The organism is Bradyrhizobium sp. CCBAU 45389, from assembly GCF_028128625.1.
In the GTDB taxonomy this organism is placed as follows: Bacteria; Pseudomonadota; Alphaproteobacteria; order Rhizobiales; family Xanthobacteraceae; genus Bradyrhizobium; species Bradyrhizobium liaoningense_B.
Genome location: NZ_LBIY01000097.1, coordinates 502,087 through 556,629, shown reverse-complemented (window position 1 = coordinate 556,629; position 54,543 = coordinate 502,087). Strand labels below are relative to the sequence as shown.

Annotated in this window: 60 protein-coding genes and 1 tRNA gene (2 of these 61 cut by a window edge); 27 read left to right on the top strand and 34 right to left on the bottom strand. The window is 65.2% G+C overall.

From position 1 onward, the window contains the following. Positions 1-362, bottom strand: the start of a protein-coding gene (locus XH79_RS35625) for an acetyl-CoA carboxylase biotin carboxylase subunit (protein WP_271584696.1). The gene continues 1,654 nt to the left of window position 1, outside the view; the window shows 362 of its 2,016 coding nt (coding positions 1-362); the start codon lies at positions 360-362; its stop codon lies beyond the left edge, outside the window. 175 nt (positions 363-537) lie between these two features. After that, positions 538-1,620 carry a zinc-binding metallopeptidase family protein gene (locus XH79_RS35620; RefSeq protein WP_212335767.1) on the bottom strand — a complete coding sequence of 361 codons (1,083 nt, stop codon included), beginning with the start codon at positions 1,618-1,620 and terminating at the stop codon, positions 538-540. Positions 1,621-1,842: 222 nt separating this feature from the next. On the opposite strand from XH79_RS35620, the gene XH79_RS35615 reads away from it, so the two are divergent. From XH79_RS35615 to XH79_RS35595, 5 genes are all read left to right on the top strand, one after another. Further along, positions 1,843-4,320: a PAS domain S-box protein gene (locus XH79_RS35615; RefSeq protein ID WP_271584695.1), complete on the top strand. Its 2,478-nt coding sequence runs from the start codon at positions 1,843-1,845 to the stop codon at positions 4,318-4,320. Between the two features lie 192 nt (positions 4,321-4,512). Further along, positions 4,513-4,953, top strand: coding sequence for an EamA family transporter (locus XH79_RS35610; RefSeq protein ID WP_271584694.1), 441 nt, complete (start codon positions 4,513-4,515; stop codon positions 4,951-4,953). A gap of 98 nt (positions 4,954-5,051) precedes the next feature. Next, positions 5,052-6,326: an MFS transporter gene (locus tag XH79_RS35605; RefSeq protein ID WP_271584693.1), complete on the top strand. Its 1,275-nt coding sequence runs from the start codon at positions 5,052-5,054 to the stop codon at positions 6,324-6,326. A 25-nt stretch (positions 6,327-6,351) separates the two neighbouring features. After that, a complete protein-coding gene (locus XH79_RS35600; protein ID WP_271584692.1) occupies positions 6,352-7,602 on the top strand; it encodes an arsenic transporter in 1,251 nt (416 codons plus the stop codon). A 111-nt stretch (positions 7,603-7,713) separates the two neighbouring features. After that, positions 7,714-7,941, top strand: coding sequence for a hypothetical protein (locus XH79_RS35595; protein WP_271584691.1), 228 nt, complete (start codon positions 7,714-7,716; stop codon positions 7,939-7,941). Positions 7,942-7,987: 46 nt separating this feature from the next. On the opposite strand, the gene XH79_RS35590 is transcribed toward XH79_RS35595, so the two are convergent. Together XH79_RS35590 and XH79_RS35585 are read right to left on the bottom strand one after the other, a co-directional pair. Beyond that, positions 7,988-9,352 (bottom strand): MFS transporter, encoded by a 1,365-nt coding sequence (locus tag XH79_RS35590; protein WP_212345739.1) that lies wholly within the window; start codon positions 9,350-9,352, stop codon positions 7,988-7,990. A 24-nt stretch (positions 9,353-9,376) separates the two neighbouring features. After that, positions 9,377-9,991, bottom strand: coding sequence for a GntR family transcriptional regulator (locus XH79_RS35585; RefSeq protein ID WP_271584690.1), 615 nt, complete (start codon positions 9,989-9,991; stop codon positions 9,377-9,379). 24 nt (positions 9,992-10,015) lie between these two features. Between XH79_RS35585 and XH79_RS35580 the strand changes: the two genes are divergently transcribed. Genes XH79_RS35580 through XH79_RS35565 form a run of 4 tightly spaced genes read left to right on the top strand, consistent with a single transcriptional unit; the run spans position 10,016 to position 13,358 of the window. Beyond that, positions 10,016-10,324 (top strand): hypothetical protein, encoded by a 309-nt coding sequence (locus XH79_RS35580; protein ID WP_271584689.1) that lies wholly within the window; start codon positions 10,016-10,018, stop codon positions 10,322-10,324. Next, complete coding sequence (locus XH79_RS35575; protein ID WP_271584688.1) at positions 10,321-11,520, top strand: mandelate racemase/muconate lactonizing enzyme family protein; 1,200 nt, start codon at positions 10,321-10,323, stop codon at positions 11,518-11,520. The genes XH79_RS35580 and XH79_RS35575 overlap by 4 nt, the downstream gene beginning before the upstream one ends. 12 nt (positions 11,521-11,532) lie before the next feature. Next, positions 11,533-12,300, top strand: a complete 768-nt coding sequence (locus XH79_RS35570) for a glucose 1-dehydrogenase (protein WP_063682865.1) — start codon at positions 11,533-11,535, stop codon at positions 12,298-12,300. A 26-nt stretch (positions 12,301-12,326) separates the two neighbouring features. After that, entirely contained in the window at positions 12,327-13,358 is a 1,032-nt protein-coding gene (locus XH79_RS35565; protein ID WP_271584687.1) for an L-idonate 5-dehydrogenase, read from the top strand. Here XH79_RS35565 and XH79_RS35560 read toward each other — a convergent pair. Beyond that, complete coding sequence (locus tag XH79_RS35560) at positions 13,355-14,221, bottom strand: DUF3280 domain-containing protein (RefSeq protein ID WP_212345752.1); 867 nt, start codon at positions 14,219-14,221, stop codon at positions 13,355-13,357. The two genes, XH79_RS35565 and XH79_RS35560, sit on opposite strands and share 4 nt — an antisense overlap. A 189-nt stretch (positions 14,222-14,410) precedes the next feature. Between XH79_RS35560 and XH79_RS35555 the strand changes: the two genes are divergently transcribed. After that, entirely contained in the window at positions 14,411-15,796 is a 1,386-nt protein-coding gene (locus tag XH79_RS35555; protein WP_212345754.1) for a sensor histidine kinase, read from the top strand. Beyond that, on the top strand, positions 15,793-16,455 hold the full coding sequence (locus tag XH79_RS35550; protein ID WP_183245131.1) for a response regulator: 663 nt from the start codon (positions 15,793-15,795) through the stop codon (positions 16,453-16,455). The genes XH79_RS35555 and XH79_RS35550 overlap by 4 nt, the downstream gene beginning before the upstream one ends. 4 nt (positions 16,456-16,459) lie before the next feature. Here XH79_RS35550 and XH79_RS35545 read toward each other — a convergent pair whose 3' ends face one another. The 3 genes from XH79_RS35545 to XH79_RS35535 all read right to left on the bottom strand — a co-directional run bounded on the left by XH79_RS35545 (position 16,460) and on the right by XH79_RS35535 (position 18,383). Further along, positions 16,460-17,302, bottom strand: a complete 843-nt coding sequence (locus XH79_RS35545) for a hypothetical protein (protein WP_212345756.1) — start codon at positions 17,300-17,302, stop codon at positions 16,460-16,462. A gap of 206 nt (positions 17,303-17,508) precedes the next feature. Continuing rightward, positions 17,509-18,000, bottom strand: a complete 492-nt coding sequence (locus tag XH79_RS35540; RefSeq protein ID WP_212345758.1) for an SRPBCC family protein — start codon at positions 17,998-18,000, stop codon at positions 17,509-17,511. Continuing rightward, positions 17,997-18,383 carry an ArsR/SmtB family transcription factor gene (locus XH79_RS35535; protein ID WP_212345759.1) on the bottom strand — a complete coding sequence of 129 codons (387 nt, stop codon included), beginning with the start codon at positions 18,381-18,383 and terminating at the stop codon, positions 17,997-17,999. Before XH79_RS35535 ends, XH79_RS35540 begins: the two co-directional genes overlap by 4 nt. A gap of 284 nt (positions 18,384-18,667) precedes the next feature. Here XH79_RS35535 and XH79_RS35530 point away from each other — a divergent pair, with 284 nt between their 5' ends. Next, complete coding sequence (locus XH79_RS35530) at positions 18,668-19,729, top strand: serine hydrolase (protein WP_271584686.1); 1,062 nt, start codon at positions 18,668-18,670, stop codon at positions 19,727-19,729. Positions 19,730-19,795: 66 nt separating this feature from the next. Here XH79_RS35530 and XH79_RS35525 read toward each other — a convergent pair whose 3' ends face one another. Both XH79_RS35525 and XH79_RS35520 read right to left on the bottom strand, forming a co-directional pair. Continuing rightward, positions 19,796-20,629 (bottom strand): outer membrane protein, encoded by an 834-nt coding sequence (locus XH79_RS35525; RefSeq protein ID WP_212345765.1) that lies wholly within the window; start codon positions 20,627-20,629, stop codon positions 19,796-19,798. A gap of 264 nt (positions 20,630-20,893) precedes the next feature. Then, complete coding sequence (locus XH79_RS35520; RefSeq protein ID WP_271584685.1) at positions 20,894-21,598, bottom strand: SDR family oxidoreductase; 705 nt, start codon at positions 21,596-21,598, stop codon at positions 20,894-20,896. A gap of 102 nt (positions 21,599-21,700) precedes the next feature. On the opposite strand from XH79_RS35520, the gene XH79_RS35515 reads away from it, so the two are divergent. Continuing rightward, positions 21,701-22,540: a GNAT family N-acetyltransferase gene (locus XH79_RS35515; protein ID WP_271584684.1), complete on the top strand. Its 840-nt coding sequence runs from the start codon at positions 21,701-21,703 to the stop codon at positions 22,538-22,540. A 6-nt stretch (positions 22,541-22,546) separates the two neighbouring features. Here XH79_RS35515 and XH79_RS35510 read toward each other — a convergent pair whose 3' ends face one another. Continuing rightward, the gene (locus XH79_RS35510) at positions 22,547-23,011 is read right to left on the bottom strand and encodes a hypothetical protein (protein WP_271584683.1); all 465 of its coding nucleotides are present in this window, start codon (positions 23,009-23,011) and stop codon (positions 22,547-22,549) included. Positions 23,012-23,289: 278 nt separating this feature from the next. Between XH79_RS35510 and XH79_RS35505 the strand changes: the two genes are divergently transcribed. Next, positions 23,290-23,574 (top strand): hypothetical protein, encoded by a 285-nt coding sequence (locus tag XH79_RS35505; protein ID WP_271584682.1) that lies wholly within the window; start codon positions 23,290-23,292, stop codon positions 23,572-23,574. Between the two features lie 55 nt (positions 23,575-23,629). Here XH79_RS35505 and XH79_RS35500 read toward each other — a convergent pair whose 3' ends face one another. The 6 genes from XH79_RS35500 to XH79_RS35475 all read right to left on the bottom strand — a co-directional run bounded on the left by XH79_RS35500 (position 23,630) and on the right by XH79_RS35475 (position 26,555). Continuing rightward, on the bottom strand, positions 23,630-23,914 hold the full coding sequence (locus XH79_RS35500) for a hypothetical protein (protein ID WP_212345780.1): 285 nt from the start codon (positions 23,912-23,914) through the stop codon (positions 23,630-23,632). 12 nt (positions 23,915-23,926) lie between these two features. Further along, positions 23,927-24,391, bottom strand: coding sequence for a curlin (locus XH79_RS35495; RefSeq protein ID WP_271584681.1), 465 nt, complete (start codon positions 24,389-24,391; stop codon positions 23,927-23,929). Positions 24,392-24,433: 42 nt separating this feature from the next. Beyond that, on the bottom strand, positions 24,434-24,844 hold the full coding sequence (locus tag XH79_RS35490; RefSeq protein WP_212345784.1) for a curlin: 411 nt from the start codon (positions 24,842-24,844) through the stop codon (positions 24,434-24,436). Between the two features lie 26 nt (positions 24,845-24,870). Further along, complete coding sequence (locus tag XH79_RS35485; RefSeq protein ID WP_212345786.1) at positions 24,871-25,263, bottom strand: curlin; 393 nt, start codon at positions 25,261-25,263, stop codon at positions 24,871-24,873. A 65-nt stretch (positions 25,264-25,328) separates the two neighbouring features. Next, positions 25,329-25,730, bottom strand: coding sequence for a curlin subunit CsgB (locus XH79_RS35480; RefSeq protein ID WP_212345788.1), 402 nt, complete (start codon positions 25,728-25,730; stop codon positions 25,329-25,331). Positions 25,731-25,907: 177 nt separating this feature from the next. Next, on the bottom strand, positions 25,908-26,555 hold the full coding sequence (locus XH79_RS35475) for a response regulator transcription factor (protein ID WP_271584680.1): 648 nt from the start codon (positions 26,553-26,555) through the stop codon (positions 25,908-25,910). Between the two features lie 599 nt (positions 26,556-27,154). Between XH79_RS35475 and XH79_RS35470 the strand changes: the two genes are divergently transcribed. The 5 genes from XH79_RS35470 to XH79_RS35450 all read left to right on the top strand — a co-directional run bounded on the left by XH79_RS35470 (position 27,155) and on the right by XH79_RS35450 (position 33,736). Further along, positions 27,155-28,585: an efflux RND transporter periplasmic adaptor subunit gene (locus XH79_RS35470; protein ID WP_271584679.1), complete on the top strand. Its 1,431-nt coding sequence runs from the start codon at positions 27,155-27,157 to the stop codon at positions 28,583-28,585. Then, entirely contained in the window at positions 28,582-29,304 is a 723-nt protein-coding gene (locus XH79_RS35465) for an ABC transporter ATP-binding protein (protein WP_271584678.1), read from the top strand. Before XH79_RS35470 ends, XH79_RS35465 begins: the two co-directional genes overlap by 4 nt. Further along, on the top strand, positions 29,301-30,524 hold the full coding sequence (locus tag XH79_RS35460) for an ABC transporter permease (RefSeq protein ID WP_212345799.1): 1,224 nt from the start codon (positions 29,301-29,303) through the stop codon (positions 30,522-30,524). The genes XH79_RS35465 and XH79_RS35460 overlap by 4 nt, the downstream gene beginning before the upstream one ends. 51 nt (positions 30,525-30,575) lie before the next feature. After that, positions 30,576-30,893 carry a response regulator transcription factor gene (locus XH79_RS35455; protein WP_271584677.1) on the top strand — a complete coding sequence of 106 codons (318 nt, stop codon included), beginning with the start codon at positions 30,576-30,578 and terminating at the stop codon, positions 30,891-30,893. A 989-nt stretch (positions 30,894-31,882) separates the two neighbouring features. After that, complete coding sequence (locus tag XH79_RS35450; RefSeq protein WP_271584676.1) at positions 31,883-33,736, top strand: alkaline phosphatase family protein; 1,854 nt, start codon at positions 31,883-31,885, stop codon at positions 33,734-33,736. Positions 33,737-33,792: 56 nt separating this feature from the next. Here the strand turns inward: XH79_RS35450 and XH79_RS35445 are convergent, their stop codons facing one another. After that, positions 33,793-34,365, bottom strand: coding sequence for a hypothetical protein (locus XH79_RS35445; RefSeq protein WP_212345806.1), 573 nt, complete (start codon positions 34,363-34,365; stop codon positions 33,793-33,795). A gap of 382 nt (positions 34,366-34,747) precedes the next feature. Between XH79_RS35445 and XH79_RS35440 the strand changes: the two genes are divergently transcribed. Continuing rightward, complete coding sequence (locus XH79_RS35440; protein WP_057751633.1) at positions 34,748-35,407, top strand: peroxiredoxin; 660 nt, start codon at positions 34,748-34,750, stop codon at positions 35,405-35,407. Positions 35,408-35,458: 51 nt separating this feature from the next. Here the strand turns inward: XH79_RS35440 and XH79_RS35435 are convergent, their stop codons facing one another. Continuing rightward, positions 35,459-37,189, bottom strand: coding sequence for a methyl-accepting chemotaxis protein (locus XH79_RS35435; protein WP_271584675.1), 1,731 nt, complete (start codon positions 37,187-37,189; stop codon positions 35,459-35,461). A 169-nt stretch (positions 37,190-37,358) separates the two neighbouring features. On the opposite strand from XH79_RS35435, the gene XH79_RS35430 reads away from it, so the two are divergent. Then, the gene (locus XH79_RS35430) at positions 37,359-38,750 is read left to right on the top strand and encodes a cryptochrome/photolyase family protein (RefSeq protein ID WP_271584762.1); all 1,392 of its coding nucleotides are present in this window, start codon (positions 37,359-37,361) and stop codon (positions 38,748-38,750) included. A gap of 66 nt (positions 38,751-38,816) precedes the next feature. Next, complete coding sequence (locus XH79_RS35425) at positions 38,817-39,104, top strand: histone (protein WP_212345810.1); 288 nt, start codon at positions 38,817-38,819, stop codon at positions 39,102-39,104. 61 nt (positions 39,105-39,165) lie between these two features. On the opposite strand, the gene XH79_RS35420 is transcribed toward XH79_RS35425, so the two are convergent. The 3 genes from XH79_RS35420 to XH79_RS35410 all read right to left on the bottom strand — a co-directional run bounded on the left by XH79_RS35420 (position 39,166) and on the right by XH79_RS35410 (position 41,434). Next, positions 39,166-39,909: a hypothetical protein gene (locus tag XH79_RS35420; RefSeq protein WP_212345812.1), complete on the bottom strand. Its 744-nt coding sequence runs from the start codon at positions 39,907-39,909 to the stop codon at positions 39,166-39,168. A 99-nt stretch (positions 39,910-40,008) separates the two neighbouring features. Then, a complete protein-coding gene (locus XH79_RS35415; protein ID WP_271584674.1) occupies positions 40,009-40,881 on the bottom strand; it encodes a DMT family transporter in 873 nt (290 codons plus the stop codon). Between the two features lie 106 nt (positions 40,882-40,987). Continuing rightward, on the bottom strand, positions 40,988-41,434 hold the full coding sequence (locus XH79_RS35410) for a hypothetical protein (RefSeq protein WP_212346066.1): 447 nt from the start codon (positions 41,432-41,434) through the stop codon (positions 40,988-40,990). 291 nt (positions 41,435-41,725) lie between these two features. Between XH79_RS35410 and XH79_RS35405 the strand changes: the two genes are divergently transcribed. Next, entirely contained in the window at positions 41,726-41,989 is a 264-nt protein-coding gene (locus tag XH79_RS35405) for a hypothetical protein (RefSeq protein WP_211406413.1), read from the top strand. Positions 41,990-42,019: 30 nt separating this feature from the next. Here XH79_RS35405 and XH79_RS35400 read toward each other — a convergent pair whose 3' ends face one another. After that, positions 42,020-42,481 carry a host attachment protein gene (locus XH79_RS35400; RefSeq protein WP_212345817.1) on the bottom strand — a complete coding sequence of 154 codons (462 nt, stop codon included), beginning with the start codon at positions 42,479-42,481 and terminating at the stop codon, positions 42,020-42,022. A 320-nt stretch (positions 42,482-42,801) separates the two neighbouring features. Here XH79_RS35400 and XH79_RS35395 point away from each other — a divergent pair, with 320 nt between their 5' ends. Next, entirely contained in the window at positions 42,802-43,080 is a 279-nt protein-coding gene (locus tag XH79_RS35395) for a hypothetical protein (RefSeq protein WP_212345819.1), read from the top strand. A gap of 77 nt (positions 43,081-43,157) precedes the next feature. Here the strand turns inward: XH79_RS35395 and XH79_RS35390 are convergent, their stop codons facing one another. After that, on the bottom strand, positions 43,158-43,400 hold the full coding sequence (locus XH79_RS35390) for a hypothetical protein (protein WP_271584766.1): 243 nt from the start codon (positions 43,398-43,400) through the stop codon (positions 43,158-43,160). 119 nt (positions 43,401-43,519) lie between these two features. On the opposite strand from XH79_RS35390, the gene XH79_RS35385 reads away from it, so the two are divergent. Next, positions 43,520-44,482: an AraC family transcriptional regulator gene (locus XH79_RS35385; protein ID WP_271584673.1), complete on the top strand. Its 963-nt coding sequence runs from the start codon at positions 43,520-43,522 to the stop codon at positions 44,480-44,482. 67 nt (positions 44,483-44,549) lie between these two features. On the opposite strand, the gene XH79_RS35380 is transcribed toward XH79_RS35385, so the two are convergent. From XH79_RS35380 to XH79_RS35370, 3 genes are all read right to left on the bottom strand, one after another. After that, positions 44,550-44,626: transfer RNA gene (locus XH79_RS35380), tRNA-Arg, on the bottom strand. A gap of 153 nt (positions 44,627-44,779) precedes the next feature. Then, positions 44,780-45,280: a hypothetical protein gene (locus XH79_RS35375; protein ID WP_271584672.1), complete on the bottom strand. Its 501-nt coding sequence runs from the start codon at positions 45,278-45,280 to the stop codon at positions 44,780-44,782. Between the two features lie 172 nt (positions 45,281-45,452). Further along, a complete protein-coding gene (locus tag XH79_RS35370) occupies positions 45,453-46,019 on the bottom strand; it encodes a hypothetical protein (RefSeq protein WP_271584671.1) in 567 nt (188 codons plus the stop codon). A 182-nt stretch (positions 46,020-46,201) separates the two neighbouring features. Between XH79_RS35370 and XH79_RS35365 the strand changes: the two genes are divergently transcribed. After that, positions 46,202-46,588, top strand: a complete 387-nt coding sequence (locus tag XH79_RS35365; protein WP_212345831.1) for a VOC family protein — start codon at positions 46,202-46,204, stop codon at positions 46,586-46,588. 59 nt (positions 46,589-46,647) lie between these two features. Here XH79_RS35365 and XH79_RS35360 read toward each other — a convergent pair whose 3' ends face one another. Beyond that, the gene (locus XH79_RS35360) at positions 46,648-47,145 is read right to left on the bottom strand and encodes a hypothetical protein (RefSeq protein WP_271584670.1); all 498 of its coding nucleotides are present in this window, start codon (positions 47,143-47,145) and stop codon (positions 46,648-46,650) included. A 258-nt stretch (positions 47,146-47,403) separates the two neighbouring features. On the opposite strand from XH79_RS35360, the gene XH79_RS35355 reads away from it, so the two are divergent. After that, positions 47,404-47,757: a GrlR family regulatory protein gene (locus tag XH79_RS35355; RefSeq protein ID WP_212345836.1), complete on the top strand. Its 354-nt coding sequence runs from the start codon at positions 47,404-47,406 to the stop codon at positions 47,755-47,757. Here the strand turns inward: XH79_RS35355 and XH79_RS35350 are convergent, their stop codons facing one another. From XH79_RS35350 to XH79_RS35325, 6 genes are all read right to left on the bottom strand, one after another. Next, positions 47,758-50,433: a PAS domain S-box protein gene (locus tag XH79_RS35350; protein WP_271584669.1), complete on the bottom strand. Its 2,676-nt coding sequence runs from the start codon at positions 50,431-50,433 to the stop codon at positions 47,758-47,760. It abuts the gene before it with no gap. Positions 50,434-50,567: 134 nt separating this feature from the next. Next, positions 50,568-51,482 carry a DMT family transporter gene (locus tag XH79_RS35345; protein ID WP_271584668.1) on the bottom strand — a complete coding sequence of 305 codons (915 nt, stop codon included), beginning with the start codon at positions 51,480-51,482 and terminating at the stop codon, positions 50,568-50,570. Between the two features lie 79 nt (positions 51,483-51,561). Beyond that, positions 51,562-52,356: an NUDIX hydrolase gene (locus XH79_RS35340; RefSeq protein ID WP_271584667.1), complete on the bottom strand. Its 795-nt coding sequence runs from the start codon at positions 52,354-52,356 to the stop codon at positions 51,562-51,564. Between the two features lie 4 nt (positions 52,357-52,360). After that, positions 52,361-53,314 carry a dihydrodipicolinate synthase family protein gene (locus XH79_RS35335; protein ID WP_271584666.1) on the bottom strand — a complete coding sequence of 318 codons (954 nt, stop codon included), beginning with the start codon at positions 53,312-53,314 and terminating at the stop codon, positions 52,361-52,363. A 29-nt stretch (positions 53,315-53,343) separates the two neighbouring features. Then, positions 53,344-54,222, bottom strand: a complete 879-nt coding sequence (locus XH79_RS35330) for an SDR family oxidoreductase (RefSeq protein WP_271584665.1) — start codon at positions 54,220-54,222, stop codon at positions 53,344-53,346. Positions 54,223-54,390: 168 nt separating this feature from the next. Then, positions 54,391-54,543: the 3' end of a MaoC family dehydratase gene (locus XH79_RS35325; protein WP_271584664.1), read on the bottom strand. 708 nt of this gene lie beyond the right edge of the window; only the last 153 of its 861 coding nucleotides appear in the window; its start codon lies beyond the right edge, outside the window — the gene reads right to left on this strand; it ends in the stop codon at positions 54,391-54,393.

Here is a 54,543-nt window from a genome sequence, read left to right as displayed (position 1 = left end):
TTCTTGGACTCGATCTTGTCACCCATTGCGGCGATCGCGCCGGGGTTCGGGCCGATGAAGACGATGCCGGCGGCTTCCAGCGCGCGCGGAAACGCCTCGCGCTCGGACAGGAAGCCGTAGCCGGGATGCACGGCCTCGGCGCCCGTCTTGCGGCAGGCCTCCACGATCTTCTCGATCACCAGATAGCTCTCGGCCGCGGCCGGCGGGCCGATCAGCACCGCCTCATCGGCCATCTCGACATGGAGGGCATCGCGGTCGGCCTCGGAATAGACCGCAACCGTTTGAATTCCCATCTTGCGGGCAGTCTTGATGACCCGGCAGGCGATTTCGCCGCGATTGGCGATCAGAATGCGTTTGAACATGCTTTTCTTGAGTCTCGACCTTGGGCGGGACCCTTCCCCGGCCGTTGGGGCCTATGGGACGGGCCGTGTGGCTCCCGTGGTACAGCAAAATGGGCCGGAGGCAACGGTCTAAATCCAGGCCCTTCTGGCGTACCAGCGCAAGACCGAAACAGGCGTGAGGAGCCCTTGGGAGGGCCTAGGCCTTCCCCGCCTTGGCCGCGTCCCGGACCAGGCCGTGAATGAAGCCCAGTTTGCCGACCACCGCCGGCGACAGGATGAAGGGATAGAGGTCGCGCAGGCCCATGGCCCGGTTGACGCTGTTCATGGCGAAGGTGAAGGGCAGCCATGCGTCGATGAGCGCCTGGACGTCCCTTGCCTCGTACGGGTTGAAGCGGATGCGCGCCGTCAACTCCCCGTCGCGATCCACCTTCGGGCGCACCTCCATGCCGAACTCGGAGGCCATCTCCAGGGTGTCGACGATGTGGAGGTAGTGCGCCCAGGTCTCGGCGAAGTCTTCCCAAGGATGTGTCGTGGCATAGGCCGAGACGTAGTTCTGCTGCCAGTCGGCCGGGGCGCCTTCGGCGTAGTGGCGCTGCAGGGCCTGGCCGTAATCGGCCGTATCGTCGCCGAAGACCGCGCGGCATTCGTCGAGCTTGCCGCCGCCCTGAACCAGTACGTCCCAGAAGTAATGTCCGACCTCGTGGCGGAAATGCCCGAGCAGGGTCCGGTAAGGCTCGCCCATCTCCAACCGGCGTCGCTCGCGCTCGATGTCGTCGGCCTCGGTCAGCGCGATCGTGATCAGGCCGTTGTCATGGCCGGTCATGATCCTCGTGCCGCTGTTCGGATCGTCGGCGAGGAAGTTGAAGATCAGGCCGTGCTCGGGATTGTCCTGACGGTTCTGGAGCGGCAGCTTCCAGCGGATCAAGGAGTAGAACAGCCGGTGTTTTGCCACCTCCAGCTCGCGCCAGCCGCCGAGCTGCGCGGGGTCCGACAGGTCCGGCACCATGCCGTTGTGGCGACAGGCGCGGCAATAGCCGTTTCCGTCGCCGGTGTCGGTCAGCCAGTTGCAGGCGTCGTACTCGGAATTGCGGCACAGCATGCGTCCCCTGCCCTTGTCGGCCAGGGTCGTCCAAGTCCCGCTTTGAGCCTCTCCGTCGGGCTCGAGCGCCGACATCGTCTCCTTCTCCGGGAGGAAGGCGACGCGGTGACCGCAACGTCCGCAGGCGCGGTTCTCGAAATAGAGGACATTGCCACAGGACTGACAGACAAAGAGCTTCAAGGTTTAGCCTCTTCGAAAAGGGAGTCTTATGAATGGAGGTTGTGGCGCCTCGCGAAGACGCGTCCGCAGCCGCATCGTTCCAATATCAGGAACAAATTGCCAGAGCGGGCGTTGGTTGACCGCATTTTCCCGCCTTCTGGCTGGCCGCGGGTCCTTCCAGACAGTCAATTTCCTCTAAGCAATGGCCATCGCGCTCCGTCTGTGTGAATATCAGTCCGGCACGTGCGCACCCGCATGACAACGGCCGACGCCTTGAACGATCCTTTGCCCGAGACCATCGCCGCCGAAAGGCTGCGCCAGCACCTCGAAGACGTCGCGCGCGAGCGCGACAACGCCTATCGCGTGCTCCAGGAGCGCGAGGCCGAGCTCGCGCGCATCCAACGCATCGGCAAGGTCGGCGGCCTCGAGGTCGACTTCCGCGACGGCTTCAAGAACCGCCGCTCGCCGGAATATCTGATGATCCACGGCCTGCCGCCGGAGGCTGCCGACGAGACGCACGAGGACTGGGTCAACCGTATCCATCCTGATGACCGCGACGCGGCGGTGAAACACTTCTTCGAAGCGCTTTCCGGGACCAGCGAGGATTACACCGCCGAATACCGCATCATCCGTCCGAGCGACGGCGAGACCCGCTGGATCCGGGTCGTCGCCAAGTTCGAGCGCGACAAGGACGGCCGTGCCATCCGCCTCGGCGGCGCCCACATCGACATCACCGACCAGATGCTGGCGCGCGAGACGCTGCGGGAGAGCGAGGAGCGCTTCCGGCTGATCGCCGACAGCGCGCCGGTGCCGATCTGGGTCACGAAGCTCGACCGCAAGCGCTCCTTCGCCAACCAGGCCTATGTCGACTTCGTCGGCCTGCCCTATGACCAGGCCATCGATTTCGACTGGCGCAAGGTGCTGCATCCGGACGACCTGCCGCATGTGCTGCAGCAATCGGTGCAAGGCGAAGCCTCGCTGAAACCCTTCGTGCTGGAAGCGCGCTACCGGAACGCCAGCGGCGAATGGCGCTGGCTGCGCTCGGAATCGCAGCCGCGCTGGGATCCGACCGGCAAGCATATCGGCTTCATCGGCGTCGCCCACGACATCACCGTCGCCAAGCAGGCCGAGATCGAGCTCCGGCGGCTCAACGAGACGCTGGAGGAACGCATCGCCGAGCGCACCGCAGAGCTCGAATCCAACGAGGCCCGGTTGCGCGCGATCCTGGAGACCAGCAACCAGTATCAGGGCCTGGTCGATCTCAAGGGCGAGCTGCTCTACGCCAACAAGACCGCACTCGACGGCATCAACGCCGAAGCGCGGGATGTCATCGGCAAGCCGTTCTGGGACACGCCTTGGTTCACGGCAACGCCTGGCATGAGCGATGTCGCGCGCGAGGCCTTCAGGACCGTCCTCAATGGCGAAGCGGTGCGGCTGGAGATGCGACTGCGCCTGCCGATCGGCGAACGCGATTTCGACTTCGGCATGCGCCCCGTGCTCGACCGCCACGGCAACATCACCGGCGCGGTGCCCGAGGCCGTCGACATCACCGAGCGCCGCCTCGGCGAGGAGGCGCTGCGGCAGTCGCAGAAGATGGAGGCGATCGGCCAGCTTACCGGCGGCGTCGCGCACGACTTCAACAACCTCCTGACCATCATCCGTTCGGCGACCGACTTCCTGCGCCGGCGCGAGCTGCCGGAAGAGCGCCGCCGCCGCTATGTCGACGCGATCTCCGACACTGTCGAGCGCGCCTCGAAGCTGACCGCCCAGCTCCTGGCCTTCGCCCGCCGGCAGCCGCTGAAGCCGCAGATCTTCAATGTCGGCAGCCAGGTCGAGGGTGTTGCGCAACTGGTCCGGCCTCTGGTCGGCGGCCGCATCGAGATCAGCGTCGAGATCCAGGACACGGATTGCTTCACGGTCGCCGACGTCGCACAGTTCGAGACCGCGTTGATCAACCTCGCCATCAACGCCCGCGACGCCATGGAGAGCGAAGGCCGCCTCACCATCGCGGTCCGCAAGGTCCAGGGGATTCCGAGCCTGCGCGCGCAGTCGGCACGTGGCGGCGACTATGTCGCGATCTCGGTCGCTGATACCGGCAGCGGCATCCCGCCGGAACATCTCCACTCCATCTTCGAACCGTTCTTCACCACCAAGGAGGTCGGCAAGGGCACCGGCCTCGGGCTCAGCCAGGCGTTCGGCTTCGCCAAGCAGTCCGAGGGCGACATTGCGGTGACGAGCACGCAGGGCGAAGGCGCGACCTTCACCATCTACCTGCCGCAGGCTCAAAGCCCCACCGCCGAGAAGGAGGCCGCGGCGCTAACCGGCGAGGCCGCGACTACCGGGCGCGGCTACCGCGTGCTCGTGGTCGAGGACAATGACGATGTCGGCCAGTTCTCGACCGAGCTTCTGGAAGACCTCGGCTATGTCGTCCGCCGCGTCGCCAACGCCAACGCGGCTCTCGCGATCCTCGGCGAGAACGAATTCGCCGTCGACCTCGTCTTCTCCGACGTCATCATGCCCGGCATGAACGGGGTCGAGCTCGCCGGAATCATCCGCGAGCGCTATCCGGGCCTGCCCGTCGTGCTCACCTCCGGCTACAGCAACGTCCTCGCCGAAAACGCCCATCGCGGCTTCGAGCTGATCCAGAAGCCGTATTCGGTGGAATCGCTCTCGCGCATCCTGCGTAAGGCGATCACGGAGAAGCTGTCGGTGGCAAGGTGACGTCTCTCCACGGTCGTCCCGGCGAAGGCCGGGACCCATACCGCGTGATCTCTCTTGTGGCACAGACAACGTCGTTCTTCGCCAAACACCTTTTCCTGGTTATGGGTCCCGCCCCCCCCGCGCGCCCTTGCGCGCTAGGCCGGGACGACGATTGAGTGTTAGGCTACAGTTGCCGGTACAACAGAGTCTCCCATGAAACCCGCCCTCCTCTCCGCCTGGCAGACCTGGGCGCTTCTTTCCGCCTGCTTTGCGGCGCTGACCGCGATCTTCGCCAAGGTCGGCGTCGAGAACATCAATCCTGATCTCGCCACCTTCATCCGCACCATCGTGGTGCTGCTCGCCTTCTCGGTGCTGCTGTTCTTCACCGGACAATTCGTCGTGCCCTCGGCGGTCTCCTCGAAGACCTGGCTGTTCCTGGTGTTGTCGGGACTTGCAACCGGCGCCTCATGGCTCTGCTATTTCCGCGCGCTGAAGCTTGGCCCCGCAACGCTGGTCGCGCCGATCGACAAGCTCAGCGTCGTCCTGGTCGCATTGTTCGCCTTCGCCTTTCTCGGCGAACGTCCAACGGCCCAGGGCTGGCTCGGCATCGCCATGATCGGCGCTGGCGCGGTGCTTTTGGCGATCAAGTTTTGAGGAGCGCGCCACCGCTGCGCGGAACCAGGCAAAGGCCGCGAAGGTTGCCGCGCGAAGGTTGCAGCCAGTTGCGAATTTGAGCCTCGATCGAGACCCCGATGTCGAGCCAGGACCCCGATCAGACAAGGCGCGCCGGCCGAGCGCTGGATGCGGCCAATTTCTTTCTTGCAGACGTTCGCGACGGGCTCGGTCCTTATCTCGCCGTCTATCTCCTCACCGAGCAGCGCTGGGACGAGGCCCGCATCGGCCTCGTGATGTCGATCGCGACCATTGCCGGCATCGTAGCGCAGACGCCGGCCGGCGCGCTGGTCGACGTGACGCACGCGAAGCGAGCCGTGATGGTTGTCGCCGCCATCATGGTGACAGCAGCCTCGCTGTCACTGCCTTTGCTTCCCGGCTTTCTGTCGGTCGCGATCTCGCAAGGAATAGCACAGGCCGCCGCCGTGATCTTTCCGCCGGCGATTGCAGCCGTCTCGCTCGGCATCTTCGGCCACGCCGCCTTTACCCGGCGGATTGGCCGTAACGAGACATTCAATCACGCCGGCAACGCGGTCGCGGCGGGGCTTGCCGGGCCCTCCGCCTATTGGTTCGGACCGACCGTCGTGTTCTACCTGCTCGGCGCCATGGCGATCGCAAGCCTCGTCAGCATTGTCGCCATCCCCGAGCAGGCCATCGACCACGACCTCGCCCGCGGACTGCACGATGCCGATGGCGACAGCCAGCAGGAGCAACCCTCGGGCCTCGCCGTTCTGCTGACCTGCCGCCCCCTGCTCGTGTTCGCGATCTGCGTCCTGCTCTTCCATCTCTCCAACGCAGCCATGCTGCCACTGGTCGGACAGAAGCTCGCACTCCAGGACAAGAACATGGGCACCAGCCTGATGTCGGCCTGCATCGTCGCGGCGCAACTGGTGATGGTGCCGTTCGCGATGCTGGTCGGCGCAAGGGCCGACCGGTGGGGACACAAGCGCTTCTTCCTCGCGGCACTCCTGATCCTGCCTGTTCGCGGCGCGCTCTACACACTCTCCGACAATCCGTTCTGGCTGGTCGGCGTGCAGCTTCTCGACGGCGTCGGCGCCGGCATCTTCGGCGCCATCTTCCCCGTCATCGTCGCCGACCTCATGCGCAACACCGGGCGCTTCAACATCGCGCAGGGCGCAGTCATCACCGCTCAGGGCATCGGAGCTGCGCTGTCGACAGCGCTCGCCGGCTTCGTCGTGGTCGGCGCGGGCTACAGTGCGGCCTTCATCACGCTCGGTCTGATCGCGGCGATCGGCGCCGTCATCTGCCTCCTCGCCCTGCCCGAGACGCGGCATGGCGCCTTGCGGCCGCAGGGGAAGACAGCGCCGCCGACATCGGATATCGCTGCCGAATGAACCCGTTCCACATTGAGGACTAAACGTGCCGTCTGACGCCATCTGGGCCTGGAGCATCATTGTGCTTGCGACCGCAGGCGTCATCATCCGCCCCTTCCGCCTGCCCGAGGCGATCTGGGCGGTCATCGGCGCCGGCGCTCTCGTCCTGCTCGGTTTGCTTCCGTGGCAGGATGCGCTTGCCGGCATCGAGAAGGGCCTCGACGTTTATCTCTTCCTGATCGGCATGATGCTGATCGCCGAACTCGCCCGGCTCGAGGGCCTGTTCGACTATCTCGCCGCACTCGCGGTGGAATATGCAGATGGGTCGCCGCAGCGGCTGTTCCTGCTGATCTATATCGTCGGCACGGTCGTGACCGTTCTGCTGTCCAACGATGCCACCGCGATCGTGCTGACGCCGGCCGTCTATGCGGCGACGCGCGCGGCCGGCGCGAAACCGCTGCCTTATCTCTTCGTCTGCGCCTTCATTGCCAATGCCGCAAGCTTCGTCTTGCCGATCTCCAATCCCGCCAATCTCGTCGTGTTCGGCGCGCGCATGCCGCATTTGACCGAATGGCTGCGCCTGTTCGCCCTGCCCTCGGCGGCCTCGATCCTGCTCACCTATGTCGTGCTGCGCCTGACCCAGCACCGCGCGCTCAAGGAAGAGACCATCGCCCGCAGCGTGCCGCATCCAAAGCTCGGCCGCGGCGGCAAGCTCACCGCAATAGGCATCGTCGCGATCGGCGTCGTGCTGGTCACGGCCTCAGCGCTGGACAAGCAACTGGGCCTGCCGACCTTCATCTGCGGCGTGGTGACGGCCGCGCTCGTGCTGCTGCTCAGCAATCAGTCCCCGCTGCCGGTGCTGCGGGGCGTGTCGTGGAGCGTGCTGCCGCTGGTCGGCGGACTCTTCGTCATGGTGGAAGCGCTGATCAAGACCGGCGTGATCGGGCAGCTCACCGCGCTGCTGCATCAGGCCGTCGCACAATCGGTGTCCCACGCCGCGTGGAGCGTCGGCATCGCTACCGCCATCGCCGACAATATCGCCAACAATCTTCCAGTCGGCCTGATCGCCGGCTCGGTTGCCGCCAGCGATCATCTGCCGGCCCCGGTCATCAGCGCGATCCTGATCGGCGTCGATCTCGGACCGAACATGTCGGTGACAGGATCGCTCGCCACCATCCTCTGGCTGGTTGCGCTCCGGCGGGAGAAGATCGAGCTCAGCGCCTGGCCGTTCCTCAAGCTCGGGATCTTGGTGACGCCGCCCGCTCTGATCGCGGCGCTGGCGGCGGCAATCAGGTAGCAGCCGCGAATTAACCGCGGTTATTTGCGGTGCATCAATGCCGGCGGCGCGACCGCGGCTAGAGTTCACTTGCCGCGTGCTTCAGATAGGCCGCGGCAAGGAAGGTTCATCATGCAGATTCAATCAAAGGCGCTGCCGCGGGGCTTCTCCCTGCGCCGCGAAATTCTGAGCTTCATCGCGCCCGCCGAAGAGAGGTCGCATCACCTGCTCGTCTTCTCCGTCGTGGTGCTGCTGACCCTGTTCGCCATCGTACAGATCGACCTGCACAGCGCCCAGCTTCAGGCGATCGGCCTGCTCGGCCATGGCGCCGGGATCGATCCCGTCTTCCTCAGCCCGTAGCGGACGAAGCCCGGTCGCGGCCACAAGGCCGCGACCGGGCAAAGCGTCAGTCGTTCTCGTAGCCGTAGACTTCCGGCAGGATGAAGATTGCGGCGAGCAATCCGATCAGCGGGAAGATCGCGACCATCAGCGTGGCGTTCGCCTGCCCGATCGCGGCGAACACCGTCGGAAACAGGAAGATCGCCAGGAACGACGGCAGCTTCACGAACATGTAGGCGAAGCCGCTGGCGGTGCCGCGATATTTCGGCTTGGCGACCATGGTCGGGATCGTCATGCAGTTCGACGCGTCCCAATAATGGCCCCACAGCATGGCGGCCGCCGCGAACGGCAACAGGATCTTGTTGTCGGTGTAGAGCGCGAAGGCGGCGACCAGCAACGCGGCCAGCACGATCGCGAAGCCCGCGATCGAGATGCCGCGGTGGCCGATCTTCGGCGTCAGCAGCGGACCAACCCAGCCCGACAATGCGGCGAAGGAGAACAGTGCCATCGTCACCAGATTGATGCCGAGCACGCTCGATACGCCGACCATGACGAAGAGCACCGGCAGGTAGAACGCGAAGGTCGAGAATTCGCTGGCCTGCACGAAACAGGCAATCCAGCCATACAGCGTGGCGCGCCAGCGGATCGGGTCCTTCTTGAGGTCGGCGAGGAAGGCACGGGTCGAGACCTTCGGCACCTCGACGTCCTGGTCGGGCAGCATGTCGAGATTGTCGTTGAACATCTCGCGCGCGACCTGCTTGGCCTCGCGGTAGCGCCCCTTCTGCACCAGCCACACCGCCGTCTCCGGCACGTCGTGGCGCATGATCAGGATGATCAGCGCCGGCACCGCGCCGAGGCCGAGCGTCACGCGCCACAGCATCTCGTGCTGCATGTCGATCAGGAGGAAGATGACGATGACGCCGATGGTGAGGACCTCGCCGACGGCGAACATGAACTGCCAGCGGTTGCCCATCACCTCGCGTTCACCCTTGGCCATGGATTCCATGATGTAGGTGTAGCCGGTCGAGATATCAGAGCCGAGCGGAATGCCGAGCAGGAAGCGGATCACGATCAGCCAGGTGATATCGGGTACAAAGGCCTGCGCCAGCGCCAGCACGATGAACAGCACCATCGTCGCCAGGAACATGACGCGACGGCCGATCTTGTCCGAGAGCCAGCCGCCGAGCAGCGCGCCGATCAGGGCGCCGCCCTGCGTGCCCGCGGCAGCAAGGCCCAGCATCAGTGCAGTGGGATTGTACTGCTCCTTGATGAAGATCAGCACGAAGGCGATCGAGTAGAGATCCCAGGCCTCCACCAGGATCGAGGCCATCATCAGCCAGCCGACCTTGTTGCCCTTGGGGCTGTAGTTCGTAATGAGGTAGCGGACCGCGGCCTCGCTCGCGGTCGGTTGTGGCATGGCCATTGTCTGCATGTCTGGTCCTCTCTTCAAAGCTTTCTACGCGCCGAGCAGCGGCTCGATGCTGCAATCGAGCAGGCGCGGATCAATCCCCGCCTCCATGCCCGTGAACATCTCGCCCATGTAGTCGATCAGCGCATCGCTGGCTTTTACGGCCTCCTCGACGCGGCGGCTGGCGACTGCACTGAGAATGGCGAGATGATGATCGATCGTGCCCGACAGATCGGCCTGCCCCGGCATGAAGCGGTGGTGGATGTAGCCGATGCGGCGATACAGCGTGTGCAGCGGCCGCAGCGTATGCACCAGGAACGGCTCGCCGGCGGCTTCCAGCACCAGTGCATCGATGCGGCGATCAATGCTGTTGAATTCGTCGAGGGTCAGGCTGGAGCGACGTTCGCGCAGCAAACGCTCGATGTGCAGAGCCTGATTGCGGTGGGAAAGGCTGGCGCGATCCGCCGCGAGGCGAATGACAAAACGCTCCATGTCGCGGCGCAGGCCCAGCAGCATGCGCTCGCGCGCGAGATCGATCGGCGCGATATGCAGGCCGTGACGCGGGCGGATGATGATGAGCGTATCGGCGGAGAGACGATTGACGGCGTGATGCACTGGCGTGCGCCCGAAGCCGGTGATCTGCTGCAATTCCAGCATCGTCATGAATTGTCCGGGCTTGAGCTCGCAATGAACGAGCAGTTCCTCGATCCTCTGATAGGCCAGCTCGAAGAAGTTGAGACGGTTGCGGCGGGAGGGCCTACCCTCGCCGTCATCGTGTCTCACCACCTCGAGCGCGCGCTTGCGCCGTGCCATGTCGTCCTCTCCCGTCAGCCCGCGCTCTCGTTTGCAGGGTGGCGCCTTGTTTGTGGCACCCTTAAAACATGTTGTGATATATTACAAGCAGGCGTAAGACTCCCGCACGACCTGCAGCATGCTGCAATGCAAAATGAGACGTCGGGCGCGAAGCGCCTTTCGATGGGAGGAGAGTTGCTGTGAAGATCACGTCGATCGAGACGCTGCGTACCGAGGAATTTTCCAACGTCATCTGGGTGCGTATCCACACCGACACTGGTCTGATCGGTCTCGGCGAGACCTTCTATGGCGCGGGCGCGGTCGAGGCGCAGATCCACGACACCTTTGCCGGCCGCCTGCTCGGCCGCAATCCGCTGCACATCGAGGCGATCCATCGCGACATGCTGAACCTGCCGATGGCGCAGTCCTCAACCGGCGTCGAATATCGCGCGGCCTCCGCGATCGACATCGCGCTGTGGGACCTGTTCGGCAAGGTCTGCAATCAGCCGGTGCACCAGATGCTCGGCGGCCTCTGCCGCGACAAGCAGCGCATCTACAACACCTGCGCCGGCACGCAATATGTCCGCTCGACCAATATCAGCCCGGTCGCGAACTGGAATCTCGGCGCGTCCAAAGGTCCCTACGAAGATCTCGACGGCTTCATGAACCACGCCGATGCGCTGGCCGAAAGCCTGCTCGAAAGCGGCATCTCGGCCATGAAGATCTGGCCGTTCGATCCGGCGGCGCAGGAAAACAAGGGCCTCTACATCACCGCCGCGCAGATGAAGAAGGCGATCGAGCCGTTCGAGAATATCCGCAAGGCCGTCGGCGACAAGATGGAGATCATGGTCGAGCTCCATTCGCTGTGGAACCTGCCGACCGCCAAGCAGATCGCCCGCGCGCTCGAGCCCTACAAGCCGACCTGGTACGAAGACCCGATCCGGATGAACTCGCCGCAGGCGCTGGCCGAATATGCCCGCTCCACCGACGTCTGGGTCTGCGCCAGCGAGACGCTGGGCTCGCGCTTCCCCTACAAGGACATGCTCGACCGCGACGCCATGCATGTGGTGATGGCGGACCTGTGCTGGACCGGCGGCCTCACCGAGGGCCGCAAGATCGCAGCAATGGCCGAGACCTATCACCGGCCTTTTGCTCCTCATGACTGTATTGGCCCGATCGGCTTCATCGCGGCCATCCACATGTCGTTCAGCCAGCCCAACACCTTGATCCAGGAATCCGTGCGCGCCTTCTACAAGGGCTGGTACAATGAGCTCGTCACCACGATGCCCGTGATCAAGGACGGCTATGTCTTCCCGATGGAAGGCCCCGGCCTTGGCGTCGACCTTCTGCCTGCTGTCTTCGAGCGCACCGATCTCACCGTGCGCCGCTCCAACATCTGAGGAATTCTTGAGATGAGCACCTCCCTCTTCGATCTCTCCGGCCGCACCGCGCTCGTGACCGGCTCCTCCCGCGGCCTCGGCCGCGCCATCGCCGAGGGCATGGCCAAGGCCGGCGCCAAAATCATCATCAACGGCGTCGATCCCAAGCGCGTCGAGCAGGCCGTCGCCGAGTTCCGCGCCGCCGGCCATCAGGCCGAGGGTGCTGCGTTCAACGTCACCGACGAGCCCGCGATCGTTGCCGCCTTCGAGCGTTTCGACCGCGAAGGCCTCGCGGTCGACATCCTCGTCAACAATGCCGGCATCCAGCACCGCAAGCCGCTGGCGGAGTTCACTACCGACGAATGGCGCAAGGTGATCGAGACCGATCTCACCAGCGCCTTCGTGATCGGCCGCGAGGCCGGCAAGCGCATGATCCCGCGCAAGCGAGGCAAGATCATCAATATCGGCTCGCTCGGCAGCGAGCTCGCGCGCCCCACCATCGCGCCCTACACCGCCGCCAAGGGCGGCATCAAGAACCTGACCCGCTCGATGGCGGTGGAATGGGCCCAGCACGGCATCCAGGCCAATGCGATCGGCCCCGGCTACATGCTGACCGACATGAACGAGGCGCTGGTCAACAACCCCGATTTCAACAACTGGCTGATGGGCCGCATTCCCTCCAAGCGCTGGGGCAAGCCGGACGAGCTGGTCGGCGCGGCGATCTTCCTCGCCTCCGATGCGTCCACCTATGTCAACGGCCAGATCATCTATGTCGATGGCGGCATGATCGCCGCGATGTGACCGCCAAGACAACGAAGGAGCAAGCCATGCGCGCCGTCGTCATTCACGCCCCAAAGGATTTGCGGATCGACAGCTACCCCGATCCGGCGCCCGGCCCTGGCGAGGTCCGCGTCAAGATCGCCAATGGCGGCATCTGCGGCTCCGATCTGCACTACTATCATCATGGCGGCTTCGGCGTCGTGAGGATCCAGCAGCCGATGGCGCTAGGGCACGAGATCGCCGGCGTCGTCGCCGCAGTCGGTGACGGCGTGACCAGCGTGAAGGCCGGCACCCGCGTTGCGGTCAATCCGAGCAAGCCGTGCGGGGCGTGCCTGCATTGCCAGGAGGGCATGCGCAACCAGTGCCTCGACATGCGCTTCCTCGGCAGCGCGATGCGCTTTCCCCATGTGCAGGGCGGCTTTCGCGAATTCATCACGGTCGATGCGACGCAGGCCGTGCCGATCGCGGACAAGCTCTCGCTGGCGGAAGCTGCGGTCGCCGAACCGCTGGCGGTTTGCCTGCATGCCGGCAAGCAGGCCGGCCCCCTGCTCGGCAAGCGCGTGCTGATCACCGGCTGCGGCCCGATCGGCGCGCTGATGATTTTGGTCTCGCGCTTTGGCGGTGCGTCCGAGATCGTTGTCACCGATGTCGCCGATGCGCCGCTCGCGGTTGCCAAAAAGCTCGGCGCCACGCATGCCATCAACGTCGCGACCAATGCCACCGCGCTCGATCCCTGGCGCGCCGGCAAGGGCGTGTTCGACACGCTGTTCGAGGCCTCCGGCAACCAGGCAGCGCTACGCACCGCGCTCGACGTGCTCAGGCCCGGTGCGACACTGGTGCAGCTCGGCCTCGGCGGCGAGATGACGCTGCCGATCAATTCCATCGTCGCCAAGGAATTGCAGCTGCGCGGCACCTTCCGCTTCGATCCCGAGTTCGAGCTGGCGGTGCGGCTGATGGGCGAAGGCCTGATCGACGTCAAGCCGCTGATCACGGCGACCATGCCGTTCGAGAACGCGGTCGCCGCCTTCGAGCTCGCCAGCGACCGTTCGCAGTCGATGAAGGTGCAGCTGACCTTCTAGGGTTTTGCCTGGCTCTCGATCAGCCGGTCGCTGACCAGGCGGACCGCACCCCGCTTCCACGAATAGTCTGCGCCCATGCGCAGGCCGCTGTCGCCGCGCGCCAGCACCGCACCGGTGTTGGCATCGCGGAGCTGGAAGCCCAGCGTGTATTCGGTGCGGCTGACCCGCCGCACCACACCGATCAGCGACTGGTCCGCACCGAGCTTTTGCGCGATCGCGGCCTCGCAGCCGCCACAGTCGCGCAAGGCCTGCACCTTCCCCGCCTCGCCGCTGACATCGACGACGCGATAGCGGCCGGACTGGCCGAGCGCCTCGCGCACACCGGCGGTGACTTCGGCCAGATATGACGCATCCGACGTGGCCGACGCGCCCGCTGACGCGGCAGTGGTGTCCTCGAGCTCGAAATCGAACACCGCCAGCGCGACTGGCGCGGGCGTAGCGAGCGCGGCCATCACTTCGCGGGAGACGAAGATCTCGGCGCGCTCCCAGGATTCATCATTGTCGCCGCGGAAGGTGTAGAGCTTGTCCATCACGAGCTTCTTGGCGCCAACGTCGATCACGGCGACCTTGGCCCATTGCACCAGCGTGCTGGTCTTCTGGATGCCGCCGATGACCTTGAACGCTGCTCCGTCCTGGGCCGATGGCGTGAGCCGGTAGCGACCATCCGCGCTGACATCCCGCCGGAGCGCAGCCATGAACGCCGACAGCCGCCGCTCGTGGGCTGCGGTCTGGTTGGCCGGCTCGGCCGACGTGTCGGTATAGCTGAAATCGTCCATGGCAACGCCGATGGCCTCGGCACCGGCCGGCGCATGAGAGAGGACGAACAGGAGAATGGCAGCGAGAATCAACCGGGAGCGGTGCATGAATGCCTCGTGGGATGGAACGGCGCGTAAATCTTGACGGGGGAGCCTGAGACCACGCAGCCGTGACTGTCCCGACCAACGCCGGGAAAATTTCACGACGTTGCACTGCGGCACGGCGGGAACGCTTCCCGCCGCCTGCGTTCTGCCGTTTAATGCGCAAGCGACAAACCCGTTCGCATCAGGTGCCCGATGTGGAACCGTCCGAGATTCGATCTCAAGGTCCGTCTGACGTTGCACGTGGCCGCCATATCGGCCGCCTGCTTCGCCGCGATCTCCGCCTATTTCCTTGTCACGGCTGACCGCGCCGCGCATGCGCGCAGCGACAGCATCGCCGCCATCGTGGCGAAATCACTGGAGCTGCAGCAAGGCAAGGTCCAGTGGGTGGCGAACCCGCGCTCCGACTTTCCTAACCTTGATCCGGTTTCCGCCTACGTCATGACGCCCGGCCTGTGCCTGGGCTTCCGTGGCCCCGGCGGCGACATGCAACAGCGCTTCTGCAGCGGCGCGCCGGCCCCGGCCAAACCGCCGCCGCAGGTCTTCGCCGCCTTCTACCGCAGCCTGTTCGACCCCGGCCGCGAGGCGGCGCGGCCCGTGATCGTGCGCGGCACCAAGCTCGGCGAGACCGTGGTGTCGGTCGATCCGGCGGTGCAGACGGCGGAGGCCTGGCACGAGGCCGGCCGCTTGATGCTCGCGCTCGCGATCGCATTGCCGCTGCTCTGCGTGCTGGTCTACGCGGCACTGGCGCGCGCACTGCGCCCGACCCGCATGATCCGGACCGGTCTCGAACGCATCGCCGCCGGCGACCTCACGACACGACTGCCGCCCTTCGACCTCGCCGAGCTCTCCGCCATCCGCGACGTCTTCAACCATCTCGCTGAAAGCCTCGACACCGCGCTTGCCGAGCGCAGCGAGCTGACGCGAAAGCTGATCGCGCTCCAGGACGAGGAGCGCCGCCATCTCGCCCGCGAGCTGCATGACGAGTTCGGCCAGTCGCTGGCCGCCATCCGCGCGCTGGCATCGTCGGCCCGCCAAACCGCCGCGCAGGACTGCCCGGCCCTGCTGTCCGAATGCGACGGCATTTCGCGGACCGCAACCGGCATGATGGAGACGCTGCGCGGTGCACTGTTCCGGCTGCGGCCGCCCGATGTCGAGGAGCTCGGGCTCGTCGCCAGCCTCGAAGGGCTCGTCGCCGGCTGGAACGGACGCAGCCGCGGCCAGACGCGATTTTCGATCCGTTTCGACGGCGCATTCGAGACCCTGCCGGCCGCGGTCAGCGCCAACCTCTACCGCATCGTGCAGGAGGCCCTCACCAACGCCGCCAAGCACGCCGGCGCCACCAGGGTGAGCCTGGAATTGACGATGCGACCCGATGAGATCGCGCTTGCGATCGACGATGACGGACGGTCGAACGAGCCCGCCGCGAAATCGGGCATGGGCCTGCTCGGCATGCGCGAGCGCGTCGCCGCGCTGCGCGGCCGGCTGAGTTTTGAAGCCGGGCCGAACGGCGGCACTGCGCTGCGCGTCGTCATTCCGCTCGAAGCCGCCGATCGGCAGCTATTGGATCACGCGGCATGAGTGCGGGCGATGCGACCATCCTGCTGGTCGACGACCATTCCGTCGTCCGCGAGGGCTATCGCTCGGTGCTCGAGAAGCAGCCGGGCCTGCGTGTCGTCGCAGAAGCCTCTGACGGCGCGGAGGCCTACCGGCTGTACAAATCCGAGGCGCCCGATCTCGTCATCATGGACCTGAGCATGCCCGGCATCGGCGGCATCGAGGCCGTCAGACGCATCCGGCAACGGGACAAGGGTGCAAAGATCCTCGTCTTCACCATGCATCAGAATGCCGGCTTCGCCGTGCAGGCGATCCGCGCCGGCGCCAGGGGCTATGTCACCAAGACCAGCCCGCCCGAGACGCTGGTGCGCGCGGTGATGGACGTGCTCGCCGGCAGGATCGCGATCAGTCCCGACATCGACCACGAGCTTGCCCTGAGCCGGCTCGCCGGCGAGAGCTCGGCGGCCGACGTGCTGACGCCGCGCGAGTTCGAGGTGCTGCGGCTGCTGCTCGCCGAGAGGACGACCGACGAGATCGCGGAGACGCTGCATGTCAGCCCGAAGACGGTGGCGAACCTGCATTCCCTGATCAAGGACAAGCTCGGCGTCGGCTCCGACATCGAGCTGGTCCGCCTGGCGCTGCGCCAGGGACTTTTGACGCAAGTCGATCTCGGCGAAGCGTGATCGCTCAGGCGAGATACCGCGTCAGATAGCCTTCCATCGCGTAGAGCGCGCAGAGCGCAAGGCTCGACCAGACGGCTGCACTGAAATACAGGAACATCCAGGTCAGCTCGCCCTTCCAGTGCGCGATGTCGTGGGTCACCACCCATCGCGTCGAGACGTCATGCAGGCCTTCGAGGAAGCCGAGGAACTTGTTGCCCTCGGCGTGCCCTGCCCGCCAGCGGCTGAGATACATCGGCACGTCGACGGTGACGAGGAAGGCGAGGAAGCAGGCGATCCCGACGATGCCTGACATCAGCGCCCAGCGCACCACGCCCTGGAATTCCGGCATCAGCCGGCATAGCGCGATGCCCGCGAGGAAGAAGGTCACCGCCCACAGCGAGTTCTCGATGGCGTTGTAGAGGAAGTTCGTGGTCACCACCGCGTACCAGGAGAAGCACTCCGCGATGATGATGATGGGCACGATCACGAGCGCGATGTTCACCGCGGTTTCCGCGCCGGTCATGTGACCCAGCTGATGCAGGATGATCGCCCATTGCGCGACGAAGCAGAGCTCGGCCACGGTCGCAACGGTGCGGCCGACGACGACGCTCGACAGCCAGGTGTCGAACAGGCAGATGCGTTGCACGTCGGCGCGCGGCAGCACCGAACGAAAGGCGCAGCCGAACACGTAGCCGGCGCAGAGCAGGAACATCAGTCCGATGTCGGAGCCGCCGCCGATACTACCCGCAACCGTCGGGTAGAACTCCCGGTACAGCATGAACCAGACGAAAATGTTGGCAGTACTGACGAGCGTCAGCGACCCCCACCACCACGCGAGGGGATTTGACCGCGCCTGCCACTGCAACATGATGAATCGCTCCGCTTTAAATCGACGTGACATCTAGCGGTAGCAATTCTGTCATAATTCAGTAGCGCGACGCGATAGAAATCGATGTCATGATACTGTCATAATAGCGCTGCGCGCTGTCATAATCGCGAAAGCGGCCGCGCTCCCTCCGTTTCAAATTGATTCCAGGGACACCTATCCGGAGCCCCTGGGATCATGAGGGGGACTTATCTCTTCATCCCACCCACATACGCCGCCAGCTTGTCCAGCGTCTGGTAGCCGTATTCGACCGCGCCGAAGCCGATCATGCCGTCGCGCTGCTCGGTGCTCGAAGCCAGTTGCCGCATCATCAGCACCGTCTTGCCGTTGCTCTGCTCGGCAAAGGTGACGGTGAAGCGGAACATGCCGGGATCGTCGTCCTGGTCGACACCGTGGTCCATCTCCATCAGCGACGGCCGCTCGATACGGCGGAAGCGCATCCGGTTCGGATAGACGGTGCCGTCGGGACCGATCATGTTGAAGCGCCAGACGCCGCCGACGCGGACGTCGATCTCGAAGGTCTCGACCTTGAAGCCCTTCGGCCCGAACCATTGCGGCAGATGCTTCGGGTCGGACCACGCCTCGAACACCAGATCGCGCGGCGCGTCGATCACGCGCGACATCACGATCTCGCGGTCGAGCGACCATTGCGACAGGGCGGGATTGGCAGAATTCGTCATGACTCGGCACCTTTCTTTTTCATTGTCCGCGACGGCTGCTTGGCGGCCGCCCTCTCCTTCTTCAGCTTCATCACATAGGCCTCGAACCGGTCGAGCCGCGCCTCCCAGATCGCGCGCTGCTGCTGGAACCAGTCTTCCGCGCCGACAAGTGCGTCCGGGCTAAGCCGGCAGGTGCGCACCCGGCCGGATTTCTCGGATTGGACCAGCCCGCTCGTCTCCAGCACGTGGATATGTTTCATGAAGCTCGGCAGCGCCATGTCGAAGGGATCCGCGAGCTCGCCGACCGAAGCCTCGCCGGCGCACAGCCGCATCACGATCGCCCGCCGCGTGGGATCGGCAAGGGCCGCGAAGACCTGGTCGAGTCGGTTCAATTGGTTAGCCATGAAGCTAACTATAAGACCTTGAGCGATGGGTGTCAACAATTGTTAGCTGATCGGCTAAGTTACACCTCGTGCCCTCGATGCGGAACCCACAACGCGCAATCGTGAATTGGGACCTTGCGCCCTCCCCGCTAGAACAGAGTCGGGGGCGCACAAGCATCAATCATCAAGAGCACGTGCCGCCTATTGTCATCTCATCTTCGATCACCCGGCGAACGCTCGCCCGGGCTGCGCTCGTTCCTCTTGCGATCGCGCTTCGCCCGCGGCAGGCATCCGCGGATTCCGACATGATCGCGCAGATGCGCGACATCGTCGCCGCCGAGCTGGCGCCGACCGCAACGCCAGATCATCCGGGCGGCCTCGCCGCCGCGCTCTATGCCGGCCGCCATGTCGAGTTCTTCATCTATGGCTTTGCCGACGACGCCACACGACGGCCGGTGACGCCGGACACGATGTTCAACCTCGCCTCGCTGCGCAAGCCGTTCGAGGCGACGCTGGTCGCGCTCAGGACGCTTCGCGGCGAGCTGCGGCTCGACGACCGCCTGCAAAAATACCTTCCCGAGCTCGATGGCGACTATATCCGCCGCGTCACTGTCGGCGAGCTCGTCACCCACACCTCGGGGCTGCTGCTGCCGACCGATCATCCGCCCTGGCCGAGCGAGCAGTTCACACGGGCGCAGTTCATCGAGATGCTCAACGCCTGGAAACCGCAGGCTGGCGAACAGCCCGGCAAGCAACGCATCTACAGCCATGCCGGCTACGTGCTGCTCCAGCTCGTGCTCGAAAATTGCTACCGCACGCCGATCGCAACGCTATTCGAGCAGCGCATCCTCAAACCGCTCGGCATGACCGCCACCTTCGTGCCCGAGCGTGGCGAGGACAACCGCGCCGTCATGGAGGCGGCCTGGATGCAGCGCGTGGTCCAGGGCTATTCGGATCAGGGCATAGCGATTGGCCCGATCGGCAACCAGCAGAGCTATTTTGACCTTCCCGGCACCGGCCAGATGTTCTCGTCTGCGCGGGATCTTTCGACCTTCGTTGCGGCCTGTCTCGACGGCCACTCGGTCGATCCGCATTTGCGCGAGGCGCTGCGGATGACGCAGCGCGAGTCATTCCGCGTCGACGAGAAGTTCGGGCAAGGCATGGCCTGGGAGACCGTGCGCCTGCCCGGCGTCACCGTCGTCGACAAGCCGGGCGGCCTCAACAACGCCTCCGGCTATCTCGGCCTCGTGCCGGCGCGGCGGATCGGCATCGTGCTGCTCGCCAATCGCGGCGAATATCCGCACGAGATCGCGCGCTACAAGATCCTGCCCGCGCTGGCGCATCTGGTCGCATCGCACGGCGGCTGAGCTCAAAAGCAGAAAGCCCCGGCTCGGCCGGGGCTTTCCACACCAGATCCGCAAGCGGGATGGAGCTCAGTACCTGGCGACGACGGGTCCGCCGAACTTGTAGTTCACGCCGACGCGCACGATGTCCGACTTGATGTCGACTGAGTGGGTGTAGACGTTGCTCGGGAATGCGATGGCCGGCACGAAGGCCGCAAGGTTCGTGCTGGTCGTGCTGGCCCGGCCGAGATCGACATGGAGATATTCGGCCTTGAGCGACCAGCCGCCGCCGAACGCATATTCGGTGCCGACGCCTGCGGTCCAGCCGACGCGCGTATCGCGGACCGCCGCAGATTCCGTCGCGCCCGCGAAGGTGTCCGTGAAGTTGAAATTGCCCTTCACCTCGGCGATGGCCGCACCGCCCGTGGCATAGAGCAGCCAGGTCGGAGCCGCGAGGAAGCCGATACGGCCGCGGATGGTCGCGAGCCAGTCGGCCGAGACGGACGACGACACCGTAAAGCCGGTCGGCGCGCAGCAGGGATAGAGCGCCGAGCCGCTCGCACTGCCCTTGAAGCCGAAATAGTTGATGTCGCCCTCGAGGCCGAGCACGGCGTGGTTGATCTGCCAGTTGTAGCCAGCGGTGAAGCCGCCGGTGACGCTGGAGCTGTTGACGCTTTGGGCGCCGACCGTGTTGATCGCGGGGACGCTGGTGGTGGCGAAATAGCCGGTCGGCGAGAATACGGTCGAGGTGGTGGGATCGGCGCTGCCCCACTGCCCGCCGACGGTGCCGCCGACATAGAAGCCGGTCCAGTCGTAGCCCTGCGCCATCACCGGCGCTTTGGTGTAGCGCGCCGCGAGATCGGCGGCCTGCACGGAGGCGGTGCCGAGCACAAGCGATGCGACCGCCAGCAAAATCTTCTTCATTCCAGTCTCCTTGCCCACGCGACAAGCTCGCGTTTCGAATGCGCGCGGGCGGAAGGCATCCGGCGCAGGTCGGGAATAGGCGGAACACCGCCCGCGCGTCTCGGCCTGTTGCGCAGTTCGTAGGGACTGTGACGCAATCAGTGACTTATCGCGCAAGTCGCGTGACGAGTGTGACCTGAGCGCCACGCATCGCGCCTGCCGCAGTGACGCGCGATGCAAATCGTCGGCGCGCCACGACAAGTGCGAGCGAATCCGCGCGCGGCCTCAGACCGAGCGCGTCAGTCCGCCATCGACGCGGATGTTCTGGCCGGTGATGTAGGCCGCGCCGTCGGATGCCAGGAACGAGATCGTCGCGGCGATCTCCTCGACCTTGCCGTAGCGCTGCATCGGCACGCTGTCGCGGCGCGCGTCCTGCTGCGGCAGGCTGTCGATCCACCCCGGCAGCACGTTGTTCATGCGGATGTTGTCGGCCGCATGGGCGTCGGTGAAGATCTTCGTGAAGGCGGCAAGGCCTGCGCGGAACACCGCGGAGGTCGGAAACATCGCGCTCGGCTCGAATGCCCATGCGGTCGAGATGTTGACGATGGCGCCGGCCTTCTGCGCCTGCATCACCGGCGTCACCAGCCGGGTTGGACGGATCACATTGAGCAGATAGGTGTCGAGGCCGGTGTGCCACTGCTCGTCGGTGATCTCCGTGATCGGCGCGCGCGGCCCGTGCCCCGCGCTGTTGACGAGCACGTCGATGCGGCCCCATTTGGCCAGCGCCCCGTCGACGAGACGCTTCAGATCGTCATTCGACTTGTTGGAGCCGGTGACGCCGAGGCCGCCGAGCTCGGCCGCCAGCGCCTCGCCCTTGCCGGAGGACGACAGGATCGCGACGCGGAAGCCGTCCGCCGCCAGACGCCGCGCAGCGCCCGCTCCCATGCCGCTGCCGCCGGCGGTGACGAGTGCGACCTTCTCTGCTGCCATGACCGTTCATCCCTTGAGTTGAGGCGAGCCGCCGGCCCGGCCTATCATGAGGCCTTCTACCGCCGGACCTGCCGGCTGGTCCACCGTCCGAAGGCATCCGTCATGAGCGAATTGCAGATCCGCAACCTGCGCCCGGAGGAGATTTCCCTCGCCATCGACTGGGCCGCCGCCGAAGGCTGGAATCCGGGCCTGTCGGATGCCGCCTGCTTCGCGGTTCCCGACGCGCAAGGCTTCCTCGTCGGCGAGATCGGCGGCGAGCCGGTCGCGACCGTCTCCTGCGTCAATTACGATGACCGTTTTGCCTTCCTCGGCTTCTACATCGTACGCGCCGACCTTCGCGGCACAGGCCACGGCCTGCGGATCTGGAACGCGGCGATCGCGCATGCAGGCCGCCGCGTGATCGGCCTCGACGGCGTCGTGGCCCAGCAGGACAACTACAAGAAGTCCGGCTTCCAGCTTGCTTACGCCAACATCCGCTATGGCGGCATCGTCGCCGCGCCGAAGCCGCCCGCCGGTGTCGTTGCACTCGATACGGTCTCGCTTGCGCTTGTGGAGGCGGACGATGCCACGGTGTTTCCCGCGGCACGCAGCGCCTTCCTGCGCGCCTGGATTGAGACATCAGGCCATGTCGGCCGCGCGCTCATGCGTGACGGCAAGCTCGCCGCATGGGGCGTGATCCGCCCGTGCCGCAGCGGCTGCAAGATCGGCCCGCTCGTCGCCGACGACCGCGCGGCGGCGGACACGATCATGCAGGCCTTGTTGGCGGGTACGGGCGGCGGCGAAATCTTCTTCGATGTCCCCGCCGTCAATGGCGAGGCGATCGCGCTCGCGGAAGGACTCGGCCTCAAGCCGGTGTTCGAGACGGCGCGGATGTACACGGGGCCGATCCCGCCGCTACGGATCGACCGCGTCTTCGGTGTGACCAGCTTCGAGTTAGGCTAGCTCTGCTCAGTAGCAGCGCATGATGTTGACAGTGTGCTCGCCGCCGCCGCGGCCCGGCACCGTCACCTGCTCGGTCGGGCAGCTCGGCACATAGGGCCGGTCGGACGGCACCACGTTGGGCGGAAATCGATGCGCCCAGTCCCAGGGCACGTCATAGGTGTAGGTGTAGCGCACGTCGTTGGAGAGCGGCTGCTGTCCGGCATCGAGGAAGGGCTGACTGTACGTCGCACCGTCGTAGAAGAACCCGCCTCCGCCCGGCCAGTAGACGAAGGAATTGTTGCGGCGGTGGAAGCGCGCCCCAGGCGCGATCGGCGGACGCACAGCAGCCGGCGGCACGGCAGCGCCGGCCACGCCATGCGGCGCGGCACCGCCGGGTCTGGCAAAACTGTCGCTGGGGCTGAGGAGCAGCGCGGCCGCGCTGAGCGAGGCAAATAGCGCCGCAAGGGATCTGCCATGTGATCTGGACATCATGATACGCACCAACTCGTTTGGCTTCGCGATAGCTCCCCACTGCACGCTAGGCCGGGCCGTCGGCCCGCCGCAAACGTATTATTAATTATTGGTTAAGGCACGGGATTAACGGGGAACCCGGTGCGGCAAGACGCCCTCGATTTGCGGCGATTTCAACCGCTCCGTTCCCGGCATGCCATGCATAACGAGTTGATCGGAGTTGATCGCTCCCACCCGATACGTCCGGAACGCGCCCTTGCCGCGGTTGTTGGCCCCGACAGGAAAGCAAGGAGCATCTCATGCAGAACAAGTCAAAACTCCTCTGCCTGATCACGGCATCGCTCGTCGCCGGCACAGCCGCGGCATCGGCGCAGGGCTATGATTGGAGCGGGCCGCGGGCCGGCTGGGACCGCACCGTCCCCGCCTATGAACCCGCTCAACCGCGCGCGTACTACTACCCGGATGCCACCGGGCAATATGGCGCGCTCAACGGCACCAACCATCCGACGCCGAGCTCGACCCAGGGCGATGTCGGTCCCGGCGGAAACAACAACGGTACGCTGACCGGCCGATATCGCTGGTAGCCTCACCGGACAACGAGGCCCGTCGTCCTTGCGAGGGCGGCGGGCCTTTTCTGTGTCAATGCTCCTGCAGCTGCTTGCGCAGCCACTCGAGCATGTCAGGCGAAGCTCCGGTGCCCTGGGTCACGATGGCGGTGTTTCCGCCGCTGCGGCGATAGACCGTCGTGCGTCCGGGCTCCTTCTCGATCCTGACCTCGGCCTGCGCCGGATCGCCGCTTTGCGTAATGACCGAGGTCCCGTTCTCGTCCTGCACCACCGTGGTGTGACCGTCGGCAGCACCGGCCGGCGCCGCCGCGATCACGCTCATGATTCCTATTCCGGATGCGAGTAGCAGCAATCTCATGTCACACCTCCGTCACCGGCCGAACTGGAAGATCGCCAGCCAGTTGAAACGTCCGAACTGCCTCACCGCTCCCGTGTTCATGTCGCCGGTCTGAAGCAGGAGCGTATTGGTGGAATTGCCGATCTGGGTGATGTCGGCGGTGTTGCTGAGGCCGGACTGACCGACCGCCGCGTTGGTGGTGCCGCCGACCTGGATCACATTGGCATAGTTCTGCGTACCGCTCTGGATGATGGTCGCATCCACCGTTCCGGTCCCGCCGAACTGGATCACCCGGGCGATATTGATCCGGCTGTTCTCCTCGATCGTGACGGGCTGAGCGTCGTTGCCGAATTGCACGACCATCTCGACGCTGACGTTCGGGTTCGTCACGCGGCGCAGGACGGATGATGCGGCCGACGCCTGCGTTGACGTAGCGACGGCGGCCAGCAACGCCGCAACCGCCGCAACCCGCTTCAACACGTCCCTGCCATACCGCATCGCGCTTCCCCGCTGCTTCCAACTCCGATCAGCTCGCGCGCTTTACGGATGGGTCTGGACGACGGTCGAACTGTTGACCGCGCCGAATTGCATCACCGCACCCGTGTTCATGGCCCCGAGCTGCGACACCAGGCTGGTCGCCGACTGGCCGGCCTGGCCGACGAAGGCGAGATTGTTCGTCCCGGTCTGCCCGACCGATGCCGAATTCGTCCCGCCGAATTGCAGCACGCCGGTGGCGTTGTTGGTGCCGTTCTGGGTCACTGTCGCGCTGGTGCTGCCGCCGATCATGAACACGCCCGCCATGTTGAGCTGACTGTTCTGGTTCAGCACGACCGGCGGTCCGCCGACCGACACGATGGTCTTGATGTCGGCCGTCTGGGCGCGGGCCGACCCGGCGCCGGCCAGGCACAAAGCGAGCATCACGGCGCCCGCGCTTCGCAATGGATGTTTCATGACGTGCCTCACCACTTCGGAAGTGCTCACGGGGTCTGCTGAAGAATCGTCGAGCCGTTCAGGATTCCGAGCTGCCCGACGCCGGCGGTGTTGTTGGCGCCGATCTGGCCGATCAGGCTCGAATTGGAGCCGCCGACCTGGCCGGCCAGCGCCGTGTTGGACGCTGTCGCGGTGGTGCCGCCCTGCCCGATCACCGAGGTGTTGACGGTCAGCAGCGAGCCCGTCTGCAAGGTCGTCGCCGTATTGGTCGCGCCGAACTGCAACGTCGTGGCGCTGTTGCTGGTGGACCCGCTCTGCGAGATGAAGGAGTTGTTGGTCGTGCCGAACTGCAGCACGCTCGCCGAGTTGCCGGCCTGGGCTTCGACGGCAGTGAGCGCACCGAGCGCCGCGACCGTCGCAACGAGATAGGTGATCCGCATGTCATTTCCTCCAGAATGGCCCGGACGCACCGCAACCGGGTGCGTCCGGCCAAACAGTACGTGGGTCAGTGCGCCGTCTGCGAGACGGAGCTGCCGTTGACGCCGAACACGCTGAGCTGGCCGACGGCCGCGGAGTTGTTCTGGAGCGCGGCAGGCCCGAACGAGTTCTGGGTGATCGCGCTGCCGTTGTTGCCGAACGCCACCTGGCCGGTGGTTGCCGAGTTCTGCACGCCGATCTGGTTGACCGTGCTGGCGTTGTTGAGAGAGGCCGCGCTGGTCCCCTGCATCGTGGTCGCGTTGTTCACGATGCCGAGCTGGCTGGTCGTGGAAGTGTCATTGGTGAGGCCTTGCTGCGAGACGCTCGAACCGTTCACGAGGCCGACCTGCACCGTGGTCGCGGTGTTGGCGGCGTGAGCTGCGGAGGACAGGGCGAGCACGGCAACGGAAGCAAAAAACAATTTACGCATGGAGTATTCCTTTCTGGCCAAGTTGTCTGACTGGGTTCGGATGCCGGTCCTGAATGCGACTGACATCGTGGGAATACTCTGAACCGATCGTGTGCCGCGCGACAGACTGCAGTTCATGCTAGTCGGTACGGACTAGACGTTGCGCTTGTGTCCGCTCGAAAGCCGCACGATGCACAGCTAGCCCGCACCGGCGCGCGGCGCTTCCGCTCCGCGTCCCATGCTGTCGATCAGCCGCACCACCTCGATCGGCGACCGCAGCTCGAGCTTTCGCATCATCCGGGCACGATGGACCTTCGCGGTCACCTCGCTCACGCCGAGCTTTGCTGCGATCTGCTTGGCGACGAGCCCCTCGGCCATCAGCATCATGATCTCGCGCTCGCGACTCGTCAGCATCTCGACGCGCTGCCGGGCCTCGCGGACGGCATCCTCGCGCTCCATCCGCCTGCGATCGCGCTCGATGCCGTGCCTGATCGCGTCGAGCATCTCCTGCTCGCGAAAGGGCTTCGGCAGAAACTCGACCGCGCCGCGCTTCATCGCCTCGACCGAAACACGGACATCGGGGTAACCGCTGATGAAGACGATCGGAATGAACACGCCCATCTCGATGAGCCGGCGCTGCAGCTCGAGACCGGTCGGCGATGTCCCGGGAAAGCGAACGTCGAGCACGAGGCACGACGGCCCTTCGGAGAGCCTCTCGGCAAGGAACTCGTCGGTCGACGCGAACAACTTCACCTGGTGACCGGTCTCCTCACAGAGATTTCCAATCGCATTTCGAATCTGGATTTCGTCGTCAACGACATAAACGGTGGCTTGACCTGAATTCATTGCAACAAACTCCCCGGCTTGGGGCTCGACGGGCGAGCAACGAGCCATCCATTCTTCTTGCAAACGATAACAAGGTGCTTGGATGAATTCGCGGGAATCGGACGATCGGTGTCCGTCCGCCGGTCCGACGTCTTAGGGCCAATGCTCGCCGGAAGCGAGTGAAGGCGTTCACACATCGGCTTCGTGATTGCAGGGATTTCCGCCTGGTCACAGGCGGCATCATGGCGAGACGCATGATCGCTGACGTGACGATCCGGTATCGTGGTCGCAGCCTCGCCAACTGCGTCATGGCATTGCTACCCATGTGCGAGCTTGAACGCCGGCCACCGGCAGCTTCAGCCGGATCATACCGGACGTTCAGTCAGCTTATCGAGTTCGATACCGCGCGCATCGTATCGATACGACGGGTATGCATTTTCGGCAAATCACGAAACGTCGCACCTGCGGATTTTACTTCTGGATGATGCCGCGCACCCGACCGTCGCCCCGGCGAGGACGACATACTGACATTCGATACTACCTTAGATAATTTACAACCATAGCGAGCTTGCCACTTTTTCCCGATTCCCCGAAGCCATTTCAATCAGGCGAGTTCTGATATGCGATTTGTGCCAGCAATTGCCTTGCTCGGAACTGCATGCGGCCTTGCTGCGATCTACGCCGCGGCGCCGACCGTCGTCGCCGGCGCCGCCGGGAGCGCGGCAGACAAGGCGGCTCACGCCTATGACCAGACCAGGCGGCTGCTCGTGCCCCGCGGCCGCGAGCCATCGACCTTCGGGTCGGACGCGCCCGTGTTCCGCTATGCCGCGATCCAGCGCGGCAGCATCGAACAGACCGTCACCGTCACCGGCGCCCTGCAGCCGGTCAAGACGATCGAAGTGGGTTCCCAGCTGTCCGGGCAACTCGCCCGCGTCTATGTCGACTTCAACGACACCGTCGCCAGGGACCAGCCGCTCGCGCTGATCGATCCGCGCAGCTTCGCGGCCAAGGTCGACGAAGCCAGGGCTTCGCTCGCGGTCGCCAATTCCCTGGTCGACATCGCGCGCGCCAAGCTCGATCGCGCCAAGATCGATCTGCAGAACGCCAAGGGCAGCCGCGACGTGCTCGCCGCCAAGCTCGAGAGCGCCCAGGCGGTCAAGACCTCGGCCCAGAAGACCCTGCAGCGCAAGCTGGCGCTGCAGTCGCAGAACGTGGTGGCAACGACGACGGTCGACGACGCCCAGACCGAGTTCACGGCGCGTCTCGCCCAGGAGCGCGAGGCGGAGGTCCTGATGTCTCTCAACTCCTACTCGGTGGATGGGGCGCAGGCCGATGTCCGCCGCATCGAAGCCGAGCTGCAGCAGGCGCGCATGGCGGTGCCGGAGAAGGCGGCCGTTCTCGCCGCGGCCCAGGCCGATCTCGACCGCACCGTGATCCGTTCGCCGATCGACGGCGTCGTCGTCGGCAGGTTCGTCAACGAGGGCCAGACGCTCGCGGTCGGGCTGGAGTCGCGCACCACCTTCGTCGTCGCCCACCGCCTCGAAGACATGGAGATCCATGCGCAGGTCGATGAAGCCGATATCGGGCGCATCGCCCCCGGTCAACGCGCCCATTTCACGGTCGATGCCTACCCCGACCGCCGCTTCGAGGCCGTGGTGCGGCAGGTGCGCAAGGCACCGCAGACCCAGCAGCACGTCGTCACCTACACAGTCGTGCTGTCGACCTCCAATCTCGACGGTGCGCTGCTGCCCGGCATGACCGCCCTGGTGAAGATCGTGATCGAACGGCAGGACGACGTGCTCAAAGTGCCGCTCGCGGCGCTGCGTTTCCAGCCGTCCGGCACGCGGCCGGACTCAGGCAGCGCGCATAGCGGGGTGTGGGTGCGGACCGCCAGCGGCTCGCTCCAGCGCATCGCCGTGACGGTCGGCGCGGCCGGCACCGAGCAGGTCGCGCTCAAGAGCGGCGATCTCGTCGAGGGCAGCCAGGTCGCCGTCGGCCAGGCGATCCGGCCGGCGGGCATGGAGTTCCTCGGAATCAGGTTCGGATCATGACCGCCCTGCCCCTCATCAGCCTCCGCTCCGTGTCCAGGACCTATCGCACCGACGGAATAGCAGTGACCGCGGTGCGCAACGTCAGCTTCGACATCGCGCAAGGCGAGATCGTCGCCGTGATGGGACCGTCGGGCTCGGGCAAGTCGACGCTGATGAACATGATCGGGCTGCTCGACCTGCCGAGCGAGGGCGCGGTCCATTTGGAGGGCGCCAACGTCGCCGAGCTCTCCGAAGATCGCCGCTCGTCGCTGCGTGCCCGCAGCATCGGCTTCGTGTTCCAGTCGTACAACCTGCTCGCGCGCCACAATGCGATCGAGAACGTCGCGCTGCCGCTGGTCTATTGCGGCATCAACCGCAAGGAACGTCTGGCCAGAGCCGAGCAGAGCCTCCAGGCCGTCGGCATGCTGCACAGGGCCCATCACTTCCCGCGGCAGCTCTCCGGCGGCGAGCAGCAGCGCGTCGCGATCGCGCGCGCGCTGATCGCCTCCCCGCTGATCGTGCTCGCCGACGAGCCGACCGGCGCGCTCGACAGCCGGACCGGCGCCGAGATCCTGGCGTTGTTCGCAGCCCTCAACCGGAGCGGCCAGACCATCGTGATGATCACGCATGATCCCAGCATCGCGACGCAGTGCCGGCGCACGATCCGCCTGCATGACGGCGAGCTCGTCAGTGACGAGACGGTCGCGGAGCTGCTGCCGAGACGGAGCGCTGCGTCATGACGATGCTCCAGGGATTTCAGATCGCCTTGCACGCCCTGCGCCTCAACCCGCTGCGCAGCTTCCTCACCATGCTCGGCATCGTGATCGGCGTCGCCTCCATCGTGACCGTGTTCGCGATCGGCTCCGGTGCACAGCTTCGCCTGCAGGAACAGATCCGCTCGATCGGCGCCAACGTGCTGATGATCACACCGGGCGCGGTCTACCAGGGCGGCGTGCGCCTCAAGGACGGCAGCAAGCTGACGATGACCGAGGGCGACGTGCAGGCCATCCTCGAGCAGATTCCGGAGATCCAGGCCGCCGCCGGCTCGCTTGCCGGGACGGCGCAGGTCATCCACGAGGGCAAGAACTGGAACACCACGATCAACGGCACGACCACCGGTCACTTCATGGTACGCGACTGGCAGCTCGCGTCAGGGCGCTATTTTTCCGGCGCGGAAGAGTCGGGCGCCGGCAAGGTCGTGATCCTCGGCAGCACCGTCGCGCGCGAGCTGTTCGCGCCGGGCGACGATCCCATCGGCGCGCAGATCAGGATCATGAAGGTGCCGCTCGAGGTGGTCGGCGTGCTCGATCGCAAGGGCCCGGCGCAGGACGACGTCGCCTTCGTGCCGCTCAGCACCGCCAAGCTCCGCTTCCTCGGCAGTGCGAGCAACATCAACCGGGATTCGGTCGCCTACATCATCGCCAAGGTGGCCGCGGACGGTCAGATGGCGGGCGCACGATCGGAGATCGAAAGCCTGCTGCGGCAGCGGCACCGCGTCCCGGCCGGCCAGGAGGACGACTTCAAGGTCCAGGATCCGGCCGCCGCCATGGAAGCGCAGCAGGGCGCGATCCGTACCGTGGCGCTCCTGCTCGTCGCCATCGCCTCGGTCTCGCTGCTCGTCGGCGGCATCAGCATCATGAACGTGATGATCGTGTCCGTCACCGAGCGCACGCGGGAGATCGGAATCCGCCGCGCGCTCGGCGGACGGATGCGGGACATCCGCCTGCAGTTTCTCTGCGAGGCCCTCGTGCTCTGCCTTCTCGGCGGTGCCATCGGCGTCGCCGGAGGCATCACGCTCTCGATGACGGTCGCCCGCATGGCCGGATGGGTCACTTCGATCGACGGCGAGGCGATCGGCCTCGCCCTCGCCTTCTCGATCGTGACCGGCCTCATCTTCGGGTTTTATCCAGCCCACAAGGCATCCAGGCTCAGTCCGATCGAGGCGCTGAAGACGGAGTGAGACGATGCCGGGGGCGGCGACATCAAGTAGAAGAGCAGGAAGGAGCCAGTCATGAGCCCGGGTCAGAAGGATTCGATCACACCGACACCGCGCGAGCGTGAGCTGATGATGTTGATCGCGCGGGGGCTGCAAAACAAGAACATCGCCTACGAGCTCAAGATCTCGGAGAACACGGTGCGGGCCCATATCGGCAACATCATGCGCAAATACCACCTCCAGAACCGAACCCAGATCGCGATCATCTATGCGCTCAAGACCGTCCCGTTGGCGCTGCGGCGCGATCTCACCAGGAACGGGGCCGGCCCGGCAACGGTGAAGCCGCCACAGGCGCTGGCGCCGGATCCGCGGGTACCGACCGCGCCGGAATAGCCACAACCCCTTGCGCAGCCCGTCGGGCAAAACACCCAAGCCCGGGGTCAAGAGAGCAGCATCGAAATAATTCTCTTTATTAGAATTCGGATTTTTATTAGAACTTTACTCACTCCGGCCCAAGGAAGAGGGGCGCATCGCGATCGTCACGACACGCGGGCTGGACGGCGGTGGACGCGGATGGCGTTGGCGCGAACGGGTTTGCAGGGCGGGAGACCGTGAGCAAGGACCTCGCGCATACGACCGGTGCCATCAGCGTACGGCAAAATCGTGTGGTCCTGACGCCCGGGGTCTGTGCGTCAAGTCTTGCGGTGATGTGAGCGGCCCGACCGGACCGGCACATCAGTCATCCGCATGGCGACGGGGGCAATAGTGCATCGCTCCCCGGGGAGATCACGACATAAGCCGTAAAACCACTGCGCAGGGAAGGCCGGATGTTTGGCTTCACCTGTATGCCGCTGTGCAAAATTCTTTGTTGCCACCTTTCGCACAGTGGACCGTGGGTGCCCGGCCGGCACCCGGTCTTCCCTGCGCCCTCTTTCGATTGAGGGGCAGACGACGAGGTAAAGCTCGGGCGAAATGAGCCGCGAGAGCGCGAAGCTGTGTCTGCGAGGGAAACGCGAATTGACAATCCAGAGTCCCTCCGCAGAGGCATTCTGGATTGTTTCGCTGCGCTCGCAATGACGGCGTGGAGGCTCTGCGCACAACAACTTCGCTCTCGTGCCCCGGACGCAGCGCAGCGTCTCTTCGACGGTGCGCTGCAGAGCCGGGGCCCATGTCACAGCGAACCGTGCCGCCACCTGGGTCCCGGCTCTGCGCAGCAACGCTAAGGGCGTTGCAGCGCGTCCGGGACACGAGACAGACCCGCCCCCTCCCTAGCCCTCTTGCATCAACAACAGGCCTTGTAACAAAACTGTCATACAGCAAAACTAAACGATTGCCGGGGGCCGCGGTCGGCGGCCATGCCGCCTCACCGCCAGGAGACTTCCATGCGCCGCTCACTGTTGTTGCTGTCCGCCGGACTGACAGTGCTGTCCACCGGACTTGCTTCCGCCCAGAACAATACCCCCCGCAACCTGATCCTGTTCATTCCGGACGGCCTGCGCGCGCTGAAGGTCACCTCTGAAACCGCGCCGGCGATGGCCGAGGTCCGCGACAAGGGCGTCAACTTCAAGAACCCGCACTCCCTCTTCCCGACCTTCACCATGGCCAACGGCTCGGCGATGTCGACCGGCCATTATCTCGGCGACACCGGCGTGTTCTCCAACACGATCTGGACCAACTACACCTCGGTGCCGGCCGGCGACACCGTGGTGCCCTTCATCGAGAACGACGCCGTGCTGGGCGACATCGACGAGCATTTCAAGGGCGACTATCTCAACGAAGAGACCATTTTGAAGATGGCCCGCGACAAGGGATACAGCACCGCTGCGCTGGGCAAGCATGGTCCGACCTACCAGTTCGACCACACCGACAAGCCCGAGAAGCCCGGCCTGCATTCGATCGTGTTCGATGACGCCACCGGCGGCAAGAACGGCGTCGCGCTCTCTGACGAGGTGAAGGCGGCACTGACCAAGGCGGGCCTCCCTCTCGCCACGCCGCCGCGCGGCGACAACTCCAAGGCGGGCGATGCCAAGACGCCGGGCACCACGGTTGCCAATATCGCGCAGCAGGCCTATTTCGCCGACGTCGCGGCCAAGGTGGTGCTGCCGATGTTCAAGGCGCGCAACAAACCGTTCGTGCTGGTGTTCTGGTCGCGCGATCCCGACGGCAGCCAGCACAACACCGGCGACAGCCTCAACCAGATCCTGCCCGGCATCAACGGGCCGACCTCGATGGCCGGCATCAAGAACGCCGACACCAACCTCGCCCAGCTCCGCAAGGCGCTCGACGAGCTCGGCCTCGCCGCCTCGACCAACATCATCGTCTCGGCCGACCACGGCTTCTCGACCATCTCCAAGGAGAGCAAGACCAGCCCCTCGGCCAAGGTCAGCTATGACGACACGCCGAAGGACTTCCTGCCGATGGGCTTCCTGGCGCTCGACCTCGCCAAGGCGCTCGACCTGCCACTGTTCGACCCCAACGACAAGAACGCGAAGATCGAGGGCAACAAGCATCCCAAGGCCGGCAACGGCGTGCTCGGCAAGGATCCGGAGAAGCCCGACCTCGTCGTCGCCACCAATGGCGGCTCAGACCTGGTCTATCTGCCGAACAAGGACAAGAAACTGGCGGCGAAAACCATCAAGGCCTTGCTCGAGCAGGACTACGTCTCCGGCCTGTTCGTCGAGGACTCTCTCGGCCGCTTCCCCGGCACGCTGCCGCTGTCGAGCATCAACCTGCGCGGCAAGTCGGCGACGCCGACGCCGTCGATCGTCGTCAACTTCCGCTCCTATGCCAGCGATTGCGGCGAGGCGCCGACCAACTGCTCGGTGCAGGTCGCCGACACCGTGCTGCGTCAGGGCCAGGGCATGCATGGCAGCTTCAGCCGCGGCGACACCATGAACTTCATGGCCGCCATCGGTCCGGACTTCAAAGCCGGCTTCGTCGACGAGCTGCCGGTCAGCAACGCCGACGTCGGCATGACCGCAGCGCAGCTGATGGGCCTGCGCGGCTCGCAGAACGGCGGCCTGGTCGGCCGCGTGATGTCGGAGGCCCTGCCCAACGGTATCGTGCCGAAGGCCTACAAGGCGGTCGAGAAGTCGAAGATGTCCGAGAACGGCCTTCAGACCGTGCTCAACGTCCAGCGCGTCGGCAGCCAGCGCTATTTCGACGCCGCCGGCTTCCCCGGCCGCACGCTGGGCCTCGAGCCCAATGCCGGCAAACAAAAAACGGCGGGGAAATAACCCCGCCGTTTCCTCACGTCCTCAAGTGACGCGCAAAATCTTACATGCCCAGTCTCTTACATCCCAATGTCGAACACGTTCGGCAATTGGCCCGCCAGGGGCAGCGCGGTGGCGCCGAGGAACGTCGCCACCATCGCCATCAGGCGACGGTTGTTCTGGCGCTTGCCGCGCATCTGGCCGGCAATCCACTCCAGCATCTCGCTGTTGACCTTCGAGGCGTAGGACGGCGCCCAGCTCTCGATGTCGGTGTCGGCCGACAGCGCGACGCTGCGCGGCGGCACCTTCAGGCCCGAGGCGCTTGCGGCATAATGGGCAACGGCCTTGGCGAGCAAATCGTCGAAGCGGCCGCCATCGGTGCGTTCGGTCGCGGCCTCGTTGATCTCAAACAGGACCTCGGCCTCGGTGCGGCTGACCGGCTGGTCGTTGACGGCGGTCGCGGTCAGGATACGGGCGCACCAGGCGGTGTCATCGGCATCAAGCGAGCGGGAAAAGTGGACCCGGCCCTTGGTGGTCGGGCCTTCGCCCGTGATCACACCGTCGCGGACGATGGAGAGTGCGTGGGCCGCGGTATCGCGGCAGGACGGTTCGAGGGACGGCGACTCAACAGACTTAGGCGCAGCGGCAGACATAGTTCACTTCCAGATTTCTTCTGATCGGCCAGCATTTTCATGCTGGCGTAAAGGGGTGGTTAATGATTCGATACGGGGATGGCGACTTTTCTCAATGGTTGCCGATTAGTCGCTACGAGGACCATTTCGGTTCCGGAGAGCGTCGGGCGAGCGTGATGCGAGTCATAAAAGGCTTTATCGCGGCAATCGAGACCGGTGGAGATGTTTCGCCGCAGGTGCCGCTGTAACAGAAAAGTGCTAGGAGATCGGCTCTTCAGAGAAAGAATTCACATTTTACTTCAAGCGGTTCAGTCAGCGTTCACTTAGCCTCGCCAAGCCCCTATACTGGCGGCGACGGCCACGGACAAATTCTTAAGTAAATTCAATGCGATGAGGTAGAACCATGACACTTCCGATTGGCACCACCGCCCCCGACTTCGAAGCCGAGACCACCGAAGGGAAGATCAAGTTCCACGACTGGATCGGCAACAGCTGGGCCCTCCTGTTTTCGCACCCCAAGGACTTCACGCCGGTTTGTACGACCGAGCTCGGCGCGCTCGCCAAGCTGAAGCCGGAATTCGACAAGCGCGGCGTCAAGCTGATCGGCCTCTCGGTCGATCCAATTGATCGCCACGCCAAATGGGCCGAGGACATCAAGGAGACCCAGGGCGCCGCTCCCAACTATCCGCTGATCGGCGACACCGACTTCAACGTCTCGAAGCTGTACGAGATGCTGCCGGCCTCGACCTCGGGCGATCCCCTCACCCGGACGCCTGCCGACAACCAGACCGTCCGCAACGTCTTCATCATCGGGCCGGACAAGAAGATCAAGCTGGTGCTGGTCTATCCGATGACCACGGGCCGGAACTTCCAGGAGATCCTGCGCGTCATCGACTCGCTCCAGCTCACCGCCAAGCACCGCGTCGCGACCCCGGCCGACTGGTCGCAGGGCGAGGACGTCATCATCGCCGGCTCGGTCTCCAACGACGAGGCCAAGACGATCTACCCACAGGGCTGGAAGGAGCCGAAGCCCTACATCCGCATCGTGCCACAGCCCAAATAACCAACTCATCCCGGGGCGCGCAAAGCGCGAACCCGGGATGACTACCTTGAATTACGCCGCGTGCACGCGGTCGAGGAAGCTGTCGACCTCGGCCTTCAGGTGCAGGCTCTCACCCGACAGCGCCTGGGCGGAGGCGAACATCCGGCTCGACGTCTCGCCGGTCTCGCTCGCACCCTTGGCGGCATGACGGACATTGACCGCGACATCGGCGGTGCCTGACGCCGCCGCGCGAACGCTGGCCGCGATGTTGTGGGTGGCGCTCCGCTGCTGCTCGACCGCAGCCGAGATCGAGCCCGCGATGCCGCTGATGCGCTCGATGGTCTGGCCGATCCCCTTGACGGCGGTAACCGACTCCTCGGTCGCGAGCTGCATGCTGGCGATCTGGTTCGATATCTCCTCGGTCGCCTTCGCGGTCTGCCCAGCAAGCGTCTTGACCTCCTGAGCCACGACCGCGAAGCCGCGGCCGGCATCGCCGGCGCGCGCGGCCTCGATGGTGGCATTCAGCGCCAGCAAATTGGTCTGCTCGGCGATGGAGGTGATCAGCTTGACGACGTCGCCGATGCGCGCGCCCGCCTCGGAGAGCTGCGCGATACGCTGGTCGGTGGCCTCGGCCTGCCGCACCGCTTCGGCGGAGATTTGGTTCGACTCCTGCACGCGCCGGGTGATCTCGGAGATCGACTGGGACAGCTCGTCAGAGGCTGCGGCCGCCGAGCGGACATGCTCGGAAGCGTCCTCGGAGGCCCCGGCCGACCGCGCCGAGAGATCGGCGGTGGAGCGCGCGGTGTCGGTGAGCTGCCGCGCAGCCCGTTCGAACTCGCCGGATGAGCTCAGCACCTTGTCGAGGATGCCGCCGACGCTGCCGCGGAACTCTTCGACGAAATTGCGCAGCTCCGCCTTGCGCTGCTCGGCCGCGGCGGCCGTGGCCGCGGTCTGCTCGCTGCGCAGGCGCGCCCGCTCCAGCGAATTGCTCCTGAAGACCGCGACCGTGCGGGCGATCTCGCCGATCTCGTCGGCGCGGTCCTCGCAATCGATCTCGACGTCGCTCTGGCCGTTGGCAAGCGCCGTGAGCGAGCGCGTGACCGAGCTGAGCGGCTTGGTGACGCGGCGGACGATCAGCAGCGTGAGGACGAGGACCAGCAGCGCGGCCAGCGCGGCGGCTATTGCCATGCTCTCGATCGCCTGCGCCAGCATGCTCTCGAACTGGGCCATGGGAATGCCGACATAGAGAATGCCCGCGACCTTGCCGGCCGCGTCCATGACCGGGAAATAGGCGGTCATGAAGGACTTGCCGAACAGGACGGCCGGGCCCTTATAGGCCTCGCCACGGCGCAAGCCCGCCTGCGCCGGATGATCGGCGGCAAGCTGGGTCCCGACGGCGCGGTCGCCATTCTCCTTCTTCACGTTGGTCGAGCGTCGCACGAACTGCCCGCTCGCATCGTCGAATACGAACAGGGTCGCGTTGCCGCCGACATAGGACACCGCGCGATCGACGATCGCATGGTCCTTGAAGTCGGGCATCCTGGGGACCTCGGCGCGCACGACCGCGCCATCCCGCACCGTGATCTTCACGTCCGGAGCCGTCTCGGCCAGGGCCAGCGCCAGGGTGCGCAAATTGACCTCGATGTCGCGCAGCGCGCGATCATTGAAGGCGGACGTGAGCGACCAATAGCCGGCGCCGACCACCAGCGCCGTATTCACGGCGATCAGCAGCACGGCAGACAGGACAGCCTTGGTGCCGAGCTTGAACTGCGGCAGGAACTTTGCCGTTGAAAGGTTGGACATGAATGGAATGACCCCCGTAATTCTTGCATAATCGTGCAATCGGCTTACGGCCGCATTAACGAGGGTTCACAGCGCCGCGAGCGGCATGCTTTCCAAATCGTAAACGAGGCCCCGCCTGACCACGCCAAGCGCGCCGCCCGTCATCGTCTGGTTCCGCGATGACCTCCGCCTGTCCGACCATCCCGCCCTCCATGCGGCCGCGAAAACCGGCACACCGGTGATCTGCCTCTACGTCCTCGACGATACGGTCGGGCGAGTGCCGGGCGGCGCGGCACGCTGGTGGCTGGCGCACTCGCTGCGGGCGCTCGGCGCCGAGATCGCCGCGCGCGGCGGATCGCTGATCCTGCGCAAGGGACCAGCGGCCAGGGTAATCCCCGACCTGGCGCGCGAGAGCGGCGCCCGCGCCGTTTACTGGAACGGGATCGCACAGGCGCCGCACCAGGCGGTTGAGCGGCAGCTCGAAGCTGCGCTTTCAAAGCGCGGCGTGGCCTCGCAAATCTTCCCCGGCGATCTCCTGGTGTCGCCCTCGGCGATCCGCAACAAGGAAGGCCGGGGCCTGCGCGTATTCACGCCGTTCTGGCGGCGGGTGTTGTTGCTCGGCGATCCGCCAAAGCCCCTGCCCGCACCAAAGGAGCTGCGCACCGGTCCGAAGATCGCGAGCGACATGCTGGAGAGCTGGAAGCTCGAGCCGAGCAAGCCTGACTGGGCCGGCGGCCTGCGCGAGACATGGACGCCGGGCGAGGCCTCGGCTCGCACGCGCCTGCGCGACTTCCTCAAGCACACCGCCCGGACCTATGTCGGCGATCGCGACCGCCCCGACCGCGACGGCACCTCAGGCCTCTCGCCGCATCTGCGGTTCGGCGAGCTCAGCCCGCGACAGGTCTTTCACGCCGCGCAGTTCGCTGCGGCCGAGAATCCGGCGCTCCGACCCGGCGTCGACAAATTCCTGAGCGAGCTCGGCTGGCGCGAATTCTGTCGCCACCTGCTCCACGACCATCCCGACCTCGCCACCGAAAACCTGCAAACGAATTTTGACAGCTTTCCATGGAAACCGGACAAGAAGGCGCTCGCCGCCTGGCAGCGCGGGGCCACCGGCTATCCAATCGTCGATGCCGGCCTGCGCGAGCTCTGGCACACCGGCGTGATGCACAACCGGGTGCGGATGGTGGTGGCGTCCTTCCTGGTCAAGCACCTCTTGATCGACTGGCGCGATGGCGAGAGCTGGTTCTGGGACACGCTGGTCGATGCGGATGCCGGCAGCAATCCCGCCAACTGGCAATGGGTCGCCGGCTGCGGCGCGGACGCTGCGCCCTATTTTCGCGTGTTCAATCCGCTCCTCCAGGGCGAGAAGTTCGATCCTGACGGAGCCTATGTCCGGCGCTGGGTGCCGGAGCTGAAAGCTCTGCCGGCAAAGCTGATCCACCAGCCCTGGCAGGCGACGCCGATCGAGCTGGCCAGCGCCGGCATCACGCTCGGCAAGACCTATCCGCAGCCGATCATCGATCATGCGAGGGGACGCGAGCGCGCGCTCGCTGCCTACGCAAAGATCCGCAAAGGTTGAGCGTTGCTTTGACACAATTGTGAAACCCGCTATCGTCATCGCTCCATACAAACCGTGGGGGACGATATGGACGACGAGAAGCCGATCACCGAACAGGCGATGGAGACGATGACCACCGCCGTGGAAGCAACCAAGGACGCCGCTGTCACCGCCGCCAAGACGGTGAGGAAAGCCGCCAAGAAGGTTGCGAAGAAAGTAGCGCCGAAGAAGGCAAAGAAGGCCAAGAAATCTTCGAAGAAGGCTGCAAAGAAGTCGTCGAAGAAAGCTGCCAAGAAGACCGCGAAGAAGGCGGTGAAGAAATCCGCGAAGAAGGCCGCCAAGAAGAAAAAGAAGGCCAAGAAGTCCAAGCGCTGATCGCAGCAACGGAAGCATGTCTCCGGGTGCGGGCGCGCCCGGAGACTGCTCCTGCAATACCCTACCCTCGCTTCTTGGCGGCGCGCCGGCCCGGGTGATGCTTGCCTTGCGGATCGCGGAATTCACTGCGATGACCGCGCCGGTCCTCGCTATTGAAGCGCCGCCGCTTTGCCGGCGAGCCGAACGCCTTGATCACCTTCCTGCCGTTGACCTTCTTGATGACGTAGCCGCCCTCGGTCATCGAGAACGGCTCCTTCAAGGTCCCCTTGTGGTCGAACTTGGTGCCGCGGGGATGGCGGAACGGCTCGAACCAGGACGGGTACACGAAGTTCGACATCTCGAAACGGCCGACGCGGAAGGAGTCCTCCTCCACCGCGTCGCAGACCTCATAGGCATATTGGGTGTTCGGGTTCTTGTCGGCCCAGAGATTGGCCATGGGGTCGAGCACCATCTCGAACAGCTCATGCGAGGCCGCCACGCTGAGCGGCTCCTCGCCCAATGCCTTGACGAATATCTTCGAGATCGGCTGACCGCAGTGGGTCAGCTCGTGGCGCCCGAGCATGTTCTTGTGCGAGGCGTCGTCGAAATAGACCAGCTGCCAGTCGGCCGGCGTCGGCTTCCGGGTGACGTAAAGGTCGACCGGATAGCCCCACACCGGCAGGAAATGCTTGTCGTAGCATTCTTGCAGTGCTGCGGTGAGCTCGGCCATTTCGCGGCCGCTGATCGACTCCGCCGCGTAGTTGATGCAGGCAATCCGGACCGGCTTCAGGGACCGGCCAAGCAGCGCGCGTCTCGCCTTCTTCATGGAAATCACCGCGTGAAAGGGGAAGCTGAAATGTGCTCAGCCTAACATGGACGCGGCCCGCACGTCAGGGATGTATTCCGCCGCACCGGTCCATCCCCCCTAGAACCGCCGGTTGACCACGAACACCGCGGCCGCGCACATCGCCATGCCTGCGATCGCGAGCGCATCGAGCTTCTCGCCGAACAGCAGATAGGCCATCAGCGCGGTCACCGCGGGCACGAGATAGAACAGGCTCGCCACCGACGTCGCCGCGGCGTGGCGGATCAGCCAGTACAGCAACCCGATCGAGCCGATCGAGAGCGCGACCGCGAGCCAGGCCAGCGCGAGCACGAACTCCCGCGTCCAGTGCACGACGCGGTCCTCGAACAGGAAGGCGCCGATCGCGAAGAAGATCGTGACGGCCACGTATTGCACGAGATTGCCGGCACGCCAGTCGATGTGATTGCAGTAGCGGCGCTGATAGAGCGTGCCGAGCGTGATGGAGATCAGCGCGACCACCGAGGCGAGCCAGCCGAGCCCGGCTTCGCCTGTCATCGGACGGTTGTGCAGGATCATCACCACACCGCCGAGACCGAGCACGAGGCCGCCCCACTGCACCGGCGTCACCTTCTCCCCGAGCCAGCGGTTGGCGATGGTCGAGGTCAGGATCGGCTGAAGGCCCGGAATGAGCGCGGAAAGCCCGGCCGGAATCGAATGCGCGATCGCGATCGCGGTGCCGCCGAGATAGAAGCCGTGAACGAGGATGCCGGCGACCGCGCTGTGCGCGATGCCAATCCGGTCAGGCCATTTCGGCCGGGCAATCGCGACGATGATCGCCATCAGGCCGACCACGATCGCCATGCGGATGGCGAGATAGGTCAACGGATCGGCGTTGTTGACGACGTATTTGGTGCCGATGAATCCGGTGCTCCAGAGCAGGACGAACAGGATCGGCGCGGCGCGGGCGGGAAAGGATTCTTGATTATGGTTCATTGCCGCCCTCATTGCCCGATGGGGGCCAATGCGGCAATGCGAATTTCCTGACGAATCTCTTGCCCGGCGATGCTGCGCTGCGACGGACGGCGGCTAGCTCAGCCGCTCACCATTCTTCCGGACAGGGGTCGATGATCTTCCAGAGCTCGACGCCGTTCTTGATCTTCTTCATGTCGGTGGTGAGTCCGCCATTGCGGCGGATCCAGTCCTTCACCGTGTCGGGGTAGTAGGACATCAGGTCGGACGTCCCCTCCGCGCTGGTGACCTTGATGCCGAAGGTGAAGGCCTTGTCGTAATAGGCCTGGTGGAAGCCGAGGCTGGCCTTCGGGGTCACGCAGATCTTGTTCATCGGCACGATGCCGAGAACCAGCGTGCAGGCCGAGTTGCAGATGCCGTCGATGATGACGCGCTCGCCCTTGTCGCGGACCCGCTTGTACTTGACCTTGTACTCTTCGACATAGCCGCCATGGTCGCGGGTGATGTGCAGCTCGGCCCGCGCCGGCGTCGTGGCGGCGAAGCAGAGCAACAGCAGGCTCAGAAGCGTGATGCGCATGGCGAGGTGACGGTGAAAGCCTTGCAGGAACGGGCCGGCCTCAAAGAGCACCCCAGGCGACCGGCAGGAATCTCTAACCGAATTCTTCTTGGTCATACTTATGTGGGGAATTCGTTAAGCATCCCGAAAAGGCCAAAAATGGGCAGACTTCGCCCTCACCTCCGGGCAATTCTGTCACACCCACCCCGGAATCTGCCGGATTAGCCCCTGATTCCGGCCGCCGGACGATGCCCTCGCGGCCCGAAATGGCTATAACGGCTGAGCTGTTTGCGCGGGTTCCGGAGAATCGAGATGAGCAAGTTGAAGCTTGTAGCCGCAGTTGCTGCCCTGTCAGCCGCAATCCTGGCCCCTGGCCTTGCGGAAGCAAATGGACATCACCGGTATCACCGCTCCTACGTCAACCCGCTACCCTACCCGATCAGCTATCTGCACAATTACGGTCCGGGCATCACGCCGGGCACTTTCGCCTATTACGACGGTCCGGCGACCAACCACTGCTACCAGAGCTCGGCCGCTTATATCGGCCAGGACCGCCGCCGGCACCCCTGCTACTGAGGGGCGCCAGCGCGTCCGCTGCGGGCGTCCCTATGTCGCGGCGCCCGATCGCAGCAACTGCTTCTCGATCTCATAGACCGGCAGCTTGACGAGGTCCTTGCTGACCTCGCCCTGAAGCGCCTTGCGCACGACATCGGAATAGTCGGCGCGGATCATGCCGAGCGCCCGCGGCGAGGCCACCATGGTCAGGGCCGACGTCTCGCCCGAACTGACGGCGGCGTCGAGCCGACCGGCGAGGCTCCGCAGGAAGGCGCGCTCGGCCTCATCGTGCCAATCGGTCTGCTCGACCGAGCTGCGTCCACCGCCGGCCGCGCCATGCAGCCGGCCCGGCGCATCGCTTCCTTGTGCGCTGGTCGACGGATTGGGCTGCTCGTGCACCTCCCTGGTGTGGAGGTTCGGAAACATCCCGTCGCCGAGGTTTTCCAGAATGAGCGCCTTGCGCCCGTCGCAAACGACCAGCCAGTCACCTTTGTCGATTCTCATCTTGTCCATTGCACAGCTCCAATCAAACCGTGAGCGTCGGCCGATGCAGGCGACCGGCCGGCCTTCGAATTCCGCGAAGGACTGCCCACGACGACAAGACTAGGGAGGAAGGCGCGACGGCGAATTGCGCAGGATCAAGGATGGCGGCGGTGTCACGCAACACAGGCGCAGCATGGCCAGGAGCGCAAAGCTGAGGTATTCTGATGGAGCTGGATCAGGCCCGCGGCGGAGTGGCTGGAGATTTGTTCATCAGTATTACATTTCGGTTCCGCCACAATTTGATCAGAACAGCTTCGATATCCTGTATTGCGTAAGCGGAGAAAGACATCATGAATCTCAAGATTGGCCTCGTCGTCGCGTCCATGTTCGGTGCCCTTGCGGCATCGCCGGCGGCGTCCGCCATGCCCGTTGCGCCTGCACCTGCCGTCCCGCAGGTCTCCGACGTCGAGCAGATCCGCATGGTCTGCGACGCCTGGGGGCGCTGCTGGTGGCGTCCGAACTATTATGGGTATTACGGCCCGCGGCCGTATTACGGGCCCCGATATTATGGGTACGGCCCCCGTGTCTACGGACCACGCTATGGATACTACGGCTACCGCCGCTGGTGATCAGAAGGGGCCCTCGGGGCCCCTTCGCTTTTGCGAGATCACCCGTTCGGTCCGCCAGGAGCAATTCCAAAACTGATCTAGATCAAAGTGGAAATCCGCCGCACCATCATGCTGCGTCCATGGCCGATTTGATCGTTTTTCGATGCCCCCAGACGGGCATGAATGTGCAGACGCATCTGGAAAAGCAACAGCGACCGGAAGGGCGGAGCTTCGAGTCCTTCGCCTGTCCCGCTTGCACGCGTCTCCATTTCATCGACCTCGTCTCCGGCCAGGCGATGAGCCGGGAACGTTGACGGTGACAATGATCCGACGGACCTCATGGCATGATGTCCGCAATACTACGGCCCGGAATCCGATTTACTGAAGCGGGATGTTTCGCCATTGATGGCAATGTACTGACGTTCATTTGATTGTCACATTGCAGCAACCGGCCAGACGCATGTTCGATGCCCTCGTCCCGTCCTCAGCGCTTCAACTGATCGGCTTTGCCGACGTCGATGCCTTTCGGCCGATCGAGTCGATGGAGGATGCGAGAAGCATTCCGCTCGACGTTGCGAACTTCGCAGCCGCCCGCGCTGTCGTCTCTCTGCCGGCGTGCCGCATCGTCGTGATGCGGTCGTTCGCGCGCATCCTCGATACCGCCTATCGGATGCCGGGCGGGATGGTGATCCTGTCGATGACCGACGACCTTCAGGCCAATTCCAAGGGCATGGATCTCGACGCCCGCTTCTTCGTTGCGCTCCGCGGCAACGACGAGTGCCATTTCGTCGAGCCCCAGACCAATCACTACGCGATGATCATCCTCTCGCCCGGCCTGAAAGACCGGGGCTGGTTCGATCATGCCGACGATTTGCGGGCCTATGTCGCCAACCGGCCCGCCCTGCTCCACACGCGCCAGCTCGTGCTCGACATCCTGCGAACCGCGTCGGTGCAGCCGTTCCTGTTCGAGACCACCGAGGCGGCCTGCCATCTCCAGGAAGGGTTGCTGCTCGCGCTCGACGATCTGTTTCGGATCGGTGCGGGCCCGGACCGGAGCACCTCGGTCCAGAGCGGGCGGTCGACCAGGCTGGTGCAGCGGATCGACGATTACGTCGCAGCCTATCCAACCGCTCCGATCTATACGGCCGATCTCGCCGGTGAGTTCGGCGTCTCGATCCGGACGCTCAGCGGGGCCGTCAGCAAGGTCCGTGGCATGAGCCTGCACCAGTACATTCGGCTGAAGAGATTGTGGGCGACCCGCGCCCGGCTCCTGAAGGGTGGCGGTGCCACCGTCGCCACCTGCGCGCGTGCCCAGGGCTTCCACCACATGGGCGAGTTCGCCGCGGCATACCGTGCGACCTTCCACGAGACCCCCTCGGACACGCTGGCGCGCGGGCGGCAGAGCGGCTTTTCGGCAGGTTGAGCTGCAGGTGTGGCGACAGCCGTTCGGTTTCAGCACGGCCTGGAATGGCGGTAACGCCGGCGGGGACTGGCGCGCTCGGAAGGATTCGAACCTCCGACCCTCGGAATCGAAATCCGATGCTCTATCCAGCTGAGCTACGAGCGCCCTGGCCCTGGGGTTGGGCCGTTGCCGCGAAGCGCCGGACCGTGGCTGGCGAGCCAGCGCGCCGGACGGCGTTCGGACGGGTTCGAATTAGCAGAGAGGCTGGCCAATAAAAAGCCCTTCCCGCCTCAAGGAAGGCGGGGCGTGACCGGCTTGTCACCAGGTCGTGTTGAAGAGGCCGAAATGCGGCTGCTGCGCCACCATCATGGGCCGGCCATACTGTGGCCCACCAAACTGCGGCCCACCATAATACTGCGGCGCCGGATGCGCTCTGGCGACCTTGCGCTTGGGCTGAGCCTGGGCCTGCGGCTTCTTGGCGGCCTCGGCCTTCGAACCCGGCGTAAACTGGGCGAAGGTCTCGCGCACCCGCGCCTTGGCCGACATCTCCGCGAGGGCCGCTGCCGAAGCGGTATCCGGCGGCTGCGGCGCCGCGACAGCGGCGGTCTTCACAGCGGGCGGGGCAATCGTCGGCTGGCTGGTGTCGAGCACGACACGCTCGGGCAAATGCCGATCGGACCGGATCCTGATGGCCGGCTGGTCGTTGCTAGCGGTCGCGACCGCCGGCGCTACGGGCGAGGCCGGCACAACGAAGTTCACCGCAAACAGCAGGGCGAGCAACGCTCCGCCAACAAACATGAAATACCGAAGGATGGGCATTGGCCGCACTCCGCCCCCCGCAATCCCCGCGTGGGCTCTCCGCCTTAACAGGCGATACTCTGATTGGTTCCTGGTCCTGCCCTTCGGTTCAAATGGCGACGCCAAGTTTTTTGGCCAAGGCCAGAACAAGGCCGGAAACGGTAACTTTTCCGCTACCGGACGGCGCCGCCGTTCATGCCCGTCGTGCGGCAACCAGCGAGCACTTCGCCTGATCGGCATTAACGTTGATGTAGCCGACGGGAATGCGCGCGAAGGTCTTGCGGCTCTTCATGCTGACGGTGTCGGACAGCACGCGGCTGCGAGCGGTGAGAGGCGTGCCATCGCGACGCACGAAAGCGCAGCTGATCTCGACATCCCTTACGGCATAGTCATTGTCGTTTCGCAGCGTGAGCGTCACCAGCGCCTTCGAGCCGAGGCCGCCGCGACGCCAGGTCTGAGATGAAATCCTGAGACGATCCAGCTCTGCCGCAGTGGCAGTCTGCGCTTCGGCCGTCGGTGACACCGCCGCATCGCCCGGAGCAGCCGGCCCGGCAACGGCTATGTCCGACTTGACCGGCTCGGTGCTGTTGCCTTTGGAGAGCGGCAGCAGCATCCAGATGCCGCAACCGAGGATGATGGCCGCCAGCAGCCACAACAGGCCTCGCCCAAACGAGACGCTCGCGACCGTCACCGCCCGGGCCAGTCGCTCGCCGGTCCCGGCAAAGCGTCCCAATCCGATCCGGTCAAACCTGGCGTTCATGGATGCATCACCGATGGCGGCCGAACTGCATTTGCACGACGAGCAGACCACTGCTTACCTTAATCCGGGAGAGGAACTAAGGTTCCCGCGCTTCAGGCGAGTCGGCAGGGACGGTGGCGACCACCGGCCAGGGCCGCTAACATGCGCCGCAACATCGCAAGACCCCGTTGGGAGACTATGAAATGCCAATCGCCGTCACTTGGGATCACGTCCATCTGCGCAGCCCCGATCCGGAGGCCACAGCGGCCTGGCTGCGGGACATCCTCGGCGGCGAGATCGTGCGCGCGCCGGGACGGATCGACGTGAACCTCGGCGGCGCAAGGATCTTCATCGCGCCGCTCGAGGGCGACAGCGCCGTCAACCCGCCGCCCCCGCACCCGCATCAGGGTCTCGACCATTTCGGTCTGACGGTGAAGGACATCGACACCGTGGCCGCCGAGATCAAGGCCAAGGGGGTCACCTTCACGCGCGAGCCGACAACGATCCGGCCCGGCGTGCGCATCTGCTTCATCCGCGGCCCCGAAGGCATCTCCATCGAGCTGCTCGAGCGCGACAAGAAATACACCTGACACCGCGCAAGCCGCGTCACGCAACAGCGCGAGACCGGGCGGAGCGCCGCCCGGTGCGGCTAGGTCATGCTGCCGGGCATGAAGCAGCGGATGGTGACGCCCATATAGCCGTAGATCGGCCACACCATGGTGCGTCCCACCCGGTTCGGCTCCGAGATCACGGCCTCCTCGGGCACGTCGACCCAGACGAGTTCCTGCTGCTGGCCATCGAGCACGTAGCCAAGGCGTGGGACGCGGACACGATAGTGCCCGTCCTTGCTCTCCCAGTCGGTGTCCGAGAGCGCCGAGCCGTCGGCATCGGAGCAGCACGGCCCCTTGCCGCTTCGCAGGCTGTCGAACCAGGCCTTCAAGTCGGCATTGGTGTTGACGAACTGGCCCCGGTCACGGGCGTGCCCGAAGGGAGCCGCGAGCCCAATCAAGGCCACGGCGCATGCCAGCCTCGTCACGCTTCGCCAGCGTGTCGCGCTGCCAATCCGCCGTCGTTCGTTTTTGCAAATCGTGGGACGCGCACTGTACAGACGCGGCTCATCGCCGCCGGAATCGATCCAGTTGCTCACGTTCGTCTTGCTCCAGCACCCCGCGGCCAGTGCAACAATGGTTATGCATTTCGCGGGCCAACTTGATTCGCAACGTCTGGCCTCGCCCCATGATGAGACAGTCATATCAGCGTCACAGACAAGCCGGGACGATTACGGTCCACGCGACAGGGCAACTTGCCGGCCGGCAAACTGCCGCGTTGCGCACGGGGATGCGCTTTGGCATAAAAGCCGTACCGGTTACGCCATTGGGCGATGGCGGCCGGCCTACGGGACGTTATGAAGAACGGCCTTTATTCGATCCACGTCACGCTGCTCGATGGTCGAGTCGGCAAGGGCAGCGGTGTGATCCTTTTTCGCGACGGCAAGATTCTTGGCGGCGATGCCTATCTCTATTACACCGGCAGCTATGTGGTGAAGGACGAGCGCACCTTCAAAGGCGAGGTGCTGGTGCAACGGCACACGTCACCTCGCGGCGATGACAATCCGCTGTTCGGTGGCCCTGCCCCGGTCGGCATTGGCGTCAGCGGGACCTACACGGACACCCGCGCGGAGATGACGGGGACGGCGCTGGTCGGCAAGGCCAGCCTGATTTTCGGAGCCACCCTGCACAAGCTCGCCGAAGCCGATTAGCTACTCCGCAGCCTGCTCCAGCGGCGCCGTGCGCGGCAAGATGATCTGGATGCGCGTGCCCCCGCCCGGCTCGGAATCGAGATCGAGCCGGCCGCCGAGCCGGTTGGTGACGATGCTGTAGACGATGTGCAGGCCGAGGCCGGTGCCGCCCTGGTCGCGTCTTGTCGTAAAAAACGGATCAAATGCGCGGCGTCGGACGTCGAGCGACATGCCGCAGCCATTGTCGGCGAAGAGGATCTCGACATTGTCCTTGCCGGACTCGCGCACCTGGATGTCGATCATCCCGGGCCGGCCGTCCGGGAAGGCGTGCGCGACCGAATTGAGGAACAGATTGGTCAGCACCTGCCCGTACGGCCCGGGATAGCTGTTCATGGTCAGATCGGGCTGGCACTCGACGTTGAGCGTCAGGTTGTGTTTGCGCAGGCCCGGCCGCAGGCTCATCACCACCTGCTCGGTGAGATCGCCGAGGTCGAAGGTGCGCTGGTCCGAATAGTTGCGGTCGGCCGCAACCTGCTTGAACGACTGGATCAGCTCGGCGGCGCGGTTGAGATTGGAGACGAGCTGCGAGGACGCATCGCGGCTGGTGTTGAGGAAATCGTTGAGCGTGGAGCGGCGAAGCTCGCCGCGCTCGACTTCGGAGGTGAACATCGCAGTCTTGCGCTCCAGCGCGGAGGCAACCGTGAGACTGATGCCGACGGGGTTATTGACCTCGTGCGCGACGCCGGCGACGAGACGTCCGAGCGCGGCCAGCTTCTCCGCCTCGATCAGCGAGGCCTGCGTCTCGCGCAGATTGCGCAGCGCGGTCTCCGCCGATTCCTTGGCCTTGCGCATCTCCTGCTCGCCGCGCTTGCGCTCGCCGATGTCGAGCGCGACGGTGACGATCCGCTCGATCTCGCCATCGGCATCGAGCAGCGGCAGCTTGTTGACCAGCCATTGCCGCATATTGCCGGCGGCGTCCTTGTACTCCTCCTCGTAGAAGCCGAGCCCCTTGCGCAGCTTGAGCACGCGCTTGTCGTTCTCGTCCGTCTTGGCCGCACCGTAACGCGACATCAGGTCGGCCGTGGTCCGGCCGAGCGCGTCACCGGGCTCGATGCCGAAGATGCCGGCCATGTAGCGGTTCATCAGCACGTAGCGCAGATCGCGGTCCTTGACGTTGATGACAGCGGGCACGGTGTCGATGACCTGCTGGAGCAGGCGCCGGCCTTCGGCGATGGCGTCCTCCGCCCGCTTCTGGTCGGTGATGTCGCGCAGCGTGCCTTCGTAGCGAACGATGTTGCCCTGCTCATCCCGCACGCCAGTGGCGCTGTCGGAGAGCCACAGGATATCGCCACTGCGCTGGCGCACCTGGTACTCGAACTCGCGCACCATGCCGTCGCGCGCCATCAGCCGCTGGTATTCGTCGCGTGCCTCGGGATGGACATAGATGGTGTGGGCGATGTCGTTGATGCTGTCGATCAGGTGCTGCGGGCTGTCATAGCCCATCATCCGCGCCAAAGCCGGATTGGCGTTGAGGAGGTCACCGGCCGGCGTCGTGACGTAGATGCCGTCGACGGAACCCTCGAACAGTTTTCGATAGCTCTCTTCGGCCAGCCGCTGCTCGGTGAGCGCGCGCACCGCCGCCTCGCGCGCGGTGTCGGCCTCCTCCAGCGCGCGGCGGAACACTTCGGCGGCACGCGCGATGTCGCCGATCTCGTTGTCGAGATCGGCCGAGGGGATCGAGGTGTCCTTCTGGCCGGCCGCGAGCGCGCGGATCGACCTCGCGATCTGGGCCAGCGGTCGCACCGTGCGCCGCACCACGAAGGCGGCCGCGACGATGCCGATCAGCACGCCGATGGAGCCGAGCACGATGCTCTGCCAGCGCGCCTCCGTCAGCGTGCGGGCAAAATCGCGCGACAGCACGTGGCCGCGCCTTGCGCTGACCTCGCGCAGCAATTCGGTGACGCGACCGATCAGCCGGCCCTCGGTGCCCAGCACCTCGCGATCGATGTCGGCGATCTGACGCTCGCGGACGGCGACCGCCATGATCGCCTCGGCATACTCGTTCACCGCCGCCTTCAGCTTGGGATCGGTGAAATCCATCGCGCGCATGCCCTGTGCGGACTGCTCGGCCGCCGACGGGTTGCGCGCGAGCAATCCGAGCGCGATCCGGCTCTGCGCCTCGGACAGGCGGGAGGCGAGCTCGCGGTCCGCGGTGCCGGAGACCGCCGCGTCGAACTGGTCGCGCAGCGGCGGCAGGCCGGCGAGCAGCTGGGCGCGGCGGTCGATCAGGGTCGATATCCGCTCGAGGCCATTGCGATAGGTCGCAAGCCGCTCGGTGACCCCGTCGATCATGTCCTGCTGCTCGGGCGCGAGCTCGATGCGGGTCTTCTTCAGGATGTCGCTGAGTGTCGAGGCCGCCTCGCCCACCTGCTTGAACTGGATGCCGGCGCCGGGATCGGTGACGAAGTCGCGCGCGGCGAGGCGCAGCTCGTTCATGCGGCGGTCGATGTCCTCGGCGAGGTCCCCGACGCTCTGCAGCCGCTGCAACTCGGCGAAGGTGGTGTCGATATGGCGGATCGCAATCACGCTCGCGGTCGAGGTGACGATGATCACCGCCAGCACCAGGATGAAGCTTCCGAACGTCAGCTGGCCGATGGACAGCGAAAAGATTCGCTTTTTCTCAGGGGGCGGCGTCAATTGGCGGACATTGGTTGCGTTGAGGACCGGGCTACTGGAAGCCCAATATACGACGTATTGCGGGCCCGGGGGAACATGCCTGCCGCCGCGGAATATCGTTAATATCGGAGGTCTCGGCCCGCCTCCGCGCCCGATTATGACGTTTTGATGCTTGCCCGCCGCCCGGCCGGGATCGTCATGGCGGCGACGCCGAGAACGACGCAGGCGAGCCCGATCCAGGCGGTCCGGCTCAAGGTTTCGCCGAGAAAAGCGACGCTGATGGCGACCCCGATGGGGACGCGCAAATAGGCCTGCGCGGTGGTGCCGACCGAGCCCAGGGTCTGGATCAGGCGGAAGTAGATCGCAAAGGCCGCGGCGGTCGAGAAAGTCGCCAGCGCGAGCAGCGCCAGCACGGAGCTGAGCGAGGGCGACAGTGTCCAGGGCTGCTCGACGACCAGCGAGGCCGGGATCAGGACCGCCGCCCCCGCCAGCAATGAGCCGGCCGCGGGCGCCATCGGGTCGAGTCCCTTGAAGCTGCGGCCGAAGATCGCGGCGCAGGCGTAGCAGATGGTGGCGGCGACGATCGCGGCCTCCGCGATGAGGCCGCTGCCGATATCATGGAAGGCGTCGACGCCGACGATCAGCAGGATGCCGGCCATGCCCGCGACCACGCCGAACAGTTTTCGCGGCGTCGTGGCCTCGTGACGGGTGACGATTGCGGTGAGCAAAAAGGTGAAAATCGGGCCGGCCGAGTTGAGGATGGTGGCGAGCGCGGCATCGACATGGCGCTCGCCCCAGGCGATCAGCGTCCAGGGGATGACGCTGTTGAGCACGGCCTGGAACACGAAGCGCCGCCAGGTCGGACCATCCGTCGGCATCTCGATGCCGCGCGCCCGCATGACGATGAGCAGCAGCAGGCCCGCGATCGCGGTGCGCGCCGCGATCAGCGTGATCGGCGGGATGGTGGCGACGCCGAGCTTGATGAAGGTGTAGGAGCCGCCCCAGAGCGTTGCGAGCGCGACCAGCAGCGCCAGCTCGATGGAGACGTTGGTGTCCTGCCGGATATCCATGGTGCGTCCCGTCCATTCCGCGATGGACGGAACCTAGCGCGTCCGCGCTCGCCGATACTTCGCTACGTATCGAAGTATATCAGCCGACTGCGCCGACCTCGAACACTTCGCCGTCGTAGCCGGCCTCGCGGGGAATGCGGAGCTGGCGGCCGGTTTCGGTCTTGGTCATGACCGGCATCACCGTGACGATCGACATGCCCTTGGCATGGTCGAGCGCGGATTTCACCGTCGGCTGCTTCGCCAGCCGGATCAGGTTGCGCGTGGTCGGGAACGGCAGCTTGAAGCGGCCACTGTCACCGCCCTCCACGGCTTCGCGTGCCGAGACCCAGATCGAGTCCGTCGACTCGCGGCCGTCATGCGCGCCGAGCTGGTCGGGCGGTGCTGCCGCAAGGAAGAACCAGGTGTCGAAGCGCTTCGGCATGCCCTCCGGCGTGATCCAGTGGGCGTAGGGCACGAGCGTGTCGAGCGCGAGCTGGAGGCCGTTGTCGGCGAGGATGCTCAAAAAGCTGATCTTGTGCTCGTTGAGCGCGACGCGATGTTTGTCCGCGATCTCGCCGGCGCGCTTGGCATCGATCGGCGTGCCCGAGTCCTTCGCGCGCGCCAATAAAATGCCGCTCTCCTCAAACGTCTCGCGGATCGCGGCGATACGAAAGCCGCGGTCCGCTTCGCTCAAGGCTTCGCCACCGGAATACAGGTCGGCGCGGGCGACGATCTCATTGTCGCCGGCATCGACGCTGCCACCGGGAAACACCAGCGCGCCCGAGTTGAACTCGATCTGATGATGGCGGACCATCATGAAGACCTCGACTTCCTGTGCGCCGTCACGGAGCAGAAGGATGGTCGACGCCGGGCGTGATGCTGATGTCTCGGCCATGCGACTAACCCGCGGCGCTGGATTGCGGGCCGAGATTGGCGCGCTTGTCGAAGCGGGCAACGCGCGACAGCAAATAGTCGACCTCGGCCTTCGTCGTTGCCGTCATCGTCGCGCCGGGCTTGCGCTGCGCGCTGGAGGCGATGATGCCGCGCTTCTGCAGCACGTATTTGCGCACGGTCAGGCCGACGCCGGGCTGCTGCTCGTAGCGGATCAGCGGCAGATGCGCGTCGAACAGATCATGCGCGGCATCGCGCTTGCCGGCCTTGGAGAGGTTCACGACGTCGATCAGGAGCTCGGGGAAGGCGTAGCCGGTCATGGCACCGTCGGCACCGCGCTCCATCTCGAAATCCAGGAACGTGCCGCCATTGCCGCAGAGGATCGAGAGCGGGCGGAGCGAGCCGTCCTTCTGGAAGCCGCGTAGCGTCGAGATCTTCTCGAGACCCGGCCAGTCCTCGTGCTTGAGCATCACGCAGTTCGGATTATCCATGACGATCTTGCGGATCACGGCGGGGGTGAACACGACCTGCAAGGTGAGCGGATAGTCCTGGAGCACCCAGGGTACGTCAGGGCCGATGGCTTCTGCCGCCTGCTTGAAATAGCCGACGATCTGATCGTCGGTGCGAAGCGAGGGCGGCGGCGCGATCATCACGCCGGCCGCGCCTGCATCCATCGAGGCCCTCGCCAGCGAGCGCATGGTGGCAAAGCCCGGCGCGGAGACGCCGACGATCACCTGCATCTTCTTGGCGCGCTTGACGTAGCGCACCGCCACCTGCTCGGCCTCGGCGGCATCTAACTTGGGCGCCTCGCCGAGGATGCCGAGCACAGTCACGCCGTCGCAGCCGACCTCCTCGTAGAAATCGGTCAGGCGGTCGATCGAGCGCTCGTCGATCCGGCCGTCGTCGTGGAACGGCGTCGGCGCGATTGCGAAGGTGCCCTTGGCGTCGGCGGTGAGTTTCATCGTTGTCCTTGTCTCTCTCTTTCGTGTGGCTAAAACCGCCGCGCCCCCATCTTGATCTGCTCCTCGGAGAAGAAGATCTCCTTGGCATGCTCAACGACGTCCTGGGCTTTCCAGCCCGAATGCGGCGGTTTCCAGCCTTCCATTTCCATCATCCGCATTTCGCGCACGCCGCGGGGCCCGGACACGCCCAGCACCTTGCCGGTCTGGTCGCCCGACAAGTCGCTGACCATGTATAGCACGGCCGGCGCGATGCCGTCCGGTCCCAGCGCGGCCCCCGGGTTCTCCTTATAGCGGGGCAGGTCTGCGGTCATGCGGGTCAGGGCGCCCGGGGCCAGGGTCCAGATCCGGATGTTGTACTTCCGGCCCTCGATCGCGAGCACATTGGACAGGCCCCAGATGCCGCCCTTGGCCGCGCCGTAATTGGTCTGGCCGAAATTGCCGATCAGGCCCGATGTCGAGGAGGTGTTGACGATGACGCCCCCGCCGTTTTCCCGCATCCAGCGAAACACCGGCATGGTGCAACAAAAGGTACCCTTCAGGTGGACCTTGATGACCCTGTCCCAGTCGGCCTCCGAGGCCTTGGCGAAGGTCTGGTCACGCAGGATGCCGGCATTGTTGACCAGGATGTCGGCGCGGCCAAAGTGCTTGATGGCGTCGTCGAACACCGACTGGCCGCCCTCCATGGTGGAGATGTCGGCGCCGTTGGCGACCGCCTTGCCCCCCTCGGCCTTGATCGCGTCCACCACAAGCTGCGCCATGGATTTGTCGGCGCCCGAGCCGTCACGGGGGCCGCCGAGATCGTTGACGACGACCGAGGCCCCTTCCCGCGCGAACAGCTTCGCATAGGCCTCACCGAGGCCCCCGCCCGCGCCGGTGATCAGCGCAACCTTGCCGTCGAGTAGTCCCATGGTGGCTTCTCCCTGTTTGTTTTTGTTCTCTCGTGTCCCGGACGCGATGCAGCGTGAAACGCTGCGTCGCAGAGTCGGGACCCGGTTCTTTCTTCGCCTGAGCTCTCTGGGCCCCGGCTCAGCGGCGCATCACTGCGTGCTGCGCCGCGTCCGGGGCACGAGACCTTCCTAACCCAGCACCGTCCTGCCGTTCTTGATCACCGTGACGCCGCGCGACTTCACCTTGGCTTCGAACGAGATGACGTTGCCGTCCTTCCAGAGGTCCATGGTCACGGTCTCGCCGGGATAGACCGGGGAAGAGAACCGCGCGACGTGCTGCCG

Excerpts from the sequence above, each read along its gene's own strand:
- XH79_RS35610 (WP_271584694.1), top strand. The coding sequence starts at position 4,513 with ATGAAACCCGCCCTCCTCTCCGCCTGGCAGACCTGGGCGCTTCTTTCC.
- XH79_RS35605 (WP_271584693.1), top strand. The coding sequence starts at position 5,052 with ATGTCGAGCCAGGACCCCGATCAGACAAGGCGCGCCGGCCGAGCGCTG.
- XH79_RS35595 (WP_271584691.1), top strand. The coding sequence starts at position 7,714 with ATGCAGATTCAATCAAAGGCGCTGCCGCGGGGCTTCTCCCTGCGCCGC.
- XH79_RS35590 (WP_212345739.1), bottom strand. The coding sequence starts at position 9,352 with ATGCAGACAATGGCCATGCCACAACCGACCGCGAGCGAGGCCGCGGTC.
- XH79_RS35585 (WP_271584690.1), bottom strand. The coding sequence starts at position 9,991 with ATGACGATGCTGGAATTGCAGCAGATCACCGGCTTCGGGCGCACGCCA.
- XH79_RS35580 (WP_271584689.1), top strand. The coding sequence starts at position 10,016 with ATGAACGAGCAGTTCCTCGATCCTCTGATAGGCCAGCTCGAAGAAGTT.
- XH79_RS35570 (WP_063682865.1), top strand. The coding sequence starts at position 11,533 with ATGAGCACCTCCCTCTTCGATCTCTCCGGCCGCACCGCGCTCGTGACC.
- XH79_RS35565 (WP_271584687.1), top strand. The coding sequence starts at position 12,327 with ATGCGCGCCGTCGTCATTCACGCCCCAAAGGATTTGCGGATCGACAGC.
- XH79_RS35560 (WP_212345752.1), bottom strand. The coding sequence starts at position 14,221 with ATGCACCGCTCCCGGTTGATTCTCGCTGCCATTCTCCTGTTCGTCCTC.
- XH79_RS35555 (WP_212345754.1), top strand. The coding sequence starts at position 14,411 with ATGTGGAACCGTCCGAGATTCGATCTCAAGGTCCGTCTGACGTTGCAC.
- XH79_RS35550 (WP_183245131.1), top strand. The coding sequence starts at position 15,793 with ATGAGTGCGGGCGATGCGACCATCCTGCTGGTCGACGACCATTCCGTC.
- XH79_RS35545 (WP_212345756.1), bottom strand. The coding sequence starts at position 17,302 with ATGTTGCAGTGGCAGGCGCGGTCAAATCCCCTCGCGTGGTGGTGGGGG.
- XH79_RS35540 (WP_212345758.1), bottom strand. The coding sequence starts at position 18,000 with ATGACGAATTCTGCCAATCCCGCCCTGTCGCAATGGTCGCTCGACCGC.
- XH79_RS35535 (WP_212345759.1), bottom strand. The coding sequence starts at position 18,383 with ATGGCTAACCAATTGAACCGACTCGACCAGGTCTTCGCGGCCCTTGCC.
- XH79_RS35530 (WP_271584686.1), top strand. The coding sequence starts at position 18,668 with ATGATCGCGCAGATGCGCGACATCGTCGCCGCCGAGCTGGCGCCGACC.
- XH79_RS35525 (WP_212345765.1), bottom strand. The coding sequence starts at position 20,629 with ATGAAGAAGATTTTGCTGGCGGTCGCATCGCTTGTGCTCGGCACCGCC.
- XH79_RS35520 (WP_271584685.1), bottom strand. The coding sequence starts at position 21,598 with ATGGCAGCAGAGAAGGTCGCACTCGTCACCGCCGGCGGCAGCGGCATG.
- XH79_RS35515 (WP_271584684.1), top strand. The coding sequence starts at position 21,701 with ATGAGCGAATTGCAGATCCGCAACCTGCGCCCGGAGGAGATTTCCCTC.
- XH79_RS35510 (WP_271584683.1), bottom strand. The coding sequence starts at position 23,011 with ATGATGTCCAGATCACATGGCAGATCCCTTGCGGCGCTATTTGCCTCG.
- XH79_RS35505 (WP_271584682.1), top strand. The coding sequence starts at position 23,290 with ATGCAGAACAAGTCAAAACTCCTCTGCCTGATCACGGCATCGCTCGTC.
- XH79_RS35500 (WP_212345780.1), bottom strand. The coding sequence starts at position 23,914 with ATGAGATTGCTGCTACTCGCATCCGGAATAGGAATCATGAGCGTGATC.
- XH79_RS35495 (WP_271584681.1), bottom strand. The coding sequence starts at position 24,391 with ATGCGGTATGGCAGGGACGTGTTGAAGCGGGTTGCGGCGGTTGCGGCG.
- XH79_RS35490 (WP_212345784.1), bottom strand. The coding sequence starts at position 24,844 with ATGAAACATCCATTGCGAAGCGCGGGCGCCGTGATGCTCGCTTTGTGC.
- XH79_RS35485 (WP_212345786.1), bottom strand. The coding sequence starts at position 25,263 with ATGCGGATCACCTATCTCGTTGCGACGGTCGCGGCGCTCGGTGCGCTC.
- XH79_RS35480 (WP_212345788.1), bottom strand. The coding sequence starts at position 25,730 with ATGCGTAAATTGTTTTTTGCTTCCGTTGCCGTGCTCGCCCTGTCCTCC.
- XH79_RS35475 (WP_271584680.1), bottom strand. The coding sequence starts at position 26,555 with ATGAATTCAGGTCAAGCCACCGTTTATGTCGTTGACGACGAAATCCAG.
- XH79_RS35470 (WP_271584679.1), top strand. The coding sequence starts at position 27,155 with ATGCGATTTGTGCCAGCAATTGCCTTGCTCGGAACTGCATGCGGCCTT.
- XH79_RS35465 (WP_271584678.1), top strand. The coding sequence starts at position 28,582 with ATGACCGCCCTGCCCCTCATCAGCCTCCGCTCCGTGTCCAGGACCTAT.
- XH79_RS35460 (WP_212345799.1), top strand. The coding sequence starts at position 29,301 with ATGACGATGCTCCAGGGATTTCAGATCGCCTTGCACGCCCTGCGCCTC.
- XH79_RS35455 (WP_271584677.1), top strand. The coding sequence starts at position 30,576 with ATGAGCCCGGGTCAGAAGGATTCGATCACACCGACACCGCGCGAGCGT.
- XH79_RS35450 (WP_271584676.1), top strand. The coding sequence starts at position 31,883 with ATGCGCCGCTCACTGTTGTTGCTGTCCGCCGGACTGACAGTGCTGTCC.
- XH79_RS35445 (WP_212345806.1), bottom strand. The coding sequence starts at position 34,365 with ATGTCTGCCGCTGCGCCTAAGTCTGTTGAGTCGCCGTCCCTCGAACCG.
- XH79_RS35440 (WP_057751633.1), top strand. The coding sequence starts at position 34,748 with ATGACACTTCCGATTGGCACCACCGCCCCCGACTTCGAAGCCGAGACC.
- XH79_RS35435 (WP_271584675.1), bottom strand. The coding sequence starts at position 37,189 with ATGTCCAACCTTTCAACGGCAAAGTTCCTGCCGCAGTTCAAGCTCGGC.
- XH79_RS35425 (WP_212345810.1), top strand. The coding sequence starts at position 38,817 with ATGGACGACGAGAAGCCGATCACCGAACAGGCGATGGAGACGATGACC.
- XH79_RS35420 (WP_212345812.1), bottom strand. The coding sequence starts at position 39,909 with ATGAAGAAGGCGAGACGCGCGCTGCTTGGCCGGTCCCTGAAGCCGGTC.
- XH79_RS35415 (WP_271584674.1), bottom strand. The coding sequence starts at position 40,881 with ATGAACCATAATCAAGAATCCTTTCCCGCCCGCGCCGCGCCGATCCTG.
- XH79_RS35410 (WP_212346066.1), bottom strand. The coding sequence starts at position 41,434 with ATGCGCATCACGCTTCTGAGCCTGCTGTTGCTCTGCTTCGCCGCCACG.
- XH79_RS35405 (WP_211406413.1), top strand. The coding sequence starts at position 41,726 with ATGAGCAAGTTGAAGCTTGTAGCCGCAGTTGCTGCCCTGTCAGCCGCA.
- XH79_RS35400 (WP_212345817.1), bottom strand. The coding sequence starts at position 42,481 with ATGGACAAGATGAGAATCGACAAAGGTGACTGGCTGGTCGTTTGCGAC.
- XH79_RS35395 (WP_212345819.1), top strand. The coding sequence starts at position 42,802 with ATGAATCTCAAGATTGGCCTCGTCGTCGCGTCCATGTTCGGTGCCCTT.
- XH79_RS35390 (WP_271584766.1), bottom strand. The coding sequence starts at position 43,400 with ATGAGGTCCGTCGGATCATTGTCACCGTCAACGTTCCCGGCTCATCGC.
- XH79_RS35385 (WP_271584673.1), top strand. The coding sequence starts at position 43,520 with ATGTTCGATGCCCTCGTCCCGTCCTCAGCGCTTCAACTGATCGGCTTT.
- XH79_RS35375 (WP_271584672.1), bottom strand. The coding sequence starts at position 45,280 with ATGCCCATCCTTCGGTATTTCATGTTTGTTGGCGGAGCGTTGCTCGCC.
- XH79_RS35370 (WP_271584671.1), bottom strand. The coding sequence starts at position 46,019 with ATGAACGCCAGGTTTGACCGGATCGGATTGGGACGCTTTGCCGGGACC.
- XH79_RS35365 (WP_212345831.1), top strand. The coding sequence starts at position 46,202 with ATGCCAATCGCCGTCACTTGGGATCACGTCCATCTGCGCAGCCCCGAT.
- XH79_RS35355 (WP_212345836.1), top strand. The coding sequence starts at position 47,404 with ATGAAGAACGGCCTTTATTCGATCCACGTCACGCTGCTCGATGGTCGA.
- XH79_RS35345 (WP_271584668.1), bottom strand. The coding sequence starts at position 51,482 with ATGGATATCCGGCAGGACACCAACGTCTCCATCGAGCTGGCGCTGCTG.
- XH79_RS35340 (WP_271584667.1), bottom strand. The coding sequence starts at position 52,356 with ATGGCCGAGACATCAGCATCACGCCCGGCGTCGACCATCCTTCTGCTC.
- XH79_RS35335 (WP_271584666.1), bottom strand. The coding sequence starts at position 53,314 with ATGAAACTCACCGCCGACGCCAAGGGCACCTTCGCAATCGCGCCGACG.
- XH79_RS35330 (WP_271584665.1), bottom strand. The coding sequence starts at position 54,222 with ATGGGACTACTCGACGGCAAGGTTGCGCTGATCACCGGCGCGGGCGGG.